This window comes from Comamonas sp. wu1-DMT (assembly GCF_040187805.1).
In the GTDB taxonomy this organism is placed as follows: domain Bacteria; phylum Pseudomonadota; class Gammaproteobacteria; order Burkholderiales; family Burkholderiaceae_C; genus Comamonas; species Comamonas thiooxydans.
In genome coordinates this window covers 1-55,072 of record NZ_JBANEM010000028.1, presented here as the reverse complement: position 1 = coordinate 55,072, position 55,072 = coordinate 1, and the positions used below count along the sequence as shown (strand labels likewise).

The 55,072-nt window shown below is 63.0% G+C and carries 48 protein-coding genes, 3 tRNA genes and 1 rRNA gene; 29 read left to right on the top strand and 23 right to left on the bottom strand.

Going from position 1 to position 55,072, the window contains the following annotated elements; all coding sequences use genetic code 11:
- Positions 1-107: ribosomal RNA gene (gene rrf, locus V8Z78_RS24945) — 5S ribosomal RNA — on the top strand; the annotation flags it as partial.
- A 104-nt stretch (positions 108-211) separates the two neighbouring features.
- A complete protein-coding gene (locus tag V8Z78_RS24940; RefSeq protein WP_034362957.1) occupies positions 212-958 on the top strand; it encodes a 16S rRNA pseudouridine(516) synthase in 747 nt (248 codons plus the stop codon).
- 65 nt (positions 959-1,023) lie between these two features.
- Here the strand turns inward: V8Z78_RS24940 and V8Z78_RS24935 are convergent, their stop codons facing one another.
- On the bottom strand, positions 1,024-1,836 hold the full coding sequence (locus V8Z78_RS24935) for a DNA/RNA non-specific endonuclease (RefSeq protein WP_057091709.1): 813 nt from the start codon (positions 1,834-1,836) through the stop codon (positions 1,024-1,026).
- Between V8Z78_RS24935 and V8Z78_RS24930 the strand changes: the two genes are divergently transcribed.
- A complete protein-coding gene (locus tag V8Z78_RS24930) occupies positions 1,760-1,939 on the top strand; it encodes a hypothetical protein (protein WP_007185876.1) in 180 nt (59 codons plus the stop codon). The genes V8Z78_RS24935 and V8Z78_RS24930 overlap by 77 nt on opposite strands.
- Positions 1,940-2,123: 184 nt before the next feature.
- Here V8Z78_RS24930 and V8Z78_RS24925 read toward each other — a convergent pair whose 3' ends face one another.
- The 4 genes from V8Z78_RS24925 to V8Z78_RS24910 are packed head-to-tail and all read right to left on the bottom strand — an operon-like array spanning position 2,124 to position 5,550.
- Complete coding sequence (locus tag V8Z78_RS24925; RefSeq protein WP_057091711.1) at positions 2,124-2,891, bottom strand: hypothetical protein; 768 nt, start codon at positions 2,889-2,891, stop codon at positions 2,124-2,126.
- A 12-nt stretch (positions 2,892-2,903) separates the two neighbouring features.
- Positions 2,904-3,344 carry an RNA-binding S4 domain-containing protein gene (locus V8Z78_RS24920; RefSeq protein ID WP_034362959.1) on the bottom strand — a complete coding sequence of 147 codons (441 nt, stop codon included), beginning with the start codon at positions 3,342-3,344 and terminating at the stop codon, positions 2,904-2,906.
- A gap of 32 nt (positions 3,345-3,376) precedes the next feature.
- Positions 3,377-4,852 (bottom strand): sensor histidine kinase, encoded by a 1,476-nt coding sequence (locus V8Z78_RS24915; protein ID WP_349732346.1) that lies wholly within the window; start codon positions 4,850-4,852, stop codon positions 3,377-3,379.
- Positions 4,849-5,550, bottom strand: a complete 702-nt coding sequence (locus tag V8Z78_RS24910) for a response regulator (RefSeq protein ID WP_349732345.1) — start codon at positions 5,548-5,550, stop codon at positions 4,849-4,851. Before V8Z78_RS24910 ends, V8Z78_RS24915 begins: the two co-directional genes overlap by 4 nt.
- A gap of 135 nt (positions 5,551-5,685) precedes the next feature.
- On the opposite strand from V8Z78_RS24910, the gene V8Z78_RS24905 reads away from it, so the two are divergent.
- From V8Z78_RS24905 to V8Z78_RS24840, 14 genes are all read left to right on the top strand, one after another.
- Complete coding sequence (locus V8Z78_RS24905) at positions 5,686-6,651, top strand: Bug family tripartite tricarboxylate transporter substrate binding protein (RefSeq protein ID WP_003068811.1); 966 nt, start codon at positions 5,686-5,688, stop codon at positions 6,649-6,651.
- Positions 6,652-6,893: 242 nt separating this feature from the next.
- A complete protein-coding gene (locus V8Z78_RS24900) occupies positions 6,894-7,487 on the top strand; it encodes a tripartite tricarboxylate transporter TctB family protein (protein ID WP_003068813.1) in 594 nt (197 codons plus the stop codon).
- On the top strand, positions 7,487-9,004 hold the full coding sequence (locus tag V8Z78_RS24895) for a tripartite tricarboxylate transporter permease (RefSeq protein ID WP_012837420.1): 1,518 nt from the start codon (positions 7,487-7,489) through the stop codon (positions 9,002-9,004). Before V8Z78_RS24900 ends, V8Z78_RS24895 begins: the two co-directional genes overlap by 1 nt.
- Before the next feature lie 188 nt (positions 9,005-9,192).
- On the top strand, positions 9,193-10,707 hold the full coding sequence (locus V8Z78_RS24890) for a sigma-54 interaction domain-containing protein (protein ID WP_050788998.1): 1,515 nt from the start codon (positions 9,193-9,195) through the stop codon (positions 10,705-10,707).
- An 85-nt stretch (positions 10,708-10,792) separates the two neighbouring features.
- Positions 10,793-12,781, top strand: coding sequence for an acetoacetate--CoA ligase (locus V8Z78_RS24885; RefSeq protein ID WP_003068819.1), 1,989 nt, complete (start codon positions 10,793-10,795; stop codon positions 12,779-12,781).
- A gap of 47 nt (positions 12,782-12,828) precedes the next feature.
- Complete coding sequence (locus tag V8Z78_RS24880; protein ID WP_057091712.1) at positions 12,829-13,710, top strand: amidohydrolase family protein; 882 nt, start codon at positions 12,829-12,831, stop codon at positions 13,708-13,710.
- A 256-nt stretch (positions 13,711-13,966) separates the two neighbouring features.
- On the top strand, positions 13,967-15,154 hold the full coding sequence (locus V8Z78_RS24875; RefSeq protein ID WP_054075703.1) for a substrate-binding domain-containing protein: 1,188 nt from the start codon (positions 13,967-13,969) through the stop codon (positions 15,152-15,154).
- Positions 15,155-15,362: 208 nt separating this feature from the next.
- Complete coding sequence (locus V8Z78_RS24870; RefSeq protein ID WP_349732344.1) at positions 15,363-16,193, top strand: ABC transporter ATP-binding protein; 831 nt, start codon at positions 15,363-15,365, stop codon at positions 16,191-16,193.
- A complete protein-coding gene (locus V8Z78_RS24865; RefSeq protein WP_046462605.1) occupies positions 16,190-16,915 on the top strand; it encodes an ABC transporter ATP-binding protein in 726 nt (241 codons plus the stop codon). The genes V8Z78_RS24870 and V8Z78_RS24865 overlap by 4 nt, the downstream gene beginning before the upstream one ends.
- A 76-nt stretch (positions 16,916-16,991) precedes the next feature.
- Positions 16,992-17,975: a branched-chain amino acid ABC transporter permease gene (locus V8Z78_RS24860; protein WP_003068832.1), complete on the top strand. Its 984-nt coding sequence runs from the start codon at positions 16,992-16,994 to the stop codon at positions 17,973-17,975.
- 156 nt (positions 17,976-18,131) lie between these two features.
- Complete coding sequence (locus V8Z78_RS24855; RefSeq protein ID WP_003068834.1) at positions 18,132-19,202, top strand: branched-chain amino acid ABC transporter permease; 1,071 nt, start codon at positions 18,132-18,134, stop codon at positions 19,200-19,202.
- A 57-nt stretch (positions 19,203-19,259) separates the two neighbouring features.
- Positions 19,260-21,407, top strand: coding sequence for a D-(-)-3-hydroxybutyrate oligomer hydrolase (locus tag V8Z78_RS24850; protein ID WP_349732343.1), 2,148 nt, complete (start codon positions 19,260-19,262; stop codon positions 21,405-21,407).
- A 92-nt stretch (positions 21,408-21,499) separates the two neighbouring features.
- Entirely contained in the window at positions 21,500-22,414 is a 915-nt protein-coding gene (locus V8Z78_RS24845; protein WP_349732342.1) for an alpha/beta fold hydrolase, read from the top strand.
- An 83-nt stretch (positions 22,415-22,497) separates the two neighbouring features.
- Positions 22,498-23,448, top strand: coding sequence for a VTT domain-containing protein (locus V8Z78_RS24840; protein ID WP_003068843.1), 951 nt, complete (start codon positions 22,498-22,500; stop codon positions 23,446-23,448).
- A 62-nt stretch (positions 23,449-23,510) separates the two neighbouring features.
- Here the strand turns inward: V8Z78_RS24840 and V8Z78_RS24835 are convergent, their stop codons facing one another.
- The 14 genes from V8Z78_RS24835 to hemH form a co-directional block, all read right to left on the bottom strand.
- Entirely contained in the window at positions 23,511-23,684 is a 174-nt protein-coding gene (locus tag V8Z78_RS24835) for a hypothetical protein (RefSeq protein ID WP_003068846.1), read from the bottom strand.
- A 13-nt stretch (positions 23,685-23,697) separates the two neighbouring features.
- Entirely contained in the window at positions 23,698-24,795 is a 1,098-nt protein-coding gene (locus tag V8Z78_RS24830) for a YeeE/YedE thiosulfate transporter family protein (RefSeq protein ID WP_349732341.1), read from the bottom strand.
- A gap of 156 nt (positions 24,796-24,951) precedes the next feature.
- On the bottom strand, positions 24,952-25,908 hold the full coding sequence (locus tag V8Z78_RS24825) for a sulfurtransferase (protein WP_003068853.1): 957 nt from the start codon (positions 25,906-25,908) through the stop codon (positions 24,952-24,954).
- A gap of 215 nt (positions 25,909-26,123) precedes the next feature.
- Entirely contained in the window at positions 26,124-26,660 is a 537-nt protein-coding gene (locus V8Z78_RS24820; protein ID WP_003068855.1) for a (2Fe-2S)-binding protein, read from the bottom strand.
- Entirely contained in the window at positions 26,657-28,939 is a 2,283-nt protein-coding gene (locus tag V8Z78_RS24815; RefSeq protein WP_349732340.1) for a xanthine dehydrogenase family protein molybdopterin-binding subunit, read from the bottom strand. Before V8Z78_RS24815 ends, V8Z78_RS24820 begins: the two co-directional genes overlap by 4 nt.
- 6 nt (positions 28,940-28,945) lie before the next feature.
- Positions 28,946-29,743: an FAD binding domain-containing protein gene (locus tag V8Z78_RS24810; protein ID WP_349732339.1), complete on the bottom strand. Its 798-nt coding sequence runs from the start codon at positions 29,741-29,743 to the stop codon at positions 28,946-28,948.
- Between the two features lie 24 nt (positions 29,744-29,767).
- Positions 29,768-30,280: a nucleoside deaminase gene (locus V8Z78_RS24805; RefSeq protein ID WP_349732338.1), complete on the bottom strand. Its 513-nt coding sequence runs from the start codon at positions 30,278-30,280 to the stop codon at positions 29,768-29,770.
- Between the two features lie 20 nt (positions 30,281-30,300).
- The gene (locus V8Z78_RS24800) at positions 30,301-31,062 is read right to left on the bottom strand and encodes an ABC transporter permease (RefSeq protein ID WP_003068866.1); all 762 of its coding nucleotides are present in this window, start codon (positions 31,060-31,062) and stop codon (positions 30,301-30,303) included.
- A gap of 30 nt (positions 31,063-31,092) precedes the next feature.
- Entirely contained in the window at positions 31,093-31,872 is a 780-nt protein-coding gene (locus V8Z78_RS24795) for an ABC transporter ATP-binding protein (RefSeq protein WP_046462595.1), read from the bottom strand.
- Between the two features lie 68 nt (positions 31,873-31,940).
- On the bottom strand, positions 31,941-32,939 hold the full coding sequence (locus tag V8Z78_RS24790; protein WP_349732337.1) for an ABC transporter substrate-binding protein: 999 nt from the start codon (positions 32,937-32,939) through the stop codon (positions 31,941-31,943).
- A 40-nt stretch (positions 32,940-32,979) separates the two neighbouring features.
- On the bottom strand, positions 32,980-33,780 hold the full coding sequence (locus V8Z78_RS24785; protein ID WP_349732336.1) for an alpha/beta fold hydrolase: 801 nt from the start codon (positions 33,778-33,780) through the stop codon (positions 32,980-32,982).
- 11 nt (positions 33,781-33,791) lie between these two features.
- The gene (locus V8Z78_RS24780; RefSeq protein WP_349732335.1) at positions 33,792-34,745 is read right to left on the bottom strand and encodes an isopenicillin N synthase family dioxygenase; all 954 of its coding nucleotides are present in this window, start codon (positions 34,743-34,745) and stop codon (positions 33,792-33,794) included.
- Between the two features lie 194 nt (positions 34,746-34,939).
- On the bottom strand, positions 34,940-35,917 hold the full coding sequence (locus V8Z78_RS24775; RefSeq protein WP_046462591.1) for a LysR family transcriptional regulator: 978 nt from the start codon (positions 35,915-35,917) through the stop codon (positions 34,940-34,942).
- Between the two features lie 45 nt (positions 35,918-35,962).
- On the bottom strand, positions 35,963-37,060 hold the full coding sequence (gene hemH, locus V8Z78_RS24770) for a ferrochelatase (protein WP_003068882.1): 1,098 nt from the start codon (positions 37,058-37,060) through the stop codon (positions 35,963-35,965).
- Between the two features lie 73 nt (positions 37,061-37,133).
- Between hemH and V8Z78_RS24765 the strand changes: the two genes are divergently transcribed.
- The 3 genes from V8Z78_RS24765 to V8Z78_RS24755 are packed head-to-tail and all read left to right on the top strand — an operon-like array spanning position 37,134 to position 39,037.
- Positions 37,134-37,883 carry an HAD family hydrolase gene (locus tag V8Z78_RS24765; RefSeq protein ID WP_349732334.1) on the top strand — a complete coding sequence of 250 codons (750 nt, stop codon included), beginning with the start codon at positions 37,134-37,136 and terminating at the stop codon, positions 37,881-37,883.
- A 45-nt stretch (positions 37,884-37,928) separates the two neighbouring features.
- Entirely contained in the window at positions 37,929-38,774 is an 846-nt protein-coding gene (locus V8Z78_RS24760) for a DUF2189 domain-containing protein (RefSeq protein ID WP_349732333.1), read from the top strand.
- Positions 38,775-38,821: 47 nt separating this feature from the next.
- A complete protein-coding gene (locus tag V8Z78_RS24755; protein ID WP_003068886.1) occupies positions 38,822-39,037 on the top strand; it encodes a DUF2788 domain-containing protein in 216 nt (71 codons plus the stop codon).
- A gap of 111 nt (positions 39,038-39,148) precedes the next feature.
- Here the strand turns inward: V8Z78_RS24755 and V8Z78_RS24750 are convergent, their stop codons facing one another.
- The 4 genes from V8Z78_RS24750 to hpnC form a co-directional block, all read right to left on the bottom strand.
- Positions 39,149-40,171, bottom strand: a complete 1,023-nt coding sequence (locus tag V8Z78_RS24750) for a Bug family tripartite tricarboxylate transporter substrate binding protein (protein ID WP_046462588.1) — start codon at positions 40,169-40,171, stop codon at positions 39,149-39,151.
- Positions 40,172-40,321: 150 nt separating this feature from the next.
- The gene (gene hpnE / locus V8Z78_RS24745; protein WP_349732332.1) at positions 40,322-41,668 is read right to left on the bottom strand and encodes a hydroxysqualene dehydroxylase HpnE; all 1,347 of its coding nucleotides are present in this window, start codon (positions 41,666-41,668) and stop codon (positions 40,322-40,324) included.
- 7 nt (positions 41,669-41,675) lie between these two features.
- Positions 41,676-42,515, bottom strand: a complete 840-nt coding sequence (gene hpnD / locus V8Z78_RS24740; RefSeq protein WP_349732331.1) for a presqualene diphosphate synthase HpnD — start codon at positions 42,513-42,515, stop codon at positions 41,676-41,678.
- A 132-nt stretch (positions 42,516-42,647) separates the two neighbouring features.
- Entirely contained in the window at positions 42,648-43,529 is an 882-nt protein-coding gene (hpnC, locus tag V8Z78_RS24735) for a squalene synthase HpnC (RefSeq protein WP_314353494.1), read from the bottom strand.
- Positions 43,530-43,720: 191 nt separating this feature from the next.
- On the opposite strand from hpnC, the gene V8Z78_RS24730 reads away from it, so the two are divergent.
- The 9 genes from V8Z78_RS24730 (at position 43,721) to V8Z78_RS24690 (ending at position 55,051) form a co-directional block, all read left to right on the top strand.
- Entirely contained in the window at positions 43,721-44,959 is a 1,239-nt protein-coding gene (locus V8Z78_RS24730; RefSeq protein WP_349732330.1) for an efflux RND transporter periplasmic adaptor subunit, read from the top strand.
- The gene (locus tag V8Z78_RS24725; protein WP_280041331.1) at positions 44,956-48,165 is read left to right on the top strand and encodes an efflux RND transporter permease subunit; all 3,210 of its coding nucleotides are present in this window, start codon (positions 44,956-44,958) and stop codon (positions 48,163-48,165) included. Before V8Z78_RS24730 ends, V8Z78_RS24725 begins: the two co-directional genes overlap by 4 nt.
- A gap of 85 nt (positions 48,166-48,250) precedes the next feature.
- Positions 48,251-48,337 (top strand) — tRNA-Leu (locus V8Z78_RS24720).
- 335 nt (positions 48,338-48,672) lie between these two features.
- Positions 48,673-49,983, top strand: coding sequence for a trigger factor (gene tig / locus V8Z78_RS24715; protein WP_003068908.1), 1,311 nt, complete (start codon positions 48,673-48,675; stop codon positions 49,981-49,983).
- Between the two features lie 133 nt (positions 49,984-50,116).
- Entirely contained in the window at positions 50,117-50,725 is a 609-nt protein-coding gene (gene clpP / locus V8Z78_RS24710) for an ATP-dependent Clp endopeptidase proteolytic subunit ClpP (protein ID WP_003068910.1), read from the top strand.
- A 176-nt stretch (positions 50,726-50,901) separates the two neighbouring features.
- Positions 50,902-52,164 (top strand): ATP-dependent Clp protease ATP-binding subunit ClpX, encoded by a 1,263-nt coding sequence (gene clpX, locus V8Z78_RS24705; protein WP_012837449.1) that lies wholly within the window; start codon positions 50,902-50,904, stop codon positions 52,162-52,164.
- A 154-nt stretch (positions 52,165-52,318) separates the two neighbouring features.
- Entirely contained in the window at positions 52,319-54,733 is a 2,415-nt protein-coding gene (gene lon / locus V8Z78_RS24700) for an endopeptidase La (protein ID WP_034360129.1), read from the top strand.
- A 109-nt stretch (positions 54,734-54,842) separates the two neighbouring features.
- A tRNA-Gly gene (locus V8Z78_RS24695) sits at positions 54,843-54,918 on the top strand.
- Positions 54,919-54,975: 57 nt separating this feature from the next.
- Positions 54,976-55,051 (top strand) — tRNA-Gly (locus V8Z78_RS24690).
- Positions 55,052-55,072: the final 21 nt, after the last annotated feature.

Genomic DNA, 55,072 nt, shown 5'->3' with positions numbered 1-55,072 from the left:
GACCATAGCAAGTTGGTACCACTCCTTCCCATCCCGAACAGGACAGTGAAACGACTTTGCGCCGATGATAGTGCGGGTTCCCGTGTGAAAGTAGGTCATCGTCAGGCTCTTACAGTGAAAACCCCGTAGTCGAAAGATTACGGGGTTTTTTATTTGATCAATCGGTATTCTTGATATTGCTTGCGCAGTAGTGGACATGGAAAGGATGAGCATGCAGCTGCAGGACATGTTGTATTCACAGGGCTTTGGCATTCGCCGTGTCTGCTCCGGCTTGGTGCAGCAAGGCTGGGTGGAGCTGTGGAACCCGCAGACTTCTGACTGGGAGAAGATCCTGGATTCCACCCAGCAGGTGGATCCCGGAGGTCTGCGTTTCAGGGTGCAAGGCGTGGAGTGGGAGTATCACGAGCTGGGTTATGTGCTGCTGAACAAGCCAGCCGGCACCGAATGCTCGCAAAAGCCATCGGCCTATCCCAGCATCTATACCTTGCTACCGGCTCCGCTGCGTCAGCGACCCAACAAAGGGGCGGTGCAAGGTGTTCAGGCGGTGGGTCGTCTGGACCAGGATACGACGGGCATGCTGCTGCTCAGCGATGACGGCCAGTTCATCCATCGCATGTCGTCGCCCAAAAAGCATGTCTCCAAAGTTTATCGAGTGACTTGCAAGCATCCGGTGGATGCCAAGCAGATACAGCGGCTGCTGGATGGTGTCGTACTCGATGATGATCCCAAGCCCGTCAAGGCAGCGGCCTGCGAGCAGGTGGATAGCCATGTGCTGGATCTGACGCTGACCGAGGGCAAGTATCACCAGGTCAAGCGCATGATTGCGGCTGTGAGCAACCGGGTCGAAGGTCTGCATCGCAGAAGAATCGGCGGCATGGAGTTGCCCGCAGAGTTGGAGCCTGGCCAATGGCGCTGGCTTACGGCGGATGAGCTGGAATTGTTCAAGCCGGGCAAGTAAGACAAAGCAAGATAAAAAGCCTGCTGGCTTGCGCCAGCAGGCTTTTTGATTGGCGACAGGGGAAATCAGTGCCGCTGCGCAGGGAGCATGGACGCCTGCTGGAGCTTGCCCGAAGTTTGCAGCGCAGCGCCGGGCAGGAATTCGATGCCGGTACGGCGTACCAGCTCCGCATAGCTGATGGGCTCGGTGACGCGGGCTGCGTCATCATTGGCCTGCCAGTGCGCCCAGGCACGCTGGCTCTGAGCGTCATAAACCAGCTTGTAGAGAAAGCTGGGCACACGCACCTGGTTGTGGCCGACGGAGGCTGCGCCGGCCTCAAAGACCGGGCCGGTGATGATGTAGACATCGCCCTGAGCCCGTTGTGCATAGCTGCGCGTGTCTTTTTCGATGCGGGCCCAGGGGCCGCCGTTCTGCTTGATGGACTGGGGCACCATATTGGCCAGCGAGAAGCTCTGGGCCATGGCCTGTGCGGTCGGCATGTCGCCAGCGGGAGCCATGTGGCCGCGTGAGTAGCCGGAGCGCTTGTAGTCGTCCAGCTCGGCGCGTTCATCGCGGGGCAGGCGGGCATCGCTGTAGAACTTGTTGGTGCGCTTTTCGTCGGCATCGGCGACCAGGGCCTTGTTCAGACGCTGAGCGACGAAGACGGGAGTCTTGCTCTGGCCGCTGTGCAGCACGGCAAACGCGTCATAGCACAGCGCACGCAGCTTGGGCTGATCGCTGAGCACGGGAGCTTTGCTGTTGGCAAAGAACTGTGGGCATTGCTCGAAGCCCTGGGTGCTGCGCGTGGGATTGCTGATCTGGATGAGCGGTGCGGGGCTGGCCGTTGCCGAGGGCGCAGGCATCCTGGCGGAGCAGGCCACGCTGCTGATGGCCAGCATTGCGATGCCGGCATGGCGCAGCCATGGCGGGATTCGTGAGCAGGAAGAGGAAAGCGGTGCTGAAAAAGCGGAAGACATGCGCGAAGAAGGCCGAGGGAGATGAAAAGAGTGCCAGCAGCCCAGGCGCAAGAGCGAGTCTGGCCGTCATCGAGGATGATTGATTGCTACTTGAATAAGAGCTGTTTGCGCAAGCTTTGAAAGCTTTTCAAGGTAAAAGTTTCCTGAAAAGCTTTGTAATAAAGCGCTAAGTGCTCATATTTTATGAAGGCTAGATGTCCTGTCCCTGCTTACGTCGCCAAGCTTCGGATCCCTGAGGGCGTTCCATGCATGAGCAGGATCTGAAGTGCGGCTCGGGTCTGCAGATGCAGCTGCTTGAGCGCCTCATCTTTCTGGGGCGGCAAAATGTACTGGCCCTGTGCGTTCCTCGCATAGGGCTTGCCCAGAATGTCGGCCATATCGATCTGATAGTAGCTGCGGTCGCCGTACGGGCGCTTGCCGTCGATATAGGGCAAGGGCCAGATCGCCTGGCCGTCCTTCTCCTCGGCCAAGACATAAGGCAGGTCATCGGTACCGACTTCACGCCACAGGGCGGCATGCAGCAGCGTCAGGTGTTCGGGGCGAAAGTCGAAGCTGCTGTCTGGCGCCTGACCTGAGAAGTCGGGCGGCAAGGCATAGCGACCGGGCGCCAAGGTGGCGGTGGCCACAAACTGCGGCAGCCAAAGGCAGACCTCGGTCAGGAGCCGGGTGGCCAGAGCAGCATCGTGACTGCGCAGCACTTGCTGGGCCGTGTCGAGGGTGGACAGATCGCCGCCAAAGGGCTGCACGGGATCGAAGCCGGGTGCCCCAGACTCTACGGGCATCCACCGCACCCGCAGCAGGCGCATCAGCTGCAGATGCTGGGCGCTCAGCGGCGGCAGCGCCTGGCTGAAGACCGTCTGGATCACGGCTCGACGTTCGGTACTGCCCTGACGCTTGCGCAGCCACGACCAGCTCAAGGCGCTGGTTGCCGCAACTGCCAGGGTGGAGAGTGTGGAGATCAGCAGCCTGCGCTTCATGGGCGAAGGTTTTCAGTCATCGATGGAAGCGCTCCAGCGGTCGCCCCAGCCGCTGCGGTCCTGACGCACGCGATCGATTTCGCGGCGGTCGCGCTTGGTGGGGCGGCCGGTGTGCTGGGCCGCCAGTGCTTCGGCGGGCTCGGGTGCCAGACGGCGCTGCTCGGCCAGCTGTTCGCGCTGGGCAATGCTTTGCGCTGTCTCCTCGTATAGCTGTTGGGCCACGGGTGCCGGGCCGCGCATGCCGCTCAGCCCGCGCACTATGACTTCCCTGGGAATATTGCCCTGGCGCAGGTGGATGTGGTCGCCCGGGCGGATTTCACGCGAGGCCTTGGCATTGGCGTTGTTGACCGTGACCCGGCCTTTGCCAATCTCCTCCACAGCCAGGCTGCGGGTCTTGTAGAACCGCGCGCACCATAGCCATTTGTCCAGACGCATGGATTCAGTTTCACTCATATCGGCATTTTGCGGCGTGAAGGGATGGCGATTCAAGTCAGAGCAGTATCCATGTCCTGGGCATCGCCATTGTGCAGGGGCAGCTGAATCCGCGCCTGCAGGCCACGCACGCGGCCGAGTCCGTCGTGCAGGTTGCGCAGCTCGATCTGGCCGCCCAGGGTCTGCACGATTTCCTGGCAGATGGCCAGGCCCAGGCCGGAGCCGCTGCGCGTATTGCCCGCCGAAAAGGGCTGGAACAGTCGCTGGGCCAGTTCATCGTCGATGCCGCTGCCGCTGTCTTCGATACTCAGCTGCGCCATGCCATCGTGCGCGCGCACATCGACCTGCAGACTCCCGTGCCTGGGGGTGTGGCGTATGGCGTTGTGCAGCAGGTTGCGGGTCAGCTCGCGCAGCATCCATTCATGGGCGGCCACGCAGCAGGCCTGGGTTTCGATGCCGAAATCCATGTCGTGATCGGCAATCAGCGGTGACAGCTCCAGCGCCACGTCGCGCACGATATCGTCGAGCTGGGCGAGCATGGAGCTGTTCTGGTTGCTGTCTTCCTGGCGCAGCTGCTCGACCTTGGCCAGGGCCAGCATCTGATTGGCGACGCGGGTGGCGCGGTCCACCGTGTCGTCAATCTCGGCAAAGGCCTGGGCCGGTGGAATATCGCCGCGCTTGGCAGACTGGACCTGAACCTTGAGCACGGCCAGCGGCGTGCGCAGCTGGTGCGAGGCGTCGCGCACAAAGCGCTTCTGATTGCTCAGCAGGCCTTGCAGGCGCTGCATGGTCTGGTTGGTGGCTTCCAGCAGAGGCTGGACTTCGCGCGGGACCTCGGGCGCAGCCAGCGGACTCAGATCCCCCTGGGCACGGCCCTGCAGGTCCTGGCTGAGCTGGCGTATGGGCTGGGTGGCGCGCTGTACCACGATGATGACGATCAGGGCGACGACCAGCACCAGCAGGGCCTGACGAATCAAGGTATCACGCAGAATCTGCAAGGCCAGGGATTCGCGCAGTTCCAGGGTTTCGGCCACCTGGATCACGGCCATGCCGCGTCCGTCGGCGCTGGCAACCGGCTGCAGCAGCACGGCCACGCGCACGGGGTGGCCGCGAAACTCGTCGTCGTAGAAGTCCACCAGCGCCGCATAGGGCGGGCGCTGTGGAATCCTGCCGTTCCAGACAGGCAGTTCCTCGAAGCCGGAGATCAACTGGCCGTCCAGCGTGGAGACGCGGTAGAACATGCGGCTCTGGTTGTCAGCCTCGAAAATTTCCAGTGCCGAATAGGGAACGATGGCGCGCAACTGTGCCTGATCGTCGTATCCCGTGACGCCAATTTGCTCGCTAATGCTTTTGGCCGAGGCCAGCAGGGTTCTGTCGTAAGCCGTGTGCAGCGATGCCAGGGTTTGCTGATAGAGGCTCCAGGCGTTGAGGGCAATCAGCGCCAGCACAGGCAGCAAGATGCCGGTGAGCAGCAGGCGCCGCAGCGACCAGGCTGTCTTGGGCCGCGCTTTGGCCGCAGCGGCTGTCATGCCGCGACCTCGGCCTTGACCAGATAGCCCAGTCCGCGCAGCGTGACCAGTTGCACGCCGGTGCCGCCCAACTTTTTGCGCAGCCGGTAGGCCACGACTTCCACGGCCTCGTATTGCACATCGACCTCGCCGGGGAAGACCAGACTGAACAGCCGTTCCTTGGTGACCGCATGGCCTGGGCGGGCCAGCAACGCATGCATCATGGACAGCTCGCGCGGGGTCAGCTCCAGAACCTTGTCGTCGAGATAAATGGCGCCGCTTTCCTTTTCATAGCGCAATGCGCCCAGGGTGATAACTTCAGAGGCCGATCTGGGGGGGAAGCTATCCTGGCTGCGGCGCAGCAGGGCGCGCAGGCGTGCTTCCAGTTCGTCGAGGTCAAAGGGCTTGGCCAGATAGTCGTCGGCACCGGCGTTCAGCCCCATGACGCGGTCGCCCACGGTGCCACGTGCCGTCAGTATCAGCACCGGTGTGCGCAGGCCCAGGGCCCGGGCGCGCTCCAGCACCTGCAGGCCGTCGAGGCCGGGCAGACTCAGGTCCAGCACCACGGCATCGGGTTCGCGGGTCTGCCAGTGAGCAAGGGCACTGGGGCCGTCGGCCGCCACATCCACATGCAGCCCGCGGCGCATCAGGGTGCGCTGCAGCGTGGTGCGCATGGCGGAATCATCTTCAACAAGCAGTAATTGCATGCAGCCGAACATAGCACTGCGCTGCGAATGCGAAGACAAGTCGTGAAACTACCGGGCTTGCTTAAGGGATAGCCCTAGGTGATTGGACAGCCGTTTGACAGGCAGGCTGTCCATGATTGCATTCACCAACTACATAAGGAGTACATCATGCGTCGTGATACGTTTCTGAAGTCTCTGGCAGCCCTGGCGGCGGCCGGTGCTTTGCCCCTGTCGGCCCAGGCAGCGGCAGCCATCAAGATGATGCTGCCCGCTAACCCTGGTGGCGGCTGGGACACGACAGGCCGTGCCCTGGGCAAGGCCTTGCAGGACGCAGGTGTGGCTTCTTCCGTCACTTATGACAACAAGGGCGGCGCTGCCGGCGCCATCGGTCTGGCCCAGTTCGTCAACGGCAGCAAGGGCGATCCCAATGCCATGATGGTCATGGGCGCCGTGATGCTGGGCGGCATCATTACCGGCAAGCCTCCTGTCAACCTGAGCCAGGCCACGCCTTTGGCGCGCCTGACCAGCGAGTACAACGTGTTTGTGCTGCCCGCCAATTCGCCCTACAAGAACATGGCGGAAGTGGTGGCCCAGCTCAAGAAGGACCCTGGCTCCATCAAGTGGGGCGGTGGCTCGCGCGGCTCCACCGAACACATTGCTGCAGCCATGATCGCCCGTGAAGTGGGTGTGGACCCCGCCAAGATCAACTACGTGGCTTTCCGTGGGGGCGGTGAGGCGATCTCCGCCATTCTGGGCGGCAACGTCACCGTGGGCGGCAGCGGCTTCAGCGAGTTTGCCGAGTACATCGCGACCGGCAAGATGAAGCCCATCGGCGTGACTTCGGCTCAACGCCTCAAGGGTGCGGCGTCCAGCATTCCCACGCTCAAGGAGCAGGGCATCAATGTGGAAATCGGCAACTGGCGCGGTGTGTATGGCGCGCCCGGCATTTCCAAGGCCCAGCGCGACGAGCTGGTGGCCCAGATTGAGAAAGCCACCAAGAGCAAGGCCTGGGCTGAAGCGCTGCAGAAGAACGACTGGACACCTGCCTGGCTGAGCGGCGATGCCTTTGGCAAGTTCGTCGACGACGAGTTCGCCAGCCTGCGCGCCACCATGGCCAAGTCCGGCATGATCTGATGATCTCCAGGCCGCTGCGTTCTGCAGCGGCCTCTGGCGCGTGAACACGCTCCAGGGACATGGCATAGGGCTGGCGACTTCAGCCCTGATCGCGTTGTGTCCTGCTGTTTTCCCCCGCACTGATTGATGGCCTGCCCCTGACGGCGCAAGCCAGGGTTTGTGCAACCCCATGATGCCGTGAGAGCTGCTGGCAAGTTTGCTCTGACGGGTTCCGAAAACCATTGAAATCAAACACATTCATCATGTCTGATTCATTCCAAGATCTGGCCCGGGCAGCGGAGGCCGCACAGGTTTCGGCCTATGCAGACCCCGATGAGCCGCAAAGCCCCAATGTACCGTCCAAAAGAGCACAAACCATTGTCGGTTCGGGCGTGCTGCTGGTCGCTGTCGGCCTGGCTGTCGGCGCACTGCAGATTCCTTCCGATTCGGGCTATGGTGGCGTTGGCCCCAACTTTCTGCCCTGGCTGTGCGCCATCGTGCTGGCCGTTTGCGGTGCGTTGCTGATCTGGGAAGCTCGGAGCGGCGGCTTTCGCCATGCGGCGGATCCTGGCGGCCATGCCAAGGCCGATATATTGTCTTTTGTCTGGGTTTCTGCAGGCCTGCTGATCAATGCGGCTTTGATTGGAACCGTCGGCTTTATCTTCAGCTGCACGATTTGCTATGTCTTGGCCGTGCAAGGCCTGCGCCGCGCCGCGCATCAGCCTCAGGCCTCTGAAATCGGTACCTGGGTGAAGGATGTGATCACTGGCTTGCTGATTTCAGCGCCCGTTTTCTGGATGTTTACTCAGTTCCTGGCAATCAATCTGCCTGGCTTGACTCAGACGGGGTGGCTGTAATGGATATCTTCAATGCTTTGATGGCAGGCTTTGCCACCGCCATCACGCCCGTCAATCTGTTGTGGGCTCTGGTGGGTTGTGCCCTGGGTACGGCTGTGGGCGTGCTGCCCGGTATCGGCCCGGCCGTGGCAGTGGCCATGCTGCTGCCCATCACCGCCAAGGTGGATGTGACGGCTTCCATGATCTTTTTTGCCGGCATCTACTACGGTGCCATGTATGGCGGCTCGACCACCTCGATTCTGCTGAACACGCCCGGCGAAACGGCGTCCATGGTCACGGCCATGGAGGGCAACAAGATGGCCAAGAGCGGCCGAGCGGGCGCGGCGCTGGCAACCGCCGCCATCGGCTCGTTTGTCGCGGGGACCTTTGCCACAGTGGTGGTGACCCTATTTGCTCCCTATGTCGCTGACTTTGCCGTGAAGCTGGGCCCGCCCGAGTACTTCATGCTGATGGTGCTGGCCTTCACCACTGTGAGCGCCGTGCTGGGCCAAAGCTCGCTGCGCGGCATGACGGCGCTGTTTGTCGGCCTGGCTGCAGGCTGCATCGGCATGGATCAGATCTCCGGTGCCGCGCGCTATACCGGCGGCAAGATGGAACTGCTGGACGGCATCGACATTGTGCTGGTGGCAGTGGGTCTGTTTGCCGTGGCTGAAGTGCTGTATGCCGCCATGTATGAAGGCAAGGTCGAGGAGTCGCAGAACAAGCTGACCCGTGTGCACATGACCAAGCGTGACTGGAAGCGTTCCTGGCCCGCCTGGATGCGCGGCACGCTGCTGGGTACACCGTTTGGCTGCATTCCCGCTGGCGGCACCGAGATCCCGACCTTTCTGAGCTACGCGACCGAGAAGAAGCTGGCCAAGGGCGAAGACAAGGCCGAGTTCGGCGGCAAGGGCGCCATCGAAGGCGTGGCCGGTCCGGAAGCTGCCAACAATGCCACCGTGACCGCAGCCCTGATTCCGCTGCTGACGCTGGGCATTCCTACCAGCAACACCACGGCCGTGCTGCTGGGCGCCTTCCAGAACTACGGCATCAACCCCGGCCCCCAGCTGTTCACCAGTTCGGCTGCCCTGGTCTGGGCGCTGATTGCCTCGCTGTACATCGGCAACGTGATGCTGCTGGTGCTCAACCTGCCCATGGTGGGTCTGTGGGTCAAGCTGCTGAAGATTCCGCGTCCCCAGCTGTATGCCGGCATCTTGATCTTTGCAACGGTCGGTGCCTACGGCATGCGCCAGAGCGCGTTCGATCTGTTCCTGCTCTACGGTATTGGCTTGCTCGGTGTGATCATGCGCCGCTTCGACTTCCCCACCGCCCCCGTGGTGGTGGGCATGATCCTCGGCCCCTTGGCGGAAGCGCAGATGCGCAATGCAGTGTCGATCGGCGAAGGCAGCTGGTGGATCTTCCTGCAGCGTCCCATGTCGCTGACGCTGATCATCATCGTGCTGGCCGTACTGATCATTCCCCGCGTGCTCAAGCGCCTGTCGGAGGCCAAGCATGCCCGGGAGGCAAGCGCCGCCTGAGTCCCGTTTCCTAGCCTGCTGCGGGTGCTGTACGCATGGAGCCCGTTGCATTCATATCCCCTGTTCGGTGAGCTGGACAGGGGATTTTTTTATGGAGGCCGGCTAAAGCATTGCTTTGAATGCACTAGCTGGAGGTCTGTGCCGATGGTTTTGGGGCAATGTCGCCCTACCATGGCGCAATGATGGAAATGAGCCAACGGCTACCCAACGATTTCGCTTGCGAGCTGCCCGATGATGCCGACGGCATCTATGCATTGGCGGCACGGTCCATGTTTCAGCTGTTCTCGTCAATGAGCCAGGGTATGTTTCTGGTCGACAGAAGCGGGCGCATTGTCTGGGTCAACAAAGGCTACGAGCGTTTTTTGCCACGCCTGGGAGTAGCCGGTGTGGGCGATTTTCTCGGGCATAAGGTGGAGGAGGTCATCCCCAACACGCAGATGCGCAGCGTGTTGGAGACCGGCAAGCCGGTCCTGATCGATCTGCTGACCAATAGCGCCGGAACCTTTGTCGTCAGCCGCCTGCCGCTGCATGACGATGAAGGTGGCGTGATCGGTGCCATCGGCATTGTGCTGTTCGACCAGCCCGAGACAACCTTGCAGCCGCTGATCAGCAAGTTTGCGATGCTGCAGCGCGATCTCGATGAAGCGCGGCGCGAGCTGGCTGCCCAGCGCAGCCGCAGCCTGCAGGCGTCCGTGCAGGGTTCGCGCCGCAGCAAATACAGCTTTGCCAGCTTTGTGGGCAGTAGTCCAGCTGCGGTCGAGGTCAAGCGCCAGGCGCGACGGGCGGCCCAGTCCATGAGTCCGGTGCTGCTGCTGGGCGAGACCGGTACCGGCAAGGAGGTGCTGGCCCATGCCATCCATGCCGCATCGGCGCGGTCTGGCGGTCCTTTTGTGAGCGTCAATATCGCGGCCATTCCCGAAACGCTGCTGGAGGCCGAATTCTTCGGCGTGGCTCCGGGCGCATTCACCGGAGCCGACCGCAAGACGCGCGATGGCAAGTTCAAGCTCGCCGATGGCGGCACCCTGTTTCTCGACGAAATCGGCGACATGCCCGCCAGTCTGCAGGCCAAGCTGCTGCGGGCCTTGCAGGAGGGAGAGATCGAGCCGCTGGGCTCCAACCAGATCGTGCATTTCGATGTACGCGTGGTGGCCGCCACCTCTCGGGATCTGCTGCAGATGGTGCGCGACGGGCGCTTCCGGGAAGACCTGTTCTACCGGCTGCATGTGCTGCCCGTGCGCGTGCCGCCGCTGCGCGAGCGCAGCAGCGATATCCCGGCCCTGGTGGAAATGCTCTGCGAGGACCTGGCGCTGCGCAACGACATGGTTCCACCGGAGCTGGGAAAGGGGGCGCTGGAATTGCTGGTCGCACAGGCCTGGCGCGGCAATATTCGCGAGCTGCGCAATGTGCTGGAGCAGGCAGCCATGCGCTGCGACGACTCGCACATCGATGCCGGCCTGCTGGCACAGGTGCTGCGCTCGTCCGGGGTAGAGCTGCAGGTTCCGCATCGGCCGCCCTTGGCGCAGGAACCCGTGGCTGCGGCAGGCGATTTGCTCAAGCCGCTTGCCGAGCAAATGGCCGAGCTCGAAGCCCGTGCGATAAGGGCCGCGATGCAGGCCCATGGGGGCAACAAGCTGGCCGTTGCAAGGACGCTCGGCATATCGCGCGCCAAGCTCTACGACCGGCTCGAGAAGCTGAATTTCTGAGTCATGCTAGGGATTGCCCTTGGTGAGTAGGACTTGGTTTGTTTTTATAGTTATAAAAAATATCTAATTTGAGTCCGGAGACAGCATGGCATTGGTACAAGGGCAGGAGTTGTGGAGGCCCACGCAGCAGCAGCAGGAGCAAAGCGGCCTGTGGCATTACATGGACTGGCTGCGCGACAGCCGTGGCCGTGACTTCTCCGACTATGAAGCGCTGTGGCAATGGTCGGCGACGGATATCGAAGGCTTCTGGCGCTCCGTCTGGGACTATTTCGGCATTCAGGCCGATGGTGACCCGACGCAGGTGCTGGCCGGCCGCAAGATGCCGGGTGCCGAGTGGTTTCCCGAAACCCGGCTCAACTATGCCGAACACATCTTCCGCCAGGCCAGCGACCAGCGTCCGGCCATCATTGCGCGCTGCGAGGGCCAGACCCCGGTCGAAGTCTCCTGGCAGCAGCTGCAGCGCGATGTGGGCGCCCTGGCGGCAAGCCTGCGCGGTCTGGGCATCGTGCGTGGCGATCGCGTGGTGGCCTATCTGCCCAATGTGCCGCAGACCGTGGTGGCGTTTCTGGCCTGTGCCAGCATTGGCGCCATCTGGTCCAGTTGCGCGCCGGAGATGGGCGTATCCGTGGTGCTGGATCGCTTCCAGCAGATTGCGCCCAAGCTGATTTTCGCGACCGACAGCTATAGCTATGCCGGCAGGCAGTTCGATCGCCGTGAAGTGCTGGACGAGGTACTCCAGGGTCTGCCCGATATTGCCCGGGTGATTCATGTGCCGGGGCCCTTGTTCGGCAGCGATGCCGAACACGCGGCCGTGCCCTGGCGTGACTGCATGAGTTGGGCCGATGCAACGTGCCATGCAGCGCCGCTGCAGTTCGAGCGCCTGCCGTTCTCCCATCCGCTGTGGGTGGTGTACTCGTCGGGAACCACCGGCCTGCCCAAGGCCATGGTGCACAGTCATGGCGGCATCGTGCTCACCCATCTCAAAACCAATCGCCTGCAGCACGACGTGTTGCCCGGCGATCGTTTCATGTTCCTGGGCAGCACCGGCTGGATTGTCTGGAACCTGATGATAGGCAGCCTGCTGGCCGGCGCGACCGTGGTCCTGTCCGACGGCAACCCGACGGCGCCGAGCGACGATGCGCTCTGGGACTTCATCGACCAATACCAGGTCAGCATCTTCGGTTGCGGTGCGGCCTTCCTCACCAAGAGCATGAAGGATGGCGTCTCGCCGAAGAAGGGGCGCCAGTTCGAGAAGCTGCGTGCCATCAACTCCACGGGCTCGCCGCTGCCTCTCGATGCCTATGCCTGGGTCTACGAGAACGTCAAAAATGATCTGTGGCTGGCCTCGATCAGCGGCGGCACGGATATCGCCTCGGGCTTTGTGGCCTGCGCGCCCATACTACCCGTCAACGCGGGCGAGATTCAGTGCCGCGAGCTGGGTGTGGCCGCCTATGCCTTCAACGAACAGGGGCAGAGCGTGGTCGGCGAAGTCGGCGAGCTGGTGATCACCGAGCCCATGCCCTCCATGCCCGTGTTCTTCTGGAACGACAAGAGCGGGGCGCGCTACCACGACAGCTATTTCGACGTGTTTGCCGGCTGCTGGCGCCATGGTGACTGGATCGAGTTCAGCGAGCGCGGCACGGCCGTGATCTACGGACGCTCGGACAGCACCATCAACCGCTTCGGCATACGCATGGGCACGGCGGAGATCTACCGTGTCGTCGAGGAGCTCGACGCCGTCAAGGACAGCCTGGTGGTCGATCTCGAATATCTGGGTCGACCTTCCTTCATGCCGCTGTTCGTGACTCTGGCCGAAGGCCAGGCATTGACGGGCGAGCTGACCGCCCAGATCAAGAACGCCATCAAGACCAAGGCTTCGGCACGCCATGTGCCCAATGTGGTGGTTCAGGTGGCCGAGATTCCGCGCACCCTCACCGGCAAGAAGATGGAGGTGCCGGTGCGCAAGCTGCTGCTGGGAGCGGACGCCGCCAAGGTGGCCAGCCCCGATGCCATGGCCAATCCATCCAGCATTGATTTCTTTATTCAATTTCGAGAGCAGGTACCGCAGGCGTGACAAGCGCTTGAGGCTGATTTGACTCAATACCCAAAGCAGGCCCACCCATGAATCATCAAGATCTGATCGCCATAGACTTCCACACCCATGCGGAAGTCAGCTGCCGCAATCCCTTTGACAGCTACGGCGAGGAGTACGACCGCGCGGCCGACAAATACTTCGGCAGCTCGCTGCGCCCGACGATCGACGAAACCATTGCCTATTACCGCGAGCGCAAGATCGGTCTGGTGATGTTCACGGTGGACAGCGAGGCGCAACTGGGTCGCCGCCGCATCCCCAACGAAGAGATTGCCGATGCCGCGCGCGAGAACAGCGACATGATGGTGGCGTTCGCCAGCATCGACCCGCACAAGGGCAAGATGGGCGCGCGCGAGGCCGAGCGCCTGATCACCGAATGCGGCGTCAAGGGCTTCAAGTTCCATCCCACGGTGCAGGGCTTCCATCCCTATGACCGCATGGCCTGGCCCATCTACGAGGTCATCAACCACTACAAGCTGCCCGCCATCTTCCACACCGGCCACAGCGGCATCGGCAGCGGCATGAAGTGCGGCGGCGGTCTGCGCCTGGCCTACAGCAACCCCATGCTGCTGGACGACGTGGCCGTGGACTTCGGCGATATGCAGATCGTCATGGCCCATCCCAGCTTTCCCTGGCAGGACGAGGCGATCTCGGTGGCGCTGCACAAGCCCAATGTCTGGATCGATCTTTCGGGCTGGAGTCCCAAGTATTTCCCCAAGCAGCTGGTGCAGTACGCCAATACTTTGCTCAAGGACCGTGTGCTGTTCGGTAGCGACTTCCCGCTGATCACGCCCGAGCGCTGGATGAAGGACTTCGAGGTCGCCGGCTTCAAGCCCGAGGTCATGCCCGGCATTCTCAAGGACAACGCCGTGCGGCTGCTGGAGCTGGACGGAAAACGCGATGCCGCATGAAAGCCACAAGGATCACCCCGGTGATCCTTTTTTCATGGCGGATTGAGCAAAGCCTGGGATGGGCCCTAAGGTGGCTGTTGATTTGTATTGAAATCAGTCACTGTATGAATTAAAGACATTAATTGTCTGATTTTCAGTCGATATGGGGCTGCGTATGGTGGCTCTTCAGAGGAAAACCAGACTGGCACGAAGACTGCTGTCTGCACACCATAGAAAGACAAGCGGACAACCGCATCCATCCTCAAGGAGACAATACATGCACAAGCGCAGCCTGCTGCAGGCGGCCGTTCTGGCGGCCATGGTGATTCATGTTCCCGGCGCCCTGGCGCAATCCGAAATCCGCATTGCCCATGTCTACAGCAAGACCGGGCCTCTGGAAGCCTACGGCAAGCAGACCCAGGCGGGCCTGATGATGGGCCTGGAATATGCGACGGGCGGCAGCATGACGGTGGCGGGCAAGAAGCTGGTGGTGATCGAGAAGGACGACCAGGGCAAGCCCGACCTCGGCAAGAGCCAGCTGGCCACCGCATATTCGGACGACAAGGCCGATCTGGCCGTGGGGCCCAGCGCTTCGGGCGTGGCGCTGGCCATGCTGCCCGTGGCCGAGGAGTACAAGAAGATCCTGATCGTCGAGCCTGCCGTGGCCGATTCCATTACGGGCGACAAGTGGAACAAGTACATCTTTCGCACTGGCCGCAATTCCAGCCAGGACGCGATCGGCAATGCCGTGGCCATAGACAAGCCCGGCGTGACCATCGCCACGCTGGCCCAGGACAACGCCTTCGGCCGCGACGGCGTCAAGGCCTTCAAGGAGGCTGTCAAAAAAGGCAAGCTGGTGCATGAGGAGTACCTGCCCGCAGCCACGACCGACTTCACGGCCGGCGCCCAGCGCCTGATCGACAAGCTCAAGGACCAGCCGGGCAAGAAGATCATCTGGATCGTCTGGGCCGGCGCCGGCAATCCCTTCAAGATCGCCGACATGGACCTCAAGCGCTACGGCATCGAGATCGCCACGGGCGGAAACATCCTGCCCGCCATGGCGGCCTACAAGAACCTGCCGGGCATGGAAGGCGCGACCTATTACTACTACGGCATTCCCAAGAACCCTGTCAACGAGGCGCTGGTGTCCATGAACTACAAGCAGTTCAAGGCGCCGCCGGACTTCTTCACGGCAGGTGGCTTCTCGGCCGCCATGGCCATCGTCACGGCGCTCAAGAAGACCAATGGCGACACCAAGGCGAATACGCTGATTAAGGCCATGGAGGGCATGAGCTTCGATACGCCCAAGGGCCAGATGACCTTCCGCAAGCAGGACCACCAGGCCATGCAGAGCATGTACCACTTCAGGATCAAGAACGACCCGGCCTTTGCCTGGGGCGTGCCCGAGCTGGTGCGCGAGATCAAGCCTGAAGAAATGAACGTTCCCGTCCGGAACGGGCGCTAACTCCCTGAGTTACTTCGCCCAGGCGGCCCCGCGCCTTCCCCTAACCGGGCGTCCCCTCTCTCTTTGGGAGGGAGACGACGCCATCGCCGCGAGGCGGCTCTTGCTCGGCGTCTCTGACTTGGTCAGCGCGCGGGCAAGGTTAAGTTCACTTTTTGATAGCTGCATGCGCTTGTGCATAGGGCGCTAGGGGCTGATTTGCCTATTTCTCATGCTGACCACTGACAAGCTCACCATTCGCTTTGGCGGCCATGTGGCGGTCAATAGTGTGACCTGCTCCTTCGAGCCGGGCACGCTGACGGCCATCGTCGGCCCCAATGGCGCGGGCAAGACCACCTACTTCAATCTGATCTCGGGGCAGCTGCGGGCCACGGAGGGCCGGGTGTCGCTGCAGGGGCGCGACCTTACGGGTCTGGCACCCTCGGCGCGCACGCGCGCCGGCCTGGGACGGGCCTTCCAGCTCACGAATCTGTTTCCGGCCCTGTCGGTGCTGGAGAACGTGCGCCTGGCCGTGCAGGCCACGCGCCAGGGCGCGCACCGGCGCGGCATGAACCTCTGGAGCATCTGGAGCGACCACCGCGCATTGCTGGCGCGCGCGCAGCAAATCCTGGAGCAGGTGGCGCTTTGGGCGCGGCGCGATGAGCCGGTTTCGGCCCTGCCGCATGGCGACCAGCGCAAGCTGGAGGTGGCGCTGCTCATGGCGCTGGAGCCGCAGGTCTATATGTTCGACGAGCCCACGGCGGGCATGAGCCATGACGAGGCGCCGGTGATCCTCGACCTGATCCGCGAACTCAAGAAGGACCGCAGCAAGACCATTTTGCTGGTGGAGCACAAGATGGACGTGGTGCGCGAACTGGCCGACCGCATCATCGTGCTGACCAACGGCACGCTGGTGGCTGACGGCAAACCGGGCGAAGTCATTGCCTCGCCCGTGGTGCAGCAGGCGTACCTGGGGCTGACGCCCCAGGATGCCGTTGGCGGCACTGACGCTCCCCCCCATCCCAGCCTTCCCCCGTCCGGGGGAAGGAGAGAACAGCCATGAGCGAGCTACTGTTGGAACTCCAGGGCGTGCACACCCATATAGGCGCCTATCACATCCTCCACGGCGTGGACTTGGCTGTGCCGCGCGGAGAGGTCACCATGCTGCTGGGCCGCAATGGCGCGGGCAAGACCACCACGCTGCGCACCATCATGGGCCTGTGGCAGGCCAGCCAGGGCAGCATCCGTTTCGGCCAGCAGGACATCACGCGCCTGGCCACGCCGGCGATTGCCCAGCTCAACATCGCCTATGTGCCCGAGAACATGGGCATTTTTGCCGACCTCACGGTCAAGGAAAACCTGCTGCTGGCTGCACGCTCGGCCTCGCATGCTGCGCGCATGGACCGCTCGCGCCTGGACTGGATCTACGAGCTGTTCCCGGCCGTGCAGAAATTCTGGGACCATCCGGCCGGCAAGCTCAGCGGCGGGCAAAAGCAGATGGTGGCCGTGGCGCGCGCCATCGTCGAGCCGCGCGATCTGCTCATCGTGGATGAACCCAGCAAAGGTCTGGCTCCGGCCATCATCAACAACATGATCGAGGCCTTCGCCCAGCTCAAGGCCGGCGGCGTGAGCATTTTGCTGGTCGAGCAGAACCTTGCCTTCGCCAAGCGCCTGGGTGACGGCGTGGCCGTAATGGACAACGGCCGTGTCGTACACGCGGGCCGCATGGCCGATCTTGCGGCCGACGAGGAACTGCAGCAGTCGCTGCTGGGGCTGGCGCTATGAGGTCACAAAAATCAAAGCAAAAAGCAGCTCAAGCGCTGGCAGCTATGGATATGAAAGTTGGTGCCGAGGTAAAGACATGATGCGCAAGGACCTGGATTACAAGCCGCTGCTGCTGGTGCCGCTGCTGGCGCTGGCTACCTTGCCCCTGGTGGGCTCTCCCAGCACCTGGCTCACGCTGACGGTGGCGGGCCTGGCCATGGGCATGATCATCTTCGTCATCGCCTCGGGCCTGACCCTGGTGTTCGGCCTCATGGACGTGCTCAACTTCGGCCATGGCGTGTTCATCGCGCTGGGCGCCTTCGTCGCCACCAGCGTGCTCGGTGCCATGGGCGACTGGACGGGCTCGGCGCAGCTGTGGCGCAACCTGGTGGCCGTGCTGCCGGCCATGGTCGTGGCCATGCTGGTGGCGGGGGCCCTGGGCCTGGCCTTCGAACGCTTCATCGTGCGGCCTGTCTACGGTCAGCATCTCAAGCAGATTCTCATCACCATGGGCGGCATGATCATCGGCGAGGAGCTGATCAAAGTCATCTGGGGGCCGCAGCAGATTCCGCTGCCACTGCCCGAAGCCATGAAGGGTGCCTGGCTGCTGGGCGACGCGGCCGTGGAGAAATACCGGGTCTTTGCCGTGCTGGTGGGGGCTGCTGTGTTCGCCGTGCTGGCCTGGACTCTGGCGCGCACCAAGATTGGTCTGCTGATCCGCGCCGGCGTGCAGGACCGCGAGATGGTCGAGTCCCTGGGCTACCGCGTGCGCCGATTGTTCGTGGCCGTGTTCGTCGCGGGCTCGGCCCTGGCCGGCCTGGGCGGCGTGATGTGGGGCCTGTACCAGCAGAACGTGGTGGCGCAGATGGGCGCCCAGGTCAATGTGCTGATCTTTATCGTCATCATCATCGGCGGTCTGGGCAGCACAGGCGGTGCGCTGATCGGTGCGCTGCTCGTCGGGCTGATGGCCAACTACACGGGCTTCCTCGTGCCCAAGGTGGCGCTGTTCTCCAATATTGCGCTCATGGTGGCCGTCCTGCTGTGGCGGCCCCAGGGCATCTATCCGGTTGCCAACAGATGAGATACCCCCTGAGTCGCTTCGCGCCCTCCCCCTGGAAGGGGGACGCCACCCTCGCTGCGGGGCGGCGCGGCCGGCCCAGGCCCTTGCTCGGTGGCAACTGGCTTGGTGCATGCCGGCTGCATACGTGGCGCCATGAAAGTTTGAAAGGCTAGTCTGATGCTCAACCGTTTGCTCTCCGGCGACCTGCCGCGCAGCCGCGTGCTGGCCGTGTTGCTGCTGGCCATCTTCGCGGGCCTGGCCCTGGCGCCGTTTCTCTTCCCCGGCGTCAAGGCGCTCAATGTGGCGGCCAAGGTGCTGATCTTCGTGGTGCTGGTGGCCAGCTTCGACCTGCTGCTCGGCTATACCGGCATCGTGAGCTTTGCCCACACCATGTTTTTCGGTATAGGCGCCTATGGCGTGGCCATTGCCTCCACGCGCCTGGGTGCGGGCTGGGGCGCGCTGGCCGCGGGGCTGGGCGGTGCGCTCGTGGTCTCGCTGCTGCTGTCGCTGGCCATAGGCCTGTTTTCGTTGCGCGTGCGGGCCATCTTCTTCGCCATGATCACGCTGGCCGTGGCGGCGGCCTTCCAGACTCTGGCATCTCAGCTGTCGGACTGGACCGGGGGCGAGGACGGCCTGACCTTCAAGATGCCCGAATGGCTGTCACCCAGCTTCGAGCCTTTCGAGAACGATATCTTCGGCGTGACCATCGACGGCAAGATCCTCAGCTACTACCTGCTGTTTGTCGTGGCCGTGGCCCTGGTGCTGATGCTGCTGCGCATCGTCAATTCGCCGTTCGGCCGCGTGCTGCAAGCCATCCGCGAGAACGAATTCCGTGCCGAGGCCATTGGCTACCGCGTGGTGGTCTACCGCACCACCTCCAGCGTGCTATCGGCCCTGTTTGCCTGCGTGGCGGGTGCCATGCTGGCTGTCTGGTTGCGCTACAACGGGCCTGATACCTCGCTCTCGTTCGAAATCATGATGGACTGCCTGCTCATCGTGGTGATCGGCGGCATGGGAACCATCTACGGCGCGGTGATAGGCGCGGTGGTGTTCCTGATCGCCCAGAGCTATCTGCAGGATCTGCTGCGCATGGCCAGCGAGGCCAGTGCCAGTCTGCCTTGGCTGGCCGCACTGCTGTCGCCCGACCGCTGGCTGCTGTGGCTGGGCCTGCTGTTCGTGCTTTCGGTCTATTACTTCCCCACGGGTGTCGTGGGGAGGCTGCGCGCGGCTGCGGCGCGCAAGCCCTGACATCTTTTACTGGCATCCCTTCTCTGACCGCCTTCACTACGACAGGAGACAAAGCCCATGCAGAAGACCTATGCGATTGCCTTGCCGCCTCTTTCCCTTGGCGCCCTTGCGGTGCTGGCGGCCGCCGTGCTGACCGCCTGCGGGGGCGGCGATGGAGGCGAGCTCAATGCCAAACCCGGTTACCTGGGCACGGTGCGGCAGCAGAGCTATGACGGCAGCAGCGATGACCTGCTGACCGCGGGCCTGGGCAAGAGCGGCCTGGCCGTGGCCACGGCGCCGGGCTTTGCCAGCGCGCTCCAACCCACGGCGGCCGAGCTGCGCCGCCTGGCCATCTACACCAATTACCGCGCCATGCTGGACATGACTGCGGCGGGCGGCTACGGCACGCTCTACGGCCCCAATGTGGATGCGCAGGGCCGGGTGACGGCCGGCGAAGGCAGGATTGCCGGCACCGAGTACATCGCGTTCTCGGACGACGGCACGGGCCGCAAGAACGTCACGCTCATGGTGCAGGTGCCGGCCAGCTTCGATCCCAGGAAGGCCTGCATCATCACCGCCACGGCTTCGGGCTCGCGCGGCGTGTACGGCGCCATCACCACGGGCGAATGGGGGCTCAAGCGCGGCTGCGCGGTGGCCTATTCCGACAAGGGCACGGGCGCCGCGCCACATGACCTCATGAACGACACCGTGCCGCTGATCGACGGCACGCGCAGCACGGCTGCCGCAGCGGGCAAGCAGGCTGCATTCAATGCAGGGCTCACGGCTGGCGAACTGGCCGCCTTCAACACTGCCACGCCCAACCGCTTTGCCTTCAAGCATGCGCACTCGGGCCAGAACCCAGAGAAGGACTGGGGCCGTACCACGCTGCAGGCCGTGGAGTTCGCCTACTACGTGCTCAACGAGCGCTATGGGGACCGCAATATTCTGGGCGAACGCCTGCGGACGCTCAAGCCTAGCAACACCATCGTCATCGCGTCCAGCATCTCCAACGGCGGCGGCGCGGCGATTGCCGCCGCCGAGCAGGACTCGCAGGGGCTGATCAACGGCGTGGCCGTGTCCGAGCCTGCGGTGGAGTTGCCTGCCAGCCCCGGCGTGACCGTGCAGCGCGGCGGCACGGAACTGCCTGTGGTGGGCAAGACGCTGGTGGACTTCACGAGCTATGCCAACCTCTATCAATCCTGCGCCTCGCTGGCGGCATCGGTCAGCGGATCTCCCTATGCGGCTGCGTTTGCTGCGGGGTTTGCCAGCACGGCTCTGCCGATTGCGCCCAACCGCTGCGCGGCACTCAGGACTGCCGGCTTGCTGAATGCCACGACCACGGCGGCCCAGGCCGAAGAAGCTTTGCAGAAGCTGCGCGACTATGGCTGGGAGCCGGAGTCCAGCGAGCTGCACGCCTCGCTGGCCGCCTTTGAGGTGGCGCCCGCCGTGTCGGTCACTTTTGCCAACTCGCTCTCGCGCGCCAGCGTGAAGGACAACCTCTGCGGCTACAGCTATGCCGGTGCGACGGCTGCGGGCGCAGTGACGCCGTTGGCCCCAGAGGCGCTGGCCAGCATGTTCTCCACGGGCAACGGCGTGCCGCCATCGAGCGGCGTGCAGCTCATCAACAACAAGGGCAAGTTCGGTGCCGCGCGCGACTTCCTCTCCGTCTCGGTGAACTCGGGCCTGGCCGACTGGAACACGCCGGGTGCGCTATGCCTGCGCAATCTCGTCACGGGCAATGATGGCGCCGCCAGGGCGCTGCAGGCCGGTGTCGACGAGACAAGGCGCAACGGCAATCTGCAGGGCAAGCCGGTCATCATCGTCCATGGCCGCGCGGATGCGCTGCTGCCCGTGAACCACACGACGCGGCCCTATGTGGCGCTCAACCGGAAAGTGGAAGGCGCTGCCAGCAAGCTCAGCTATGTGGAGGTCACGAATGCCCAGCACTTCGACAGCTTCATCGGCCTGCCCACCGTGCTGCCGGGGTACGACACGCGTTACATCCCGCTGCATGTCTATCTGAACCGCGCGCTCGATGCCATGTATGACCACCTTGCCAACGGCAAGGCGCTGCCTCCCAGCCAGGTGGTGCGCACCGTGCCGCGTGGTGGCAACCCGGGCCAGGCACCGGCCATACAGCCAGCCAATCTGCCGCTGATTGCCGGCACGCCGGCAGCGGCCGACAGGATAGAGGTCAGTGCCGGAGCCATCCGCGTGCCGGACTGATACGCATGACCGGCCGGTGGCTACGGCTGCCGGCTGACTACCGAAGTTGATAGCTGATAGCGCTTATCACATATGCGCTGGAGGCCTTTTTGATGCTGAAACCTGCCATGCCCAACAACTGCGCTTCTGCGGCCATCGTGCCGGCATCCTGCTATGCGAACTGCGCTGGCTACGAGATTCATTACCTTGACTGGAAGCCGCAAGGCCCGACCAAGGCTACGGTGATCGCCTGGCATGGCCTGGCACGCACGGGGCGCGACATGGATGCACTGGCGCAGTTTCTTGCGGTGCAAGGCTATCGCGTCATCTGCCCTGATACGCTGGGCCGCGGCCTGAGCCAATGGAGCCGCAACCCGCGCGAGGAGTATCAGCTGCGCTTCTATGCCCGGCTGGCACGCGAGCTGATGGATGCGCTGGCGCTGCAGCAGGTGCACTGGGTAGGCACCAGCATGGGCGGAGCGATAGGCACGGTCTGTGCATCCGGCCTGTTCGAGCCGGATCTCAGGCAGCGCATTCTCACGCTCACGCTCAACGACAATGCGCCCGAACTGGCCGAGGCTGCGCTGGCCCGCATCAAGAGCTACGCGGGCCGGCCGCCGGTGTTCGACACCGTCGCCGAGCTGGAAGGTTTTTTCCGCGCGGCCTACAAGCCCTATGGCTGGCTCAGCGATTTCGAGTGGAGCAAGCTGACCGAGACCAGCACGCGTCGTTGCGATGACGGCCGCGTCACCCCGCATTACGATCCGCGCATGATCGAGCAGTTCACCGAGCATGACAACGACTATCTGCTCTGGGATCACTATGACGCGCTGCAACTGCCCGTGCTGTTGCTGCGCGGCGAGGAGTCCGATCTGGTGCTCAAGCCGGTGGCCGAGCAGATGCAGCAGCGTGGCCCCGGTGCTCAAGGTCTGCTGACCTGGCTGGAGGTGCCGGACTGCGGCCATGCGCCGGCGCTCAATGTGAGCACGCATTTCGAGGCCGTTCTGTCCCATCTGCACCAGGCTTGACGCGCAAAACCTCGCAGGCCCGGGGATGTTCGCGTCTCGCTAGCATCGGTGGCTAACCCTGGTCGGGGTAAGGAGCGTGGGTCATGGGTTTTGTCGTGGATCTGATTCGGGAATACGGCTTCGGCATTGTCTTTCTCAATGTGCTGATAGAGCAGCTGGGCGCGCCCATCCCGGCCTATCCGGTGCTGGTGGTGACCGGAGCGCTGGAGGGGGGCAGCCTGGCACGTCTGGGCTGGCTCACCGTGATTGCAGTGGCCGCAGCGCTGATAGCCGATGTGCTCTGGTACCACGCTGGCAGGGCCTATGGGCACAGGGTGCTGGGACGTATCTGCCGCATTTCGCTCTCGCCCGATGCCTGCATACGCCAGACCGAGTCGGTTTATGGGCGTTGGGGCGCCAAGTCCCTGCTGGTGGCCAAGTTCGTGCCGGGCTTTGCCTCCATTGCCAGTGCGTTGGCCGGTGTGGTGGGCACGCCGCTGCGCACCTTTGTGTTGTTCGATACGCTGGGGGCCCTGATCTGGGTGGGCTCGGCGGTGTTTCTGGGCTCGCTGTTCAGCTCCACGGTGCAGGATCTGCTCGATGTGCTGACGGCACTGGGCAAATGGGGGCTGCTGCTGCTGTGCGTGGCGTTCGCGGTCTTCGTGGCGCGCAAATGGTGGCAGAGGCAGCGCGTCGTGCGTTCGCTGAAGATGCCGCGCATGTCGGTCGAGGAACTGGCGGGGCTCAACGCCCAGGGCATCACGCCGACGGTGATCGATGTGCGCGAACCCCTGCTCTTCGGTCAGGGTCATATTCCCGGAGCCAGCTCCTGGCTGGAGCATCAGGGCAAGGGCAAGGCGGCCTACGAACATTTGCTGCCGCGCGAGCGGCATGAGCATGGCCTGGTTGTGTACTGCGACTGTCCCGACGAGATCTCCGCCGCGCGCGTGGCCCGGCAATTGCAGCGTGCGGGATTTCACAACGTCCGGCCATTGTCCGGTGGCCTGACGGCCTGGGAGGCAGCGGGCTTCGAGCTGGAAAAGCCCCGGGCCTGAGCAGGCGCCAAAGAAAACGCCCTGACCATTCCTTGGGCAAGGCGTCGAGCGGATCGAGGCGCTTATTTGCCGGCAGGCATGGAGCAATGTCCGCCCTGTGCTGCCTGGCCGGAGCCGGCTGCGATCAGCGGCGCTTCAAAGCGCAGGTCGATGGCCGGCGATGTATGAAAGTCCCAGGCCAGAAAGACGAGCAGCAGAGCCCAGAATAGGGTGCGCAAGGTGCTTGGTGAGGTCATGGTTGTTCCTTGCTCAGAAGCCGAAATGGCGGCGGATGCGCAGGCCGAAGATGGTGCCTGCAAATGCCAGTGGGACCCAAATCCAGCCGTGGATGGAGCCGGTGGAGATGCCCGAGAGCATGGCGCCCACATTGCAGCCGAAAGCCAGGCGCGAGCTATAGCCGAGCACCAGTCCCGCCACCAGGGCCACGACCCATTGCGTGCCTGTCAGTGCCTTGGCTGCCGCGGGCTTGCCGGCGGCAATCCACAGTGCGCCGCCCAGAATGCCGATATTGGTGATGCTGGTCACGTCCAGCAGCACGGTCTCGTGCAGGCGTGCCGCATTGCCGGGCTGGCTCCAGAACCAGTTGCTGGCCAGATCGACGGCGCCCGTGGCGTTGGCGATCTTGGCGGCCCACAGACCAAAGCCGTAGACCACGCCCCAGGGCTGGCCCGCAATGGTCAGATTGAGCGTGGCCAGGATGGCCAGCAGCACGGCGCCGACCAGCCATTTGCGCACCAGCAGCGGCTTGGCCGGGCGGTTCAGGGCGGCATTGGCCTTTTTCACATACAGGGCCACGCCTGCCGCTATCACGGCCAGTGCGACCAGCGTGGCGATCAGCGCTGGAGCCCAGCCCCATTGCGTGACCAGACCCACGGGTGCCGTATTGCCCAGGTCCAGCCACCAGCCCAGGTGCAGGCTGCCCAGAAAGCTGCCGATCGCGAACAAAGGCAGTATGGCCGCGTTCATGGGAATGCCCATGCCGGCTTTGTACAGCGTGCCGCTGCCGCAACCGTCGGCGATCTGCATGCACAGGCCGAAGACAAAGGCTCCAACCAGCAGGCTGATGCTGGGGGGGCCGAGAGCTGCCGTCAGCTCGGGGAAATGGCCCAGCAAAGGCATGGCCAGGGCTGCAGCCAGCGCCAGCAGCAGCAACTGGCCAAAGATGCCGCTGCCGTCTTTTTCCTCGACCAGCATGCGCCAGCCCGTGGTGAAGCCAAAACGCCTGCCGGCCAGCACCGCGCCCAGGCCTATGCCGACGGCAAACAGTGCCGCCTGACGCACCGAGACTGACCACAGCAGCCAGCCAAAGAAAACGGCCAGCAAGGCCGTTATGGGAAGTCGTTTCATGTGTTTTTATGGAATTGATGGGTAAGGACTGCGACGCACTTTCCGCAAAGGGCATGCACCCAGATCAGAGACAACGAGCAAAGGCCGCCCTGCAGCGAAGTTGTTGTCCCCTTGGGGGCGCCCGGCTAGGGGAAGGCGCGAAGCGACTCAGGGGAGTCATTTAAAAGTTTTTTCCCACCATTTCTGGGCGTCATAGGCCAATGACTGGGCGCGGCCCGGCTGGTTGGCCATGCGCGGCGCGTCCTTGGATTGCGTCCAGTCCACCATGGAGCCCGCATACAGCTTCACATTGGGCAGGCCCGCCATTTCGGACAGGCCGAACCAGTCGGTGGCCGCCCAGTGACCGGTGTTGCAGAAGGCCACCATGTCCTGGCCTTGCGGGCGCTGGACCTTTGCGGCGATCTCCCTGGCCTTGGCGGTATCCACGAACTGCGAAGTACCTGGTACAAACCACTGGTTGAAATCCAGCTGCTGGGCGCCGGGCAGGGTGCCCGAGAGCTTGGCGGCGGGCGCACGGGTCTTGCCCAGATAGAAGGCGTCGGGACGCGAGTCCACCAGAGCCGCGTTGGAGAGGTCGAGATGCCTGCCCACGTCCTGCTGGGTGGCCAGCCAGCTGGCGTCAAAGGTCGGTGCGTAGCTGCTGGGTGCGATCTGCGTGCGGGTCTTGGCCAGGGGCTTGCCTGCGCCTTCCCAGGCCTTCATGCCGCCGTTGACGATGGACAGCTCCTGGAGACCCAGGCTTTTGAGCGTCCAGTAGACGCGGGCCGTGGCACCGAAGTCCGTGGCATCGGCACCGCTGGAGATCACGATGGCATGCGTGGCTGGCGTCAGGCCCAGGGACTGCACCAGCGCCACCAGCTTGGCCTGGTCGGGCAGCTCGCCGGGATTGGTGGCGGGGCCGCGCCATTTGCCGTAGGGGGCGTTGGCGGCCTGGGCGATATGGCCGGCCTCGAAGGCTTTGGGGTCGCGGATATCGATGAGGCGGACATCGGCCTGCTGCAGCAGTGGCTGCAGTTGCTCGGGGTTGAGCAGGGGTTGGGCTGCGAGCGCCCAGGCGCTGGTGCCCAGGCCCAAGCCCAGAACCAGCGCATAGCTTGTCAGAGAGTTTTTCATGGCAGGAGTCGGCAAAGCCGATTCGTCAGGGGCATGGCTATGCCCAGGGCCTCTATTGTCCGGCCTTGCCGCGACAAGGCCAACCAAGAAAAACTTGTCTGCTTATTGCCTGGGGTCATGAACCCGCGAACAAACAGCGTGGTTTCTGATAAATGTGATTGAAAGTGGCTGAGTCGCTTTGTGAGTAAGCGATTGCGGCTATCAATATTGAATGGTCATGCGCTTTGCCCGGACGGAAACAGCTCCTGCACTGCCCGCCGGATGCCGCCATAGCCCGTACAGCGGCAAAGGTTTCCGCACATCTGGGCCTCGGCCTCGGCGGCTGTGGGGCGAGGCTGCTGCTGGTGCAGCCAGCTCATGCTCATGACCATGCCGGAGGTGCAATAGCCGCATTGCACGCCGCCGCAGCGCGCCAGCGCGTCGCGCACGGGTTCGCTGGCGCTGTCCTGTGCCACGGACTCGATGGTGCGCACGGTCTGGCCCTGGATCTGATAGGCCATCAGCAGGCAGGCATTCACGGGCTCGCCGTCGAGCCAGACCATGCAGGCGCCGCAGCGCCCCACTTCGCAGCCGGGTTTGGCCCCGGTGAGGTGCCAGTGCTCGCGCAGCAAGGTCAGCAGCCGGGTATCGGGGCTGCAGCTGGCGCTGACCGGCTGGCCGTTCAGATTCAGCTGCAGCACAAAAGCCGAAGCCTCCTTTGCGCTGGCTGCGGGTGGCTTGCCGCCGTGCTCCGGGATGTGGGTCATCGTCATGGTGTGGAGGACTCCGCGCCCGCTTCCAGCAGCGCGATCACACGCTCCGGGGTCATGGGCAGTTGGGTGATGGGGCGCTGCAGTGCGGCGGCCAGGGCATTGGCCACTGCGGGCAGGGCCAGGTTGACGCTGATCTCGCCGGCTCCGCGCGGTCCTATGGGATCGCCCTCGGGAAGGTTCTCGATCGCCAGCACCTGCATATCAGGGGCATCGGCCAGCGTGGGGATCAGATAGCCGTCGAGATTACGTGCCTGGTAGTGGCCGTCCAGGCAGGCCAGCTCCTCCTGCGTGCCCATGGCCAGGCCCATGAGGGCGCCGCCTTCCATCTGGCCCAGATAGCCCTGGGCCGATGCCACGGGGCCCAGGGCCGTGCACATCACCAGCCGCTGAACCTTGACCATGCCGCTCCAGCTGTCGACGCGTACCTGGGCAATGGCGGCGCAGGCTCCGAAGACGAAGTGGGTGTCATGCGCGTTGCCCTCCGGGTCCTCGGCGCGCAGGTCTATGGAGATACAGGGCGCTTGTTCGCCCAATGCCCTTGCCAGATCGGCGTAGCTCAGGCGCAGGCCCGCAGCGCTTTCCAGGCCCCATGCGCCGCAGCGCAGAGGGATATCGGGCAGCAGTCTTGCGGCTGCCAGGAGCAAGGCTTGCTGCCAGGGCCGGGCCGCCTCGTGCAAGGCGCGCCATACCAGCGTGGTGGCGCGCGAGGCGGCCACCGGGCCCGAGTCGGGCGTCAGCCGGGTATCGCCCAGCACCGGCCGGATCGCGTCGGCTGCGCAGCCCAGATGCTGCGCGCCCAGGCTCTGTATGGTTCCGACCAGGTTCTGTCCCAGCTCGGTAAAGCCGCAGCGCAGCTCGATCGCACCATCGGCGGCCAGGGCCAGCTGCATACGGCAGTCACTGGGGCCACCCTTGCCAAAGCCATCGCTGCGATGGATCAGCGTGAGGCCCACGCCATGCAGATGGCGGCCGTCCGCGCTGGCCCAGCGATGCGGCCCGCGCCACAGCGCTTGCTGGCGGGCGACATCGAGTGCGCGCTGGGGGCCGTCAAACGGCACGACATGCTGGCCCAGCGGGCCGGGTGCCTCGGGAGCGGCGAGATTGAGGGCGCGAAACGCGTCAGCTGTCATGCCGACCAGCGCAGCCAGTCTGTCCATCTGCTGCTCAAGTGCAAATTGCACCTGCACGGCACCGAAGCCGCGGAACGCACCGGCGATGCCGTTGTTCGTATAGGCCAGCCTGGCGCTGAGGTCCAGTGCCAGATACCGGTAGGGGCCGGGGGCATGCTCGAGCGCAGCATCCAGCACCTCGGGGCCATGCGTGGCATAGGCCCCGGTGTCGGCCACTATCTGCACCTGGTGGTAGGTGAGCCGCCCCTGTGCATCGCAGCCGGTCTGCATGTCGATCTGCATGGGATGTCGCTTGACACCCAGATCCACCGATTGCGGACGTGTCAGGTGCAACCGCACGGGGCGCTGCGCCCTCCAGGCCAGCAGGGCCGCAATCGGCTGAATCGTCAGCTCGTCCTTACCGCCATAGGAGCCGCCCACGGGCGTGCCCACGGCATGCACTCTGTCGTGAGGCAGGCCCAGCATGTCGGCGATGACCTGCTTGTCCCGCGCGGGGTTGTGGCCGCCGAAGAACAGGCGCAGGCCGCCCGCGCCATCGGGCTCGGCCACACCGCCTTCGGTCTCGAGAAAGGCATGCATCTGGCGTGGCGTGACATAGCTGTCCTGCACCCGGTGCACTGTGCTTGCCCGGGCCGCAGACATGTCGCCCTGGCGGTGGCTGGCGGCATGCAGCAGATTGCCACCCTGGTGGACCGGCTGCTCGGAGGCCGCCGTTCCGTCAAGGGCTGCGACCGGGTCGCAGACTGGGGGCAGGGGTTCGTAGTCAACCCGGATCAGCGCCAGAGCCTGCCGCGCCGTCTCCATGTCCACGGCCGCAACGGCGGCGACTGGGTCGCCCACATGGCGCACCTTGTCGATGCAGAGCACGGGCCGGTCCACCTTGCGCAAGCCATAGTGCTTGATGCCGGGGATATCGGCATGGGTGACCACGGCATGGACGCCTGGCAGGGCCTGGGCGGCGCTGGTATCGATATGCAGAATGCGCGCACGGGGATGAGGGCTGCCGAGAATCGCTGCGCGCAGCTGACCCGGTTGAATGCGGTCGGTCAGAAAGCCCGGGTTGCCGCCGAGCTTGGCCCAGGCATCGGGCCGGACCGGCAAAGCCTCCAGGCTCAGCTCGCGGATGTGATGAGGGGTGAGGAATTCCATGATGGTTCAGGCCAGCAGCCCGCAATGTCCGGCAATCAGGCGGCTGGCGATCCGGGCCAGATCGGGAGGCAGGCTTTGCTCGCAGGTAGTGCGTATATCGCCGAGGGAGGGACGGATCTGCAGCTCCTGCGCATAGCTCAGCAGCTTTTCCGTGGCTTGCAGGCGGTGCACGCCTATGCCCGGGGCTGCCGCCGCAATGCGGTCCAGGCTCAGGCGCTTTTGTGCATCACTCCAGCGCAAGGCCATGCGCAGGCGCGCAGGGGAGAATGCCGCGCGATAGCCGACCTTCTCGAACACCAGTGGCCGGGGCTCCGTCACATCGCTGCGCGGCAGCAGGAACGACAGCATCAGAGGCCGGTCCATGAGCTTGAGCGTCTGCGCGAGCGACTGCAGATTGCCGTCCGTCAACTCGACCTGCGCATCCATGGCCAGCAATACCGGGCAGCAGTCGCCTTCGCCCCAGCCTACATTGCCGCCCAGGGTTCCCAGGCGGCGTATTCCCATGGCCCCTAGCTGATCCAGGGCCTGGACGAGCACGGGGGCGTGCTGCTGCACCCAGGGGTGACAGCGGACGGCCTCCAGCCGCATGCCTGCACCGATGTGCAGGTATTGCGGGCCGAGGCTGATCTGCTGCATCTCGGGCCAGTGCATCACATTGATGAAATGCGTGGTCGACGGCGCCAGGCGAGGCTCTGCCCATGACTGCTGCAGCAGCGTGCCCCCGGCGATGAAGCAGGCGGCATCGCCGAGCTTGCGGGCCAGGGCCTGCGCGGCCTGGGGTGACGAGGGGTGGGTGAGCAGCATGGCAGCCTCCTGCGGGCGTGGTCCTCAGCGCTGCGCCCAGAAGGCTTGCTGCTGGGCGGCGATCTCGGCCTCCATCTCGGGTACGGGGCCGATCAGCTCCACGGCCTTCTGGCAATGGTCGAAGACATAGCGCGACGAGACACTCATGGTCGGGTTCTCGCCATGGCTGCCAGTGCATTCCAGCAACCGGTGCTCGGTCATGCCGAACACGATGCGACCGATATTGGCCCAGTAGGTCGTACCGGCGCACATGCAGCAGGGCTCCACATTGGTGTAGAGCGTGCAGCTCCATAGAAACTCGGCCGTGTAATTGGTGGCCGCCATGCGCGCCAGGGTCGATTCCGCGTGGTTGACGGTGTCGATATTGCACTGCTCCATGAGCACGGTCTCCTGGTCGGGACCCACCAGTACGGCGCCGAAGGGGTGGTGGCCCATTTGTGTGGCGCGCTGGGCCACGGCCTGCGCGCGACGCAGATTGCGCTGGATTTGTTCGGCAGAGGGCGTCAGGCCCTGAGGGGGGAAGTTCTTGTCTGTCATGATGGCGGTACTTGTGTTGATCAGGCTGGAGTGCTCTGGCTCCAGGGAAAGAGGCGCTTGTGCAACTGCTGCACGCCACCATAGAGCAGCAGGCTGCACAGCACCAGCAGTGCCAGTGCGGCAAAGGCCACGGGAACCTTGAAGGAGGAGGTGGCAAACAGGATCAGATAGCCCAGGCCTTTTTCCGCAGCCACGAACTCGGCGACCACGGCGCCCACAATGGCCAGCGTGATGGAGACCTTGAGGGCCGAAAACACATAGGGCACTGCAAACGGCATGCGAATCTGCCAATACTGGCGGCTGGTGGTGGCGCGCAGCGAGCGCGACAGCTCCACCAGCTCTGCCGGCACCGAAGCCAGGCCCAGGGCCGTGGAAACCACCAGCGGGAAAAAGGCAATCAGCGTGGTGATGACCACGCGAGGCAGCAGGCCTGCACCCAGAGTGACGACGATGATGGGGGCGACGGCCACGATGGGGGTGGACTGGATCACCACCAGCCAGGGCATGATGATTTTCGAGAGCAGCTGCGATCGCGTGATGGCAATGGCCAGCGGAATGGCCAGTGCGATCGCCAGCGCATAGCCTATGAGCGCGACCTGCAAGGTGGCCGTGACATGCTCCAGCCAGCGCTGCAGCCCCATCTCGGCAGCAGAGCGCCAGATCTGGCTGGGAGCGGGAAAAATGTACTCGGGTATATGCGCCAGCCGGCAGGCGCACTCCCAGAACAGCAGGACGGCGAGGAAAACCAGCAGCGACGCATGGCGTTGTATGAGGGCAGACATAGGGGGCCTCTTGGGGCTGCGGGAGGATCTTCAGGCGTGTGCGGGGTGTTTGCTGAAGACCTGGAGACGAATCTCGTTGGCCATTTCGGTGAACACGGGATCGGCCAGGGTGGCCATGCTGCGCGGGCGTGCCAGCGGCACATCGATGATGTCGGCCACACGGCCCGGGCGGGCGCTCATGACCACGATGCGGTCGGACAGCAGCAAGGCCTCCTGGATGGAGTGGGTCACAAAGACCACGGTCTTGGGGCGCTCGTTCCAGATACGCAGCAGCTCCAGGCTCATTTCGTCGCGTGTGAGTGCGTCCAGCGCCGAAAAGGGCTCGTCCATCAGCAAGATGTCCGGGTCATGCAGCAAGGAGCGTGCAATCGCGACGCGCTGCTGCATGCCGCCCGAGAGTTCGTGGGGGCGCTTGTGGCCGAAGTCCCTGAGACCGATCATCTCCAGCAGTTGCTGGGCGCGGGCCTCCTCCTTCATTTCCACATGGCCGTATTTGTGGCGCATGGGGAAGGTGATGTTGTCCAGCACCGAGAGCCAGGGCAGCAGCGTCGGCTTCTGGAAAACCATGCCGATCTCGTCGCGTGGTTCGGTTACGGGCAGATTGAAGATGCGTAGCTCGCCGCTGCTGGGGCGGATCAGACCCGCAATCAGGCGCAATATGGTGGACTTGCCGCAGCCCGATGGGCCGATCAGCGAGACGAATTCGTGGCGGCGCAGATGCAGGTCCACGCCTTGCAGGGCCGTGACAGGGCTGCCATCGCTGGAGACAAAGGTCTGGGTGACCGCGTTCAGATCGATTACGTATTGCATGGCAGGCGATCAAGGAAAGAATAAGGGCGGGAGCGCGAGGGCGGCGCTGCGCCGCCCTCGCATGGCATTTACTGGCTCAGAAAGCGGCGATCCACCAGCGTTTCCGGGTCGACCTTCTTGAGGTCGTAACTCATGGACTGGGCCACCCAGCCCCAGGTGGCAGCCAGCAGCCGGGGCTCAAATTTGCCAAGGCCGTCGCGCTGGCTGATCTCGTTCCTGAGCAGCGGGATGGAGGCTTCAAATTCGGCCTTGACCACGGCTGTGTCGGCTTCGGGCACCTGGGCCTTCAGCGACTCGGCCGCCTTTTGCGGGTTCTGGATGGAGAACTCCAGCGACTTGCCCAGTGCCCGCACATAGCGCTTGAGTACCTCGGGGCGTTCCTTGATGGTCTTGTCGCTGGCCATGACGGACCAGCCATAGCCGTCCAGACCGAACTGCGTCCAGGGCAGGACCGACAGTTCCCTGCTGGCCTGCTTGAGCACGGCGCCGAAGGCCGGAGCCACGGTCACCCAGTTGATGGTCGCGTCCACGCGGCCCTGAGCCAGCATGGGAGCCAGCGTGGCCGGGTCCGACTTGATGACCTTGATCTTGCTGGCGTCCACGCCGTTCTTCTGCAGCACGATGGGCCACAGCGCATTCGACGAGGAGAAGGTGGGCATGGCCACCGTCTTGCCTTCCATGTCCTTCAGGTTCCTGATCTTGCTGTCGGCTCGCGTGAACAGCGCATCGGGCTGTTTGGAATACAGCGACATCACGGCCTTGACGGGAATCCTGCCTTCGGCAGCGGCCATCATCAGCGCCGAGATACCGCCAAAACCCACATCGGCAGAGCCCGAGGCCACCTTGGTGACGGCATCGGCCGAACCTCGGCCCGGAACAATCTTCACGTCCAGGCCTTCGTCCTTGAAAAAGCCCTGCTGCACGCCGGCATAGACAAAGGACTTGTCGCCCCCGGGCAGCCAGTCGAGTTGTACCGTGAGCTTGTCGGCCGCCTGGGCCGCTGCGCCACAGGCGACGAGCATGGCGGCAAGGATGGGGCGTTTGAAGAAAGTAGTGGGGCGCGTCATGAATAACTCCTGAAGAATGCGAATCCGGGGCAATTGGTTGCTATACATTGATGAGCGGCATGCGCAGTCTCATGAAAGGTTTTGAGTGGATTTCATTGAGAACCGGCAGCAAGGCGTCGCTCAGGGCCTGAGGGCAGGCCAGTTGGGGCACATGGCCGCAATCGAGGCTGATGCGTCTGGCGCCAGGCGTGAGCTGCTGCATGCGCTGCTGCAGCGGCAGCGTCACGGAGCGGTCCTGACGACATTCCACATAGATACGTGGCACCCGGCCAAAACGCTCGGCGCTGAGCCGGTTCACCATGGCCCGGCCCGTTTCGGGCTGGACGCAGAGACGGCTGGCCGCCTTGAGTGCTGCGGTCGGAGGGCAGTCATGCAGGAACAAAGCCATGGCGGCTTCCAACGGAACGCTGCTGGCATTGCGCTGCTCGTTCCAGGCCAGATGCGGGCCTATGCCCTGGTAGTCGAAGCCCGGATCGGCGGCGCTGCATTGCGCGATCACATCGCCATAGCTCATGCCGCTGGGCAGCATCATTCCGGCCAGATAGACCAGGGCGCTGACCCGCTCGGGGGCAGCCTGGGCGACCTGAGACGCCGTCATGCCGCCACCGCTGTGACCGACGACCACGGCAGGGCCGTCCAGCGACTCCAGCACGCGCAGCACATGGGCGGTGTAGCCGTCGAGATTGGCGCAGCTGTCGTCTTCGGCGGCGGCATCGTTGCCCGGCAGATTGACGGCAAGCACCTTCCAGCCTCGGGCCTGCAGCAGCGGCGTCCAGGCCGCAAAAGCCCAGCTGCCTTGCCAGGCCCCGTGGATCAGCACCATATTGCGTGAGCTTGTCATCGTGGTCTCCGTCAACCGTAGGTGCGGCGATAGCATTCGATCTGGTGCTGCTCCACCGTGACAGCCGGGTATCTGGGCAGCTCGCCCTCGTCCAGGCAGGTGGGAATGCATTCCACCTTGTGCAGCGGGTTGCCCGTGAAGAAAAAGGGCACGGAATAGCGTTCGCGACCCGAGACATTGATGACCCGGTGCAAGGTGGAGACATAGCGGTCGTTGGTCCAGCGCGCGAACAGGTCGCCGATGTTGACGACGAAGGCGCCGGGCACGGGGGGCGCGTCGATCCAGCTGTCGAGATTCTTGTCCCAGACCTGCAGGCCGCCGGCCTCGTCCTGCAGCAGCAAGGTCACGCCGCCGAAGTCCGTGTGCTCGCCGCAGCCTTTCTCGCCGGGTGCGGGGTTGGCAGGCTGGGGCGGGTAATGCAGCAGGCGCAGGGTCGCGGCGGCCTCCTTGAGATAGCCGTCGAAGTGGCTGACCGGAACACCCAGAGACAAGGCCAGGCCGCGCACAATGGTCGCGCCCAGGTCGTAGGCGGCCTGGTAGTAGTTCTGCATCACGGCGCGGAAGTCGGGCAGGGTTTCGGGCCATTGGTTGGGGCCGGTATTGAAGCGGCCGGCCAGCACGCGCGCATCGTTGGCCGCGACCTCGGCGCCGGCGTAAAAGCTTTCCTTTAGATCGGGTGGTGCGCCGCTCTCCAGCGTCTGGGCGCGCAGCGGCTCATAGCCGCGATTGCAGCGGGAGAGCTTTTTGTCCACGGCCAGCTTTTCGGTCATGGGCAGGTCAAAGAAGCGCTGGCTGGCGGCAAACAGGCTGCTGATCAGCGCCGGGTCTATGCCATGGCCGGTGATATAGAAGAAGCCGTGCTGTTCGCAAGCCTGGCGCAGCTGCTCGGCCACCAGATGCTGATCCACAGGGTCATGGCTGTGCAGGCCGCTGATGTCGATGAGGGGGAGGGCAGAGATGCTCACAAATGGCGTCCAGAAACTGAAGAACTGGAGTCAGTTTAGAAAGCGCAGCCCGTGCTGGATAGCGCAGCTTTTGCTGCGGGGTGATCTAAAAATGTGAGCGCCAGTCGCTGATGGGTAAAGGGCTGCACGGCATTGGTGCATTCGCAAAAAGCGATGCGCACAATGCCGGTGCAGGCACAGGCCGGGGGGCGGGTTCAGCTTCTGGCGCAAGCCGCTGCAGCGGCGGTCTGCGTGCGGGCCACCCATTCACGCAGGGCGACGCTTTCCTCGTCCTCGCGGCTTTCTATGGCATCGGCCGCGATGCGGTTGAAGGCGTCGAGTGCCGATGGCAGCGTGCGTCCTGCACGCACATAGACGCCGAGTTCGGAGTACAGCGTGGTGGGCGTATCCAGCGGCACATGGACCAGCCTGCCTTCGCGCAGCTCGCGCTCCAGTCCCAGGCGGCTCTGGAAGAAAATGCCCACGCCGCGTTCGGCAAGACTCTTGGCCAGCTCAATGGACGAGGTTTCCAGCAACACCTGCAATGCACGCTTGTGGTGCGCCAGCAAGGGCTGCAGCAAGTCGTGCATGGAGAGTTCGGGCGTTGGCAGAATCAGCGGAAAGGCCGCGCATTGCGCAAAGTCCACGCGCTCCAGCTGGGCAATCGGGTGCTTGGGCGGCACGATGGCACCCAGCGCAAAGCGGCCCATGGTGCATTGGCGCAGATTGTCGTGGCGCTTGACCGAAAAGCCTATGCCCACGTCCGCATCGCCCTGAATCACGGCCTGTGCCGCCTGCTGGGAGCCGCAGGTGCGCACATGAATCTGAATCGTGGGGTAGCGCCTGTGCATCTGCGTGAGCACGGCCGGCATCAGGTCGGCGTTCAGGCCTTCCACGGCAGCCACGCTGACCGAGCCGCGACGCACGCCGCGCAGCAGCTCCAGCTCGGTGCTGAGGCGGTGCTCGTCCTGCAGCACCGTGATCACATGGCGCGAAAAAACTTCGCCGGCGGCCGTGAGCCGCAGGCCCGAGCTCAGGCGCTCGAACAGCGGGCTACCGATTTCGTCCTCGAGCTGCAGCAGCTGGCGGTTGACTGCTGATGAAGCCACATGCAGATGGCGTGCGGCTTCGCGTATGGAGCCGCAACGGCGGATCATGTCGAAATAGCGAATGGAGCGGGCGTGAATATGCATGCTGCCGGAGGCAGCATATGCCGTGCCAGTTCGCTGGATGGCCGCCTACTGCGGCGCGCCGGCCGCCTTGGCGTGCTGGGCGCGGGCCTTGAGATCGACATCGTCCTCGCGCCCGGTGGGCCAGCCTTGCATATGCTGCTGGGCAATATCGCTGAGGGCGGTGATCCAGGGCGCACTGTCGTTGAGGCAGTCTATGTACTCGAACTGCTGGCCGCCCGCATGCAAAAAGGCCTCACGCGCTTCCTGCTTGATTTCCTCCAGCGTCTCCAGGCAGTCGCTGGTAAAGCCGGGGCAGACCACGTCGACGCGCCGAGTGCCAGCCTGGGCCATGGCAATCAGCGAAGGCTCGGTATAGGGTTCCAGCCATTTGGCCTTGCCAAAACGCGATTGGAAGGTCACCAGATACTGCTCGTTGCCGAGCTTTAGTCGCTCGGCCAGCAGGCGTGCCGTCTTGTGCGATTCGCAGTGATAGGGGTCGCCCAGATGCAGGGTGCGCTCAGGCACACCATGAAAGCTCATGACCAGCTTCTCCCCGCGACCATGGCCGCGCCAATGGGCTTCTATGCGCTGTGCCAACGCTTCGATATAGCCGGCATCGTCGTGGTAGCGGTTGACGAAACGCAGCTCGGGAATATGGCGCTGGGTCCTGGCCCAGTCGTAGACGGCGTCGAACACGCTGGCCGTGGTCGTGCCCGAATACTGGGGGTACAGCGGCAGGATCAGGATGCGCGTTGCGCCGTCTTTCTTGAGCGCATCCAACTGGGCCGCAATGGACGGCGTGCCGTAGCGCATGGCTGGCAGCACCAGCACATTGTGGCCCCGCTCGCCCAGCCAGCCGCGCAGCAAAGTGGCCTGGCGTGTGGTCCAGTGCAGCAGCGGGGAGCCGTCTTTTTCATGCCAGACGGTGGCGTACTTGGCGGCCGACTTGGCCGGACGGGTGCGCAGGATGATGCCGTGCAGAATCGGCCACCAGGCGAGCTTGGGAATCTCGACCACACGATCGTCACCGAGAAACTCCGCCAGATACGGGCGCACTGCGGCGGCCGTGGGCGCGGCCGGCGTGCCCAGATTGCACAGCAGGATGCCGGTGCGTGCGGATTGATCGTGACGGAAGCGGGGTTCGGGCGCAAAGCGTGATGGCATGGCGCAATTGTGTCAGCTAATCGGATAGGCGCAGCCGCTCTGCGGCATTAGCCGGGGCGCTATTCTTCGGGACATGCAACCCCAAGACACCACCGCCTCAGCCATTGAAACCCTTCAGCGCCTGCGCCACAGCGGCCAGATTCGTGCCATCAGCCTGGATCTGGACGACACGCTCTGGCCCATCTGGCCCACGATTGCCAAGGCAGAGGCTGTTTTGCTGCAGTGGCTCGCGCAGCATGCTCCCGCTACGGCCGAGCACTTGGGCGATACAGACAAGGTGCGCGCCCTGCGCCATGAAATCGTGGCCTTGCGCCCGGATCTGAAAGCCGACCTCAGCGGCCTGCGCCGCGAGTCCATCCGGCTGGCGCTGAGCCGCGCTGGTGACGATCCTGCCCTGGCCGAACCGGCCTTTGACGCGTTCTTTGCCGCTCGCCAGCGGGTAGAGCTGTTTGACGACGCCTTGCCGGCGCTGCAGTTTCTCTCGCAGCGCTGGCCGGTGGTGGCCCTGTCCAATGGCAATGCGAATGTGCATGTGGTGGGGATAGGCGAGCACTTCCATGCCTCGCTGTCTGCCAGCGGAGCCGGCATGGCCAAGCCCGAGACGCGGTTTTTCCAGGCCGCGGCCGATGCGGCTGGCGTGCCCCCCGAGCATGTGCTGCACATCGGCGATGATGCGGAGCTGGATGCCCGGGGCGCGATGGATGCGGGTATGCACGCAGTCTGGCTCAACCGCGGGCAGGTAGCATGGCCTTGCGTGGGAGCTGAACCCCACGTCACAGTCGCCAGCCTTTGGCAGTTGTGTCAGGGGCTGGCAGATCGTTGACCGGGACGAGCGGGAGCAGTGCGGGTCAGCGAACAAGGACCGCCTATGCCTACCTGCCTGTCTGCCTGTCTTCACACGCCTTCACTGGCACCTGTGCGAACCATTGCCTGGAGCCGGCCTCTGGTGTGGTTGTCCAGAGCCTTGCAGGACATTTCTAGCGCTCCGTTAATCAGTCTGGCGCATGGTCTTGCCTTGATCCTGATCGGTGCAGCAATCCTGACCCTGGGGCACAATCGCTTCTGGTTGATGGCAGGGGCCTTGTCGGGCTTTCTGGTGGTGGGGCCTCTGGTGGCCACCAGCCTCTATGCCGTCAGCCGGGCCATGGAGCGCGGTGAGGTGGCAGACTGGGGTCTGATCCGCCGCACCTGGACGCAGTGGCAGAGCTGCCATGCCACGGGCCGGGGAGGGTACTGGTGCATGGTTCGGTTCGGCGCCTTGCTGGCGCTGGCCGCCACGGGCTGGGTGCTGATTTCGGCATCGCTGATCACTGTGATGTCGCCCGTGCGCGTGCAGACCCTGCAGGATTTCATTGCGCATGTGGTGCTGGCCAGGGATGGTCAGCTATTTGTGCAATGGATGGCTTTGGGCAGCTTTCTGGCTGCTCCGATTTTTGCGTCCAGCGTGGTGGCCATGCCGCTGATGCTGGACAGGCGAGTGACCGTGCGCCAGGCCGTGTTGACCAGTTGGTCCGTGGTGCTGGCCAACCCTGGCCCTATGGCCTTGTGGGCGGCGCTGATTGTGATGTTGACTTTGCTGGGCCTTGGCAGCTATCTGCTGGGGCTGGTGGTTGTGATGCCCCTGCTGGGCCATGCCAGCTGGCACGCCTATCGAGACCTGGTGGATGCCTCTGCATTCCCGGCCAGGGATGACGCGATAGTGCCTGCCGTCTGAGCGCTGCGCGACCAGGGCCTGGCAAAGGCTGTAAGGACCTGGTTGTCGTGATATTCGGATATACGGAAGAACAGCTTGCCCACTTTTTCCTGACCTGGGGCGTGGGCGCCTTCATCTTGTTCATGGTGTTCATCATCCTGCAGCTGGCGCGTCAATCCAAGGCAGGCAAGTTCGGCACCTTTGTGATCTTTCTGGGCCTGGGTGTGGGCTTTGTAGGCTATCTCGCCAAGATCATCATCCAGTGGTGGATAGAGAGCCGCTGAGCCGATACATGGGGCGGCGCTGACCGGCTCACTACTCGAGCAAGGTCCGCCCCGCAGCGAGAACCTAGCCCCCTTCCGTAAAGAAGGGGGAAGAAGCGGTGTCTCAGTGGATTAACCCGGTTTCACCTGTGCGCGCTTGAGCACTTTTTGCCAGCGGTTCTGCTCGGTGGCGATGAACTGGGCAAACTGCTCCGGCGTGCTGCCAATGGGCTCGGCCGCGTCGCCCTGCAAGCGCTTGAGTGCATCGGGCGCCTTGACGGCCTTGGCGCACTCTGCTGCCAGCTTGTCTACATGGGCGCGAGGCAGGCTGGAAGGGGCCAGCATGCCGTACCACTGGGTCATCTCGAAGCCCGAAAAGCCCTGTTCGGCCACCGTGGGCACGTCGGGCAATTGCGGCAGGCGCCTGGTCGAGCCGGTGGCGATGCAGCGCACCTTGCCGGCCTTGATGAAGGGCAGCAGCGCGGCGGCACCGACCGAGGCAGCATCAAGGCGGCCCGAGAGCAGGTCGGTCATCATGGGGCCGGTGCCGCGGTAGGGCACGTGGAGCATGAAGATGTCGGCCGTCATTTTCAGGTATTCGAATGCCAGATGCCCCGCGCTGCCGTTGCCGGCCGAGCCATAGCTGAGCTTGCCGGGGTTCTTCTTGGCATAGGCCACCAGATCGGCAATGTTCTTGACGGGCAGATCGGGGTGCACCACATAGAGGCTGGGCACCTTGGCCAGCAGGCTCACGGGCACAAAGTCCTTTTTAGGGTCCCAGGGCAGCTTGTCGAAAATATAAGGGTTGACGGCCAGGGTACCGATATGGCCGAGGATGACCGTGCTCTGGTCATCGGCGCGAGCCACTTCCTGCATGGCGATATTGCCCGCAGCGCCGGGCTTGTTGTCCACGAATACGTTCTGGCCTATGGTCTTGGACAGCTCTGCGGCGGTGGAGCGGGCCACGATTTCAGAGCTGCCGCCAGGCGCAAAAGGCACGACAAAGCGAATCGGGCGGCTGGGCCAGCCGTCATCGGCAGCGCGGGCCATGCCGGGCAGCAGGCTGCTGCAGGCCAGGGCTCCGGCGCCGGTCAGCAGATGGCGGCGCGAGATGCTCAGAACTTCGCGAGTGGACTTGTCGAACGTGGATGCCATGTTGTCTCCGTTGCTTTTTGGCTTTTGGCGGCTGAGAGATTGCCTCTTCGGCCATGGTTGCAACTGTGGCTGTCAAATCGCTGTCAAACCTGGTGCAGCAGGACTATCCAGGCATCAGGATTGTGCTGATAGGGTTTGCTCTAGAGCTGCTCAGCCCTGGTCCATCCGGACCAGTTCGTCGGCTGCCGTTATCCCGCAACGCACCGCGCCTTCCAGCGTCGCCGGGTAGGGCCCATTCAGATAGTCGCCGCAAGCCCAGAGGCCATGGCCCAGCTCCAAGCCAGGGCGCTTCACGCCGGGTCGGCAGGCAAATGTGGCGCGCTTTTCAACCACGGTCAGCACAGCTTGAATGTCCTGCCAGCCCAGTTGCTGACGGGCTTGTTCCAGCATCTGCTGCTCCAGGGCTTGGCGGTCCGTGCGGCAGTCGCTGACGACAAAGGCCATCAGGCCTTGCTGGGTGTCATCTGATGGCTGCAGGTGCCCGCGGTCAAACACAAACTGGGCTGGAGCCTGCTTGCCGGGTTGCAGTGCCTGCCAGGGCAGTCCGGCGGTAAGGCGATGGCTGGTGCGCGCATAGACCGTGGCAATGGCCGTGTGCTCCAGCGCCTGCGCGGTCTGTGCCCAGTGCTGGTAAGCCACCGCGTCGCGGGCGGGCAGGCGCTGGTCTTCGGCCGCCAGCAGGGCCAGGCGGACGGCTTCCTGAGGTGGGCAGGCCAGCAGCACGGCATCAAAGCGCGATTGCTCCAGCTCCGCGGCAATGGCTGGATTGGAGCTGCGCAGCAGCCATTGCCGGCCCTGGGGGCTCAGCTCCTGAATGCGGTTGGCCGTATGCACCGCATGGCCGCGGCCTTGCAGCCATTGCGCAGCCGGGATGGGAAAGAGATCGCCAAGGCCGCAGCGTGGCACCAGAAAGTGCGAGCCGCCCGTGCCCGCGAACAGTGCGTCATGCAGCACACGCAAGAAGATGCTGCCGCTGGCCTCTGCGGCTGGCAGATTGAGGGCCGACACGCACAGAGGTTCGATGAATTCATTGAACAGGCGCTTTGGCAGGCCGCTGCAGATATCGGCAACGGTTGCAGCATCTGCGCAGCGAAAGCCCTGAATTCGCCAGCGCAGGGCACGGCCCAGCAGGGCGGCACGTTCGCGCAGTGACCAGCCGCTGGCTGTGGCAATGCCGATCAAGGCGTCCAGCGGCGCCGGCAGGTTGGGGAAGGACAGGCCGCTGCCATCGGCATAGCGCATGGCCAGTGGCCTGCGCAGCAGGGCATGCTCTGGCGCCGCGCCCACGACACGCATGAGCCGCAGGCATTCGGCATAGGCGCCGATCAGAATGTGCTGGCCGTTGTCGGCGATGGTGCCGCCCGGCAGTTCCAGATTGCGGGCCCGGCCACCCAGCTGGCGGCCGGCTTCGAAAACCGTGGGCCGATGACCGCTGAGCGAGAGCTGTACTGCGGCAGCCATGCCGGCCCAGCCGCCACCGATGATGGCAACTTGCATGGCGCGCTTACATGCGGCCCAGTGCCTGCATCTTCCAGACCAGCCAGAACTTGCGCAGCGGCGTGAGGCTGATGCGCTGGTGCAGCACCTGGAAGTTCTCGGACTCGATTTCGCGCAGCAGGGTGCGATAGATGCTCGCCATCATCAGGCCGGGCTTTTGTGCGTGGCGGTCGGCGTCGGGCAGCAGGCCCAGCGCCTTGTCATACAGGCTGTGGGCACGCTCGGCCTGAAAGCGCATCAGCGCCGTGAAGCGATCCGAATACTCGCGCTTGTTGATCTCGTGGGCCTTGACGTCGAACTGCTGGAGCTCGCTGATGGGCAGGTAGATACGGCCGCGCATCGCATCTTCGCCCACGTCGCGGATGATATTGGTCAGCTGCAGGGCCTGACCCAGCGTGTGGGCGTATTCGGTGGTGCGCTTATCGGTCTGGCCGAAGATGCGGGCGGCGACTTCGCCGACCACGCCGGCGACCAGATGGCAGTAGCGCTGCAGACCGGCTAAGTCCAGATAGCGGGTCTGATCCAGATCCATCTGGCAGCCTTCGATGACGGCCTGCAGATGGCGCTCTTCGATGCCATAGGTCTTGGCGTGGGGCATCAGTGCCTGCATCACGGGATGAGCGGACTGGCTGGTGAATGCCCTGTGCACCTCGGCCTTCCACCAGGCCAGCTTGGTGGCTGCCACGCCGGGGTCCGTGACCTCGTCGACCACGTCATCCACTTCGCGGCAGAAGGCATAGAAAGCCGTGATGGCGGCGCGGCGCTCCTTGGGCAAGAAGAGAAAGGCGTAATAGAAGCTGCTGCCCGAAGAGGCGGCTTTGTCTTGGACGTACTGATCCGGATTCATAGGGGGAGCATTGTCCCATGACGCGGGTCGTTGGCCGACACAACAGTGAAATGCGCGGCATGCGCCTGGTTGGAAGTCAAATTCAATAGCGCCTTGCACAGGTCTATAAGGGGTTTGGAGCTATCTTTTCGATCACATTCGCACGGCTTGCCAGAGCATGGCGACCATATCGAGCTTGCTCAGCTTGATGCGCTGATAGAGGTTGCGCCCCTGCATGGCGTCCAGCCTGTCCAGAATGCGCAGACCGCCTTGCACGACCAGGCGCAGTTCCCAGCCCGTGCGGCCGGGTAGCTGATGCACCAGAGGCGCCCCATGGATCATGAGGCTGCGGGCCTGGCGGTTGAGCTCGCCGAGCAGAGAGCGCAGCTCGGGTGTCAATGCCGCTGCTTCGGGCTTGATGGCGCTGCGCACAAGGCCGTGGCGGGCCAGATCGGCATCCGGCAGGTAATGGCGCTGGCGCGGCAAGTCCTGGCTCAGATCCTGCCAGAAGTTGATGAGCTGCAGGGCGGTGCAGATGGCGTCGCTCTGAATCAGTGCCTTGGCGTTGACCACGCCATACAGATGCAGCAGCAGGCGGCCGACCGGGTTGGCCGAGCAGCGGCAGTAATCCAGCAGTTGGGCCATATCGGTGTAGCGGGTCTGGGCGGCCGTCATGCGCACGTCCTGCTCGAAGGCACTGAGCAGGTCGGCCAGCAATGGCTTGGGCATACGATGGGCCTGAACCTGAACTGCCAGCGGGCCAAAGATATGCGGCCATGCTGTACGCATCAGCATGGCGGCTTCGCCGGCGCTGCCCAGCTGCTGCAGATCGTCGGCATATTGCTGCAACTGAGCCAGGCGCTTCTCTGCGCAGTGATCGCCTTCGTCGGCCAGGTCGTCGGCGGTGCGCGCAAAGTGATAGATGGCGGCGATGGGCGCACGCAGTCGTGGCGGGCACAGCCAGGATGCGACAGGGAAATTTTCGTAGTGGGTGATGCTGGCCGGCGCGTTGGCGGCGGGGCTCGCTGGGGGCATATGGTTCACGCCCGTATTGTGGACCGGGTGGACTTGCCGGCTTGCGGCAGCCCATAAAAAGACGGCGCAAAAGCGCACGTGCGTGCACAATCAGCGCTGACTTTGGTGCAGCGGCCAGCCCGGCGACTGCGCTTTTCCTATTTTTACAAGCCCAGAACACCATGGCTGTTTCGTCTTCTCGTCGTTTTGCAATGTTGTCTTTGCCGCGCCGGCCTGCCGTGCCCTTGGCTGCGCTGTCCATAGTGGCGGCTGCTGTCATGTTGTCGGCCTGTTCCAAGAAAGAGGCTGCGCCCGAGCCGGTGCGTGCCGTCAAGCTGGTGACCGTGGGTGAGGGGGCGATCGAATCTGCCCAGGAATACTCGGGTGATGTGCGGGCCCGTGTGGAGTCTCGCCTCGGCTTTCGCGTGGCGGGCAAGATCACCAGGCGCGAGGTGGAACTGGGCCAGCATGTGAAGGTCGGACAGGTGCTGGCGCGCCTGGATGCGCGTGACTATCAGCTCAGTGCCGATGCCGCGCGTGCCCAGCTTGCATCGGCCACCACGCAGCGCGATCTGGCAGAGGCCAATGCCAGGCGTTTTCGTACCCTGCGTGCACAGAACTTCATCAGCGCCGCGGAGATGGAACGCTATGAGGCCAATCTGAAGGCGGCCCAGGCCTCGCTCGATCAGGCGCGAGCCCAGCTCTCAAGCCAGTCCAATCAGGAAAACTATACCCAGTTGCTGGCCGATGCCGATGGCGTGGTCACCGCCGTGGAGGCTGAGCCCGGTCAGGTGGTTGCGGCCGGCACGCCTGTGGTGCGGATTGCCCAGGATGGTGCACGCGATGCGGTGTTCAGCGTGCCCGAGGACCGGCGCAGTGCCATCAAGCCGGGCCAGGGCGTGAAGGTGCGTCCCTGGTCGGATGAGTCGCGCATGATCAACGCACAGGTGCGTGAGGTGGCGGCCAGTGCCGACCCAGCCACACGCACCTATGTGGTCAAGGCTGCGCTGCAAGGTACGGACCTGCCTGCATTGGGCGCGACCGTGCATGTCATGCCCGAGGGCATGGGTGTGAGCCGCGAAGCCATGGGCCGCCAGGTCATCAAGTTGCCAACCACGGCCTTGCGCCAGGAGGGCGGTAATGGTCAGGGTACGGCCGTCTGGCTCTATGACGCGGCCAGCAGCTCGGTGAAGCTGCAGCCGGTGCAGATTGCCAGCGCCGACGGTAATGAGGCGGTGATTGCCTCGGGTCTGCAACCTGGTATGCAGGTGGTGGCCACGGGCGCCCATGTGCTGACCCCCGGGCAGAAGGTGACGGTATATCGCGATAAGTATGCAAAGCCGCTGCAGGGCTCTGCATCAAATCAGCCGAAAACGCAGGCAGGTAAAGCGCAGGATGCTCATGAATCAGGTGTGGGTCAGCCTGCGGTGGCTGCGGAGGCGGGCAAATGAGCGGCGCTGGACACAAGAAGACCAGTGGCGCGCATTTCAATTTGTCTCGCTGGGCGCTCGATCATGTGGCGCTGACACGCTATTTCATAGTCGTGCTGATGCTGCTGGGCTTTACGGCCTTCTTCCAGCTGGGCCAGGACGAGGATCCTCCGTTCACCTTCCGCGCCATGGTCATTCGCACTTACTGGCCCGGCGCGACTGCCGAGCAGGTGGCTCAGCAGGTGACGGACAAGATCGAGCGAACGCTGCAGGAGGTGCCTTATGCCGACAAGATCAGCAGCTATTCCAAGCCCGGCGAGTCGCAGGTCATCTTCCAGGTCAAGGACTACTCTCCCCCCAAGGAAGTGCCGCAGCTCTGGTATACGGTGCGCAAGAAAGTGGGGGACATGCGTTACACCCTGCCGCAGGGCGTGCAGGGGCCGTTCTTCAACGACGATTTCGGCGATGTCTATGGCGTGATCTATGCGCTGCAGGCCAAGGGCTTCAGCTATGCCGAGCTCAAGACCCTGGCCGACGATGTGCGTCAGCAACTGCTGCAGGTGCCCGATGTGGCCAAGGTTGAGCAGTTCGGCGTGCAGGACGAAAAGGTCTATGTGGAGCTGTCGCACCGCGCCACACAGATGGGGCTGAACCTCAAGCAGGTACTCGATCAGCTCAACCAGCAAAATGCCGTGGCATCGGCCGGTACCTTGCAGACGCCTGCCGAAACCATTGTGTTGCGTGTGCAAGGCCAGTTCAACGATCTGGAGCAACTGCGTGCCATGCCCATCGTCGGCCAGGGCGGGGCGCAGTTCAGGTTGGGCGATATCGCTGAAGTGCACCGTGGCTATGCCGACCCGGCCAATGTCATGGTGCGCTTTCAGGGCGAGCCCACGGTGGCCCTGGGGGTGTCCATGGTCAAGGGCGGTGACATCATTGCCTTGGGCAAGGCGCTGACGCAGGCCACAGAGCGCATCGCCAAAAGCCTGCCCGTGGGCGTGACGCTGAGCAATATGCAGAACCAGCCCAAGGCGGTGGCGGATTCGGTCAGCGAGTTTCTCCAGGTGCTGATCGAAGCCGTGGTCGTGGTGCTGGCCGTGAGCTTTCTGAGCCTGGGCCTGCACAAGCGCCCGGGGCAGCATCCGCTGTGGAAGCGTTGGTATATCGATCCGCGCCCCGGACTGGTGGTGGGCATCACCATTCCCCTGGTGCTGGCCGCGACCTTCCTGGCCATGTGGTACTGGAATATCGGTCTGCACAAGGTGTCGCTGGGCTCGCTCATCATTGCGCTGGGCCTGCTGGTGGACGACGCCATCATTGCCGTGGAGATGATGGTGCGCAAGATGGAGGAAGGCTACGACAAGTACCGTGCCGCCACCTTTGCCTATGAAATCACCTCCAAGCCCATGCTGACCGGCACGCTGATCACGGCAGCGGGCTTCTTGCCCATCGGCATGGCCAAGTCCATGACGGGTGAATACACCTTCGCCATCTTCGCGGTGACGGTGATTGCGCTGGTGCTCAGCTGGTTCGCCTCGGTGTACTTCGTGCCCTATCTGGGCCTGCTGCTGCTCAAGAAGCCGCCGCATGCCGCCAAGCTGCCGCCCGAGGTGGCATCCGGTGAGGTCTCGGCCGAAGAAGCAGGCATCAACACCAATGCAGGTGAACATGAGCTGTTCGATACGCCGTTCTACAACCGTTTTCGCCGCATGGTGAACTGGTGTGTGCAGCACCGCTGGCTGACGATTGGCGCGACGGTGCTGGTGTTCGTGCTGGGTCTGGCGGGCATGGGCAAGGTGCAGCAGCAGTTTTTCCCCGATTCCAGCAGGCCCGAAGTGCTGGTCGATATATGGTTCCCCGAGGGCACTTCCCTGCAGGCCAACAAGGAGGTGACGCTGCGCGTGGAAAAGCGCTTTTTGCAGCTCGACGGTGTGGAGTCCGTCAGCGAATGGATAGGCTCCGGAGCACCGCGCTTTTATCTGCCGCTGGACCAGGTGTTTCCGCAGAACAACGTCTCCCAGTTCATTCTGGTGGCCAAAGATCTGAAGGCGCGCGAGGAAATCCGCAAACAGCTGCCGGCGCTGATGGCTGAGGAATTCCCTGAGGTGCGCGCGCGCTCCAAGCTGCTGCCCAACGGGCCTCCTGTGCAATATCCGGTGCAGTTCCGTGTCATGGGCTCGGACCCTGCCAAGCTGCGTACCTACGCCGATGAAGTCAAGGCGCTCATGCAGGCCAATGCCGATATGCGTGGCGTGAACGACAACTGGAACGAGTCCGTCAAGGTCATCCGCCTGCAGGTCGATCAGGACAAGGCGCGTGCCCTGGGTGTGACCAGCCAGTCGATCGCCGAAGCCACGGGCATGAACTTCAGCGGCACCACCGTGGGGCAGTTCCGTGAAGGCGACAAGCTGATCGATATCGTGATGCGCCCGCCCAAACAGGACCGCGATGCGATTACCGATATCGCGGGTGTCTATGTCACCACGGCAAACGGGCAGTCCATTCCGCTCACGCAGATTGCCAAGCCCGTCATGGTCTGGGAGCCGGGTGTGATGTGGCGCGAAAAGCGAAACTTCGCGATTACCGTTCAAGGCGATGTGCGCGAAGGCCTGCAAGGTGCAACGCTGACCAACGAGCTGTTGCCGCAGTTGCGCAAGATGGAGGCTGGCTGGCATGCTGCAGGCGACACCGGCTATCGCATCGAGGTGGCTGGTGCCGTGGAGGAAAGCTCCAAGGGTTCTGGTGCCATCGTGGCCGGAGTCCCGGTGCTGCTGTTCCTGACCTTCACGCTGCTCATGTTGCAGCTGCGCAGCGTCAGCCGTTCGCTGCTGGTGTTTATCACCGGTCCGCTAGGCATTCCTGGTGTGGCTGCGGCCTTGCTGCTGCTGAATCGCCCCTTTGGCTTTGTGGCACTGCTGGGCGTTGTGGCTTTGATGGGCATGATTCAGCGCAATTCGGTCATCCTGATCGATCAGATCGAGAGCGGACGTGCCCAGGGTGTGCCGGCCTGGGACGCGATTGTGGAGGCTGCCGTGCATCGGCTGCGTCCCATCGTGCTGACCGCAGCAGCTGCCGTGCTGGCCATGATTCCGCTGTCGCGCAGCGTGTTCTGGGGGCCCATGGCTGTGGCCATCATGGGCGGTCTGATTGTGGCGACCGTGCTGACCTTGCTGGCCTTGCCCGCCATGTATGCGGCGGCTTTTCGCATCAGAAAGGACACAGCCTGAGCCTGTTTTGCGCGAAAGAGCGCCGGTTTTGCGGCTAGAATCTGCGTCTTGACCTCAGTAAGCGTAAATTTGCGCATTGCTGACCGCGCGGGTGGCGAAATTGGTAGACGCACCAGGTTTAGGTCCTGACGGTGGCAACACCGTGCCGGTTCGAGTCCGGCTCCGCGCACCAGACATTGGCAGTCCCTGCTGCCTCAAGCCCGTAACCCCAAGCCGTTACGGGCTTTTTCTTTTCCTGCCCCTGCTTTGCAGGTGCAGCGTCAGCTTTTAAGGCAAACCCCTGTAGGGCGATGGCGGAGCCTGCGCGGCGCCTCGTTATAATGGTCGGCTTCGCCTGTTCCTGATTTGAACAAATGCCTGGCGTCAGACGCTGGGGCAAATGACCGGGGCAGGCTCTGGAAATTTGTGGTGCCGCATGTCGTTGGGTATGCGCGCACTGTGACTTTGCGCAATACGGTGCGGGTTGCTTGGCAATCTGCACGGTCCTCATCCCTCTTAGGAAAAATCATGGCCGTTAACGTTGAAACTCTTGAAAAGCTCGAGCGCAAGATCACGCTGAGCGTGCCCCTGTCTGCGATCCAGTCTGAAGTTGATGCTCGCCTGAAGAAGGTGGCACGCACCGTGAAGATGGACGGCTTCCGTCCTGGCAAGGTGCCCATGAGCGTTGTGGCTCAGCGTTATGGCTACTCCGTGCAATACGAAGTGCTGAACGACAAGGTGGGCGAGGCTTTTGCCGCTGCCGTGAACGAAGCCGATCTGCGTGTTGCCGGTCAGCCCAAGATCACCGAGAAGGAAGGCGCTCCCGAAGGCGAAGCACAATTCGATGCCGTGTTCGAAGTCATGCCCGAAGTCAAGATCGGTGATCTGACTGCAGCCGAAGTGGAAAAGCTGTCCACCAGCGTGGACGACGCAGCCATCGACAAGACCGTGGACATTCTGCGCAAGCAGCGTCGCACCTTCACCGAGCGCGCTGCCGGTGAAGCAGCCGTGGACGGCGACCGCGTGACTGTGGACTTCGAAGGCAAGATTGACGGCGAGACTTTCTCCGGCGGCAAGGCTGAAGACTTCCAGTTCCTGGTCGGCGAAGGCCAGATGCTCAAGGAATTCGAAGACGCAACCCGCGGCATGAAGGCTGGCGAGTCCAAGACTTTCCCCCTGGCCTTCCCTGCTGACTACCACGGCGCCGATGTGGCTGGCAAGACCGCAGACTTCCTGGTGACCGTCAAGAAGGTGGAAGCTCCCAACCTGCCCGAAGTGAACGAAGAGTTCGTCAAGACTCTGGGTGTGGACGGCGGCTCTGTTGAAGCCCTGCGCGACGACATCAAGAAGAACCTGGAGCGCGAAGTGAAGTTCCGCGTTCAAGGCCGCAACAAGCAAGCCGTGATGGACGCCCTGGTGTCCGTGGCCGAGCTGGATCTGCCCAAGGCTTCCGTGCAAGCTGAAGTGGGCCGCCTGCTGGAAGGCGCACGCGCCGAACTGGAACAGCGCGGCATCAAGGACGCAGCCAAGGCTGAAATCCCTGAAGACATCTTCCTGCCCCAAGCCGAGCGTCGTGTGCGTCTGGGCCTGGTGGTGGCCGAGCTGGTCAAGACCAACAACCTGCAAGCCACTGCCGAACAGATCAAGGCTCATGTGGAAGAGCTGGCATCCAGCTACGAGAAGCCCGAAGACGTGGTGCGCTGGTACTTCGGCGACCGCAATCGTCTGGCTGAAGTGGAAGCCGTTGTGATCGAAAACAACGTGACCGAGTTCGTTCTGGGCAAGGCCAAGGTGACTGACAAGGCCGTTTCCTTCGACGAGCTGATGGGTCAAGCCTAAGGGCTGGATCTTTTATCGGTGCTTGCCCTAGGCGAGTTCCGATAAGTTAAATTGCGGGGCTTGTGCTTTTGCGCGCAAGCCCCATTTTCTTTTCAGAATGCGGCTACAGTAGGCGCATAGCACTGGAGAAAACATGAGCGCATTGGATACATTGGGTTTGGGCATGGTGCCCATGGTCATTGAACAGTCGGGTCGCGGTGAGCGCTCCTATGACATTTATTCGCGTCTGCTCAAGGAGCGCGTGATTTTCCTGGTGGGCGAGGTTAACGATCAGACCGCCAACCTGGTGGTAGCCCAGTTGTTGTTCCTGGAAAGCGAAAATCCTGACAAGGACATTTCCTTCTATATCAACTCCCCTGGCGGCAGCGTGACGGCAGGCATGGCGATTTTTGACACCATGAACTTCATCAAGCCTGATGTCTCGACGCTGTGCACCGGCATGGCGGCGAGCATGGGCGCTTTCCTGCTGTCGGCCGGAGCCAAGGGCAAGCGCTATGCACTGCCCAATGCCCAGGTCATGATTCACCAGCCTCTGGGCGGTGCACGTGGTCAGGCGACCGAAATCGAAATTCATGCCCGCGAAATCATCAAGACCCGCGAGCGCCTGAACAAAATACTCGCCGAGCGTACCGGTCAGCCCCTGGAAAAGATTCAGAACGACACCGAGCGCGACTATTTCCTTTCCGCCGATGAGGCTAAGGAATACGGCCTGGTCGACCAGGTAATCAGCAAGCGTTCCTGAAATGCATAGCACCGAGTCTCATGTCTGATTGGGATTGCGGGTGCTGGCAATGAAAAACCTGGGAGCTGCTGACTGGCTCCCGGGGCTTGCTCGGCGGCGTTTGTCCCTGATGGCCTACGCCGCCTTGTCTTTGGTTATCATTAATTTTCGTTTTTTCGTAACGAGGCACAGCCCCCATGGCCGATAAAAAAGGCTCTTCCACCGAAAAGAATTTGTATTGCACCTTCTGCGGCAAAAGCCAGCACGAGGTCAAGAAGCTGATCGCCGGCCCGTCCGTGTTCATCTGCGACGAGTGCATCGACTTGTGCAATGAGATCATTCGCGACGAACAGCCTGCCGCCGATGCCAAGGAAGGTCGCGGCGATCTGCCTACGCCCGCCGAAATCAAGGCTAATCTCGACAACTATGTGATCGGTCAGGAGCAGGCCAAGCGCACGCTGGCCGTGGCGGTCTACAACCACTACAAGCGCCTGAACCACAAGGACAAGGCCGGCAAGGACGATGTGGAGCTCAGCAAGAGCAATATCTTGCTGATCGGTCCCACGGGTTCGGGCAAGACCTTGCTGGCCCAGACGCTGGCGCGTCAGCTCAATGTGCCATTCGTGATGGCCGATGCCACCACGCTGACCGAGGCTGGCTATGTGGGCGAGGACGTCGAGAACATCATTCAGAAGCTGCTGCAAAGCTGCGAGTACGACGTCGAGCGTGCTCAGCGTGGCATTGTCTACATCGATGAAATCGACAAGATCTCCCGGAAGTCGGACAACCCCAGCATCACGCGCGACGTATCGGGCGAGGGCGTGCAGCAGGCGCTGCTCAAGCTGATCGAAGGCACGATGGCCAGCATTCCTCCCCAGGGTGGACGCAAGCATCCGAACCAGGACTTTCTGCAGATCGACACCACCAATATCCTGTTCATCTGCAGCGGCGCGTTCGCGGGACTGGAGAAAGTCATCGAGAACCGCACCGAGGCTTCGGGCATAGGCTTTGGCGCTACCGTCAAGAGCAAGAAGCAGCGCTCCATCTCGGAGATGTTCCTCGAGATCGAGCCTGAGGATCTGATCAAGTTCGGCATCATCCCCGAGCTGGTGGGGCGTATGCCCGTGGTGACGGCGCTGGCCGAACTCAGCGAAGATGCACTGGTACAGATCCTGACCGAGCCCAAGAATGCGCTGGTCAAGCAGTACAGCAAGCTGCTGGCCATGGAGGGTGTGGAGTTGGAGATCCGCCCCGCGGCCCTGAAGGCGATCGCCCGCAAGGCCCTGGCTCGCAAGACCGGTGCCCGTGGCCTGCGCTCCATTGTCGAGCAGGCGCTGATCAGCACCATGTTCGAGTTGCCGACCGCCGAGAATGTGGAAAAGGTAGTGGTGGAAGAAGCCACCATTGAAGACGGCAAGGAGCCGCTGCTGGTTTACCGCGAAGCGGCCAAAAAGGCCTGATACTGTGCTTGCGTGCAAGGCGGGCCCTCTAATGGGCTCGTTTTGTCGCCTGCGGCTGAAAGGCAATGCCCTGAGGCGGCAAAAACAATTTGCCCCCAGGGGTTGAAATACACCGGTAAGCGGACCATCTACCGCTGAGAAACCGAGGATACCTATGTCTGGACAAACCCCTTTGCCTTCTACCGAGCTGGACCTGCCACTGCTGCCGCTGCGCGATGTGGTGGTGTTTCCGCATATGGTGATTCCGCTGTTCGTGGGGCGTGCCAAGAGCATCAAGGCTCTGGAGCTGGCCATGGAAGGCGACCGCCGCATCATGCTGGTGGCGCAGAAGACGGCCTCCAAGGACGAGCCTGCAGCGGAAGACATGTTTGATGTGGGCTGTGTCTCCACCATCTTGCAGATGCTCAAGCTGCCCGACGGCACCGTGAAGGTGCTGGTGGAAGGCCAGCAGCGCGCGCTGGTCAAGCAGGTTGCCGACGAAGAGTCTCACTTCACGGCATCTGTGACGCCCGTGGAGCCCGAAGGCGATGCCCATGAGCAAAGCGAAATCGAAGCGTTGCGCCGTGCCGTGACCCAGCAGTTTGACCAGTACGTCAAACTCAACAAGAAAATTCCTCAGGAAATCCTGACTTCGATCGCCAGCATCGACGATGCCGGTCGTCTGACGGACACCATTGCGGCGCACCTGCCTCTCAAGCTCGAGAGCAAGCAGGCGGTGCTGGATCTGGTGGACATCAAGGAGCGTCTGGAAAACCTGTTCGAGCAACTCGAGCGCGAAGTTGACATCCTCAACGTCGACAAGCGCATCCGTGGCCGCGTCAAGCGCCAGATGGAGAAAAATCAGCGCGACTTCTATCTGAATGAGCAGGTCAAGGCCATCCAGAAGGAGCTGGGCGAGGGTGAGGATGGTGCCGACATCGAGGAGATCGAGAAAAAGATCAAGCTCGCCAAGATGCCTGCCGATGCTCGCAAAAAGGCTGAGGCCGAGCTCAAGAAGCTCAAGCTGATGTCGCCCATGTCGGCTGAAGCTTCGGTGGTGCGCAACTACATCGAAGTGTTGACTGGACTGCCCTGGAGCAAGAAGACCAAGATCAAGCACAATCTGGCGAATGCCGAGGAAGTGCTGAACGAAGATCACTTCGGCCTGGAAAAGGTCAAGGACCGCATTCTCGAGTATCTTGCCGTGCAGCAGCGTGTGGACAAGGTCAAGGCGCCCATTCTGTGTCTGGTGGGTCCTCCCGGCGTGGGCAAGACCTCGCTGGGGCAGTCCATTGCCAAGGCCACAGGTCGCAAGTACGTGCGCATGGCGCTGGGCGGCATGCGAGACGAGGCGGAAATTCGCGGTCACCGCCGTACCTATATTGGCGCCATGCCCGGCAAGGTGCTGCAGAGCCTGGAGAAGGTCGGTACGCGTAATCCTCTGTTCCTGCTGGACGAAATCGACAAGCTGGGCATGGACTTCCGTGGCGATCCTTCGAGCGCGCTGCTGGAAGTGCTGGACCCCGAGCAGAACAACAAGTTTGGTGACCACTACGTGGAGGTCGACTTCGACCTGTCCGACGTGATGTTTGTGGCGACCTCCAACTCCATGAACATTCCCTCGGCCTTGCTGGATCGCATGGAGGTGATTCGTCTGTCGGGCTATACCGAAGACGAAAAGACCAATATTGCCATCCGCTATCTGCTGCCCAAGCAGATCACCAACAACGGCGTGAAGGACGGCGAGCTGGAAGTGACCGAAGCCGCGATTCGTGACATCGTGCGCTACTACACCCGCGAAGCGGGCGTGCGTTCGCTTGAGCGCGAGCTGTCCAAGATTTGCCGCAAGGTGGTCAAGGGCTTGCAACTTGGCAAGCTTCAGCCCAAGGTGGAGGTGAATGCCGACAACCTCAATGAATATCTGGGCGTGCGCAAGTTCAGCTATGGCCGTGCCGAGCATGCCAATCAGGTGGGGCAGGTTGTGGGTCTGGCCTGGACTGAAGTCGGCGGCGATCTGCTGACCATCGAAGCCGCCACCATGCCAGGCAAGGGCGTCATTACGCGCACAGGTTCTCTGGGCGATGTGATGAAGGAGTCGGTCGAAGCTGCTCGCACCGTGGTGCGTAGTCGCGCTCGTTTGCTTGGTATCAAGGATGAAGCCTTCGAGAAAAAGGACATCCATGTGCACGTGCCTGACGGCGCTACACCCAAGGATGGCCCCAGCGCCGGTGCTGCGATGACGACAGCTTTTGTCTCGGCTCTCACTGGCATTCCCGTGCGAGCTGATGTGGCCATGACCGGTGAAATCACCTTGCGCGGTGAAGTCACGGCGATCGGCGGCCTCAAGGAAAAGCTGCTGGCTGCTCTGCGTGGTGGCATCAAGACCGTGCTCATTCCTGAAGAGAATGCCAAGGATTTGCAGGACATTCCCGATAATGTGAAGAGCGGTCTGGAAATCGTTCCTGTGAAATGGATCGATCAGGTTCTCAAGGTGGCGCTGGAGCGCGTGCCGGATCCCTTGACTGAGGAGGCTGTAGCTGCCGTGGCGTCCACCGATGCCAAGCCGGTAGAGGCGGCCATCAAGCATTGATGCTTGTTTTGTGAAAATTGTGGCGTTTTTTCTGGGAGGGCTCAGAACTGCGCTACAATTCATCCATCGCAGCAAACAACGTTGTACAATGTTGGGCTTCGGTAGATATGCGGGAATAGCTCAGTTGGTAGAGCGATACCTTGCCAAGGTATAGGTCGACGGTTCGAACCCGTTTTCCCGCTCCAGGTTTTCAGAACCTGTAGCAATACAGGTTCGCATCAAAAGGTGAAAGCTTTTTGAATGCGGGAATAGCTCAGTTGGTAGAGCGATACCTTGCCAAGGTATAGGTCGACGGTTCGAACCCGTTTTCCCGCTCCAGGTTTTCAGAACCTGTAGCAA

Coding starts and splice junctions, on each gene's coding strand:
- V8Z78_RS24925 (WP_057091711.1), bottom strand. CDS start 2,891: ATGAAGCGCAGGCTGCTGATCTCCACACTCTCCACCCTGGCAGTTGCG.
- hpnC (WP_314353494.1), bottom strand. CDS start 43,529: ATGCCCCCAGCGAGCCCCGCCGCCAACGCGCCGGCCAGCATCACCCAC.
- V8Z78_RS24930 (WP_007185876.1), top strand. CDS start 1,760: ATGAGCGGTGCGGGGCTGGCCGTTGCCGAGGGCGCAGGCATCCTGGCG.
- V8Z78_RS24895 (WP_012837420.1), top strand. CDS start 7,487: ATGGATATCTTCAATGCTTTGATGGCAGGCTTTGCCACCGCCATCACG.
- V8Z78_RS24940 (WP_034362957.1), top strand. CDS start 212: ATGCAGCTGCAGGACATGTTGTATTCACAGGGCTTTGGCATTCGCCGT.
- V8Z78_RS24855 (WP_003068834.1), top strand. CDS start 18,132: ATGCTCAACCGTTTGCTCTCCGGCGACCTGCCGCGCAGCCGCGTGCTG.
- V8Z78_RS24880 (WP_057091712.1), top strand. CDS start 12,829: ATGAATCATCAAGATCTGATCGCCATAGACTTCCACACCCATGCGGAA.
- clpP (WP_003068910.1), top strand. CDS start 50,117: ATGAGCGCATTGGATACATTGGGTTTGGGCATGGTGCCCATGGTCATT.
- V8Z78_RS24795 (WP_046462595.1), bottom strand. CDS start 31,872: ATGCAATACGTAATCGATCTGAACGCGGTCACCCAGACCTTTGTCTCC.
- lon (WP_034360129.1), top strand. CDS start 52,319: ATGTCTGGACAAACCCCTTTGCCTTCTACCGAGCTGGACCTGCCACTG.
- V8Z78_RS24870 (WP_349732344.1), top strand. CDS start 15,363: ATGCTGACCACTGACAAGCTCACCATTCGCTTTGGCGGCCATGTGGCG.
- clpX (WP_012837449.1), top strand. CDS start 50,902: ATGGCCGATAAAAAAGGCTCTTCCACCGAAAAGAATTTGTATTGCACC.
- V8Z78_RS24905 (WP_003068811.1), top strand. CDS start 5,686: ATGCGTCGTGATACGTTTCTGAAGTCTCTGGCAGCCCTGGCGGCGGCC.
- V8Z78_RS24775 (WP_046462591.1), bottom strand. CDS start 35,917: ATGCATATTCACGCCCGCTCCATTCGCTATTTCGACATGATCCGCCGT.
- V8Z78_RS24820 (WP_003068855.1), bottom strand. CDS start 26,660: ATGACGATGACCCACATCCCGGAGCACGGCGGCAAGCCACCCGCAGCC.
- V8Z78_RS24900 (WP_003068813.1), top strand. CDS start 6,894: ATGTCTGATTCATTCCAAGATCTGGCCCGGGCAGCGGAGGCCGCACAG.
- V8Z78_RS24800 (WP_003068866.1), bottom strand. CDS start 31,062: ATGTCTGCCCTCATACAACGCCATGCGTCGCTGCTGGTTTTCCTCGCC.
- V8Z78_RS24785 (WP_349732336.1), bottom strand. CDS start 33,780: ATGACAAGCTCACGCAATATGGTGCTGATCCACGGGGCCTGGCAAGGC.
- V8Z78_RS24935 (WP_057091709.1), bottom strand. CDS start 1,836: ATGCTGGCCATCAGCAGCGTGGCCTGCTCCGCCAGGATGCCTGCGCCC.
- hemH (WP_003068882.1), bottom strand. CDS start 37,060: ATGCCATCACGCTTTGCGCCCGAACCCCGCTTCCGTCACGATCAATCC.
- V8Z78_RS24810 (WP_349732339.1), bottom strand. CDS start 29,743: ATGCTGCTCACCCACCCCTCGTCACCCCAGGCCGCGCAGGCCCTGGCC.
- V8Z78_RS24750 (WP_046462588.1), bottom strand. CDS start 40,171: ATGGCATCCACGTTCGACAAGTCCACTCGCGAAGTTCTGAGCATCTCG.
- V8Z78_RS24835 (WP_003068846.1), bottom strand. CDS start 23,684: ATGACCTCACCAAGCACCTTGCGCACCCTATTCTGGGCTCTGCTGCTC.
- V8Z78_RS24850 (WP_349732343.1), top strand. CDS start 19,260: ATGCAGAAGACCTATGCGATTGCCTTGCCGCCTCTTTCCCTTGGCGCC.
- V8Z78_RS24815 (WP_349732340.1), bottom strand. CDS start 28,939: ATGGAATTCCTCACCCCTCATCACATCCGCGAGCTGAGCCTGGAGGCT.
- V8Z78_RS24885 (WP_003068819.1), top strand. CDS start 10,793: ATGGCATTGGTACAAGGGCAGGAGTTGTGGAGGCCCACGCAGCAGCAG.
- V8Z78_RS24845 (WP_349732342.1), top strand. CDS start 21,500: ATGCTGAAACCTGCCATGCCCAACAACTGCGCTTCTGCGGCCATCGTG.
- V8Z78_RS24825 (WP_003068853.1), bottom strand. CDS start 25,908: ATGAAAAACTCTCTGACAAGCTATGCGCTGGTTCTGGGCTTGGGCCTG.
- V8Z78_RS24760 (WP_349732333.1), top strand. CDS start 37,929: ATGCCTACCTGCCTGTCTGCCTGTCTTCACACGCCTTCACTGGCACCT.
- V8Z78_RS24915 (WP_349732346.1), bottom strand. CDS start 4,852: ATGACAGCCGCTGCGGCCAAAGCGCGGCCCAAGACAGCCTGGTCGCTG.
- V8Z78_RS24860 (WP_003068832.1), top strand. CDS start 16,992: ATGATGCGCAAGGACCTGGATTACAAGCCGCTGCTGCTGGTGCCGCTG.
- V8Z78_RS24910 (WP_349732345.1), bottom strand. CDS start 5,550: ATGTTCGGCTGCATGCAATTACTGCTTGTTGAAGATGATTCCGCCATG.
- V8Z78_RS24865 (WP_046462605.1), top strand. CDS start 16,190: ATGAGCGAGCTACTGTTGGAACTCCAGGGCGTGCACACCCATATAGGC.
- V8Z78_RS24730 (WP_349732330.1), top strand. CDS start 43,721: ATGTTGTCTTTGCCGCGCCGGCCTGCCGTGCCCTTGGCTGCGCTGTCC.
- hpnE (WP_349732332.1), bottom strand. CDS start 41,668: ATGCAAGTTGCCATCATCGGTGGCGGCTGGGCCGGCATGGCTGCCGCA.
- V8Z78_RS24890 (WP_050788998.1), top strand. CDS start 9,193: ATGAGCCAACGGCTACCCAACGATTTCGCTTGCGAGCTGCCCGATGAT.
- V8Z78_RS24765 (WP_349732334.1), top strand. CDS start 37,134: ATGCAACCCCAAGACACCACCGCCTCAGCCATTGAAACCCTTCAGCGC.
- hpnD (WP_349732331.1), bottom strand. CDS start 42,515: ATGAATCCGGATCAGTACGTCCAAGACAAAGCCGCCTCTTCGGGCAGC.
- tig (WP_003068908.1), top strand. CDS start 48,673: ATGGCCGTTAACGTTGAAACTCTTGAAAAGCTCGAGCGCAAGATCACG.
- V8Z78_RS24805 (WP_349732338.1), bottom strand. CDS start 30,280: ATGACAGACAAGAACTTCCCCCCTCAGGGCCTGACGCCCTCTGCCGAA.
- V8Z78_RS24875 (WP_054075703.1), top strand. CDS start 13,967: ATGCACAAGCGCAGCCTGCTGCAGGCGGCCGTTCTGGCGGCCATGGTG.
- V8Z78_RS24840 (WP_003068843.1), top strand. CDS start 22,498: ATGGGTTTTGTCGTGGATCTGATTCGGGAATACGGCTTCGGCATTGTC.
- V8Z78_RS24920 (WP_034362959.1), bottom strand. CDS start 3,344: ATGAGTGAAACTGAATCCATGCGTCTGGACAAATGGCTATGGTGCGCG.
- V8Z78_RS24830 (WP_349732341.1), bottom strand. CDS start 24,795: ATGAAACGACTTCCCATAACGGCCTTGCTGGCCGTTTTCTTTGGCTGG.
- V8Z78_RS24725 (WP_280041331.1), top strand. CDS start 44,956: ATGAGCGGCGCTGGACACAAGAAGACCAGTGGCGCGCATTTCAATTTG.
- V8Z78_RS24790 (WP_349732337.1), bottom strand. CDS start 32,939: ATGACGCGCCCCACTACTTTCTTCAAACGCCCCATCCTTGCCGCCATG.